Below are 57,671 nucleotides of genomic sequence, written 5' to 3' on the forward strand. Positions count from 1 at the left end.
TTCGCTGGTACGGGATGCTGGCAGTGATCCGTTCAACGGTGCACTTTATGTCTTTCGGGCCAAGAGAGCAGACCGAGTCAAGATCGTGTGGTGGGATGGCTCCGGCGTTTGCCTCTATGCGAAGCGGCTGGAAAAAGCCCAGTTCTGCTGGCCCCGGATCGGCCATCATCGCGTCCAGCTCAATCATGCCCAGCTTCTGGCTTTAGTCGACGGAATGGACTGGAAGCGGGTTCGATCCACGCCGGTGAAGCCTCCCGAGATTGTTGGGTAAAACCGCTGCGGCGAAGTGAATCAGGTCCCTGAAAGCATGGGCGGAGCGCGGCAAAATATGCTCTGATCATACCCATGACGCGGCCCGAGATTGAGCTCCCGGATGATGTAGAGGCTCTCAAAGCCATGGTTCTTGCTATGGCCGCAAAAGCAGCCCGCGTCGAGGCTTTGGAGAAGCAGGTTGACGATCTAGAGGCCCGCAACGCGGACGCCGATGAGCGCATCGAGCGGCTGACGCAGATCCTGAAGGCTTTCGATCGCGCCCGATTTGGCCGACGCTCGGAAAGGCTTGCATCATCCACCGTCGATGACGAGCAGCATGCCTTTGTCTTCGAAGAGATCGAGACCGGCATTGCGACGATCAAGGCTCAGGTCACGAAAGGCCGCGGTAGCGCGGACAGCAAACGCGCTCCGCGGCCACGCAAGGGCTTTGCGCCTCATCTTGAGCGCGTCGAGGTCGTGATCGAACCGGAAGAGCTTCCAGAACATGCAGGTAAGACCAAAATCCTGATTGGAGAAGACGTCTCCGAGCGGCTGGATGTCGTGGCAGCGAAGTTCCGTGTCATCGTCACCCGCCGGCCGAAGTATGCCTTTAGGAACGAGGATGGTGTCGTCCAGGCGGCGGCTCCGGCACATATCATCGAAGGTGGCATTCCGACGGAAGCACTTCTGGCCCAGATCGCCGTTTCCAAATATGCCGACGGGCTGCCACTCTATCGCCAGGAAGCCATCTACGCACGCGACAAGGTCGAACTCGACCGCAAGCTGATGGCTCAATGGATGGGCAAGCTGGGGTTCGAGCTCAATATCCTCGCCGACTACATCCTCGATGAGATCAAGAAGGCCGAACGGATCTTTGCCGACGAAACGACCTTGCCCACACTTGCACCTGGTTCCGGATCAGCGAAGACGGCATGGCTATGGGCGTATGCCAGGGATGACCGGACTTTTGGGGGCAGCGGTCCACCGATGGTAGCCTATCGCTTCGAGGACAGTCGAGCCACCGAGTGTGTCGCACGACACCTGAGCGGCTATCGTGGAATCCTGCAGGTCGACGGATATGCCGCTTATAACAAGCTCGTCCGGAAAGATGGAGGCAATGACAGCGCCATCCTGGCCGGCTGTTGGTCGCACAGCCGGAGAAAGTTCTACGAGTTGCATGTCGCAAAGAGCTCGAAGGTCGCTACAGACACCGTCGAGCGTATGGCGAGGTTATGGGAGATCGAGGAGCGTGTGCGCGGCCAAAGCCCTGAAGCTCGTGTCGCTGCACGCCAGGAGATCTCCGCAGCGATCGTCCGTGACCTCTTCACTCTCTGGCAGGCGACCCTGCCACGGGTCTCTGGAAAATCCAAACTCGCCGAAGCTCTGCGGTATGCCATCTCGCGTCGAGACATCTTCGAGCGCTTCCTGACCGACGGCCGCATCGAACTCGACTCCAACATAGTCGAGCGAGCAATCAGACCCCAAGCGATCACGAGAAAAAATAGTCTATTCGCTGGAAGCGACGGTGGCGGCCGGACTTGGGCGACCATCGCGACGCTCCTGCAAACGGCAAAGATGAATGCAGTCGATCCGCAAGCTTGGTTGACCCAGACGCTTGAGCGCCTTGCGAATGGATGGCCCAGCAGTGAAATCGACGCGCTCATGCCATGGAACTACGCCGCCTGAACGGCCCCGGCTTGTCGCTTACGACCATCAGACGGTTCTGAAAACACCGCGGACCACAGCAGCGTCGAACCTGCGAAAATGGTCGAGCGGGAAGGGGAGGGGGACGATGGTGAAGAGGCGGAAAATCTTCCCGGCGTCGATTATGCTGCCATCGATGCGGTACTGGCCCGTTCGGATGCTGCGATCGAGCAGGCGAAGCCAGGGCGCGCTGATACCCGCGAACGAGACCCTCTCGTCTACGATCTCGACTGGGACGAGGATGCGCGGCTCGACGAATGGCGTCCTGTGTTGCGCCAACTCGAAAATCTGCCGGCGGTGCTGCAGGCGATCGTCGCGCTCGATGCCTGGAACGGAATTTCGGTGCTGCAGCACGCCCCCTGGCTCGGCCGGCTGTTGGCCGCGTCGATCCTGCGCCAGGCCGGCATCACCACCGGCGCCCATCTCGCCGCGATCAATCTCGGTCTCAAAACCATCCCCGTCGATCGGCGCCGACATCGTGATCGCGAGACTCGGCTGTTGGCGATTGCCCAAGGGTTCTTGGCGGCCGCCGAGATCGGCATGAAAGAACATGACCGTCTGGCGCTCGCCCGCACCCTGTTTGAGCGAAAACTGGAGGGGCGCCGCACGTCTTCAAAGCTGCCGGAGCTGGTCGAGCTCGTCATGGCGAAGCCATTGGTGTCGGCCGGGATGGTGGCGAAAACCCTCGACGTTACGCCGCAGGCGGCGCGGCGGATCGTTTGTAAGCGCGAATTTCGGTGCGCCTTTTGAGACGCAGCGCTCTGAGGCATGAAGTGTCCACCAAAATAGGTGGACACCAAATCATGGATGAAGATGCTCCTAAACTGCAGGTGCGGCTTGTTGGTCGCGACGGCCGCCGTCGATATGACCCTGCCTCCCGAGATCAGCTTGTCGCAGCGTGTTTAGAGCCCGGCGTTTCGGTTTCGCGTCTAGCTCTGGAGCACGGCGTCAACGCCAATCTCGTTCGCAAGTGGGTGAAGAGAGCCAGAGAAGATCGTGCTTTGCCTGCGGTATCTACGTTCGTTCCGGTTCAGATAGCTACGGATATGCACTCGTCTTCTGCCAGCGGTCCACTGACGAAGGTGGAGGCTGTCGGCAAGCGATCTCATGCATCCAAGCTGAGCGCGGTGCTGCCGAACGGGGTCAGCCTGACGCTGGAATGCAGCGATGTCGATGGCCTGGCGGCAATCATAGGAGCGTTGGGTCATGTTCAGGCTGGGCGCTGACCTCAAGGTCTATCTCCATCGGGAGCCGATCGACTTCCGCGCGGGCATCAACAGCCTCGCGGTCCTGGTGCAAGAGGTGATGGAGCTGGACCCGTTTGCTCCATCGGTGTTTGCCTTCTGCAATCGCCGGCGTGATCGGGTGAAGCTTTTGTTCTTTGATCGGTCCGGCTTTGTCATGGTGCTGAAGAAGTTGACGGAAGACAGGTTCCGCTGGCCCCGCCGAGAGACTGCGGTGGTGATGCTCTCGACCGAGCAACTGCACTGGATCCTCGACGGCATCGATATCGACGCGATGGTGCGCCATCCGGTGCGGCAATATCAGATCGCCGGCTGAAGATGGCGAATTGAGCTGTTGACGCACGGGGGCGGTTCAGATTCAAGAATCTGATGACTCGGGCCAGCGAACCAAGCGTTGCAGAACTGATGGCGCAGTTGGCAGCAAACGCTGCCGAAATCGCTGCGCTGAAAGCCGAGAAGGAAGCGCTTTCGCGACGGGTCGTCAAGCTGGAAGAAGAACTGGCGCTGGCAAGGTTGCATCGGTTTGCACCGCGCAGCGAAAAGCACATTGATCGCCTCTTCAACGAAGCCGAAGAAGCCGCGGACGAGGAAGATCGTGATTATGGCGACGACGTCACCGATCTCCCGGATACAGGCCTGCCAGCAGTCGATGGCGCCGCGGGTAAAAAGCGGGGCCGCAGACCTCTGCCAGAAGACCTGCCCCGCGAGCGTGTCGAATACGACCTTGCTGACGATCAGAAAGCTTGCCCTTGTTGCAAAAGCCAAATGCACCGCATGGGCGAGGCTGTTACCGAGCAGCTCCATATCGAGGTCAAGGCAAAGGTTTTGCAGAATGTGCGGTTCAAGTACGCTTGCCGCCACTGCGATCGTACCGGGATCAACACGCCTGTGGTAATCGTACCGATGCCACCGCAACCCTTGCCGGGCAGCATCGCTACCGCTTCGACGCTGGCCTTCGCACTCGTCCACAAATACGTCGACGGCACACCGCTCTACCGCGTGGCGCAAACATTCGAGCGGGCCGGCGTTCCCATCAGCCGTGGCGCACTTGCTCACTGGGTCATCGGCTCGAGCGAGAAGCATCTGCACCGCATCTATGAGGCTCTGAAACTGCGGCTGCGATCGCAACCTCTCATTCATGGCGATGAGACGACGGTCCAGGTCCTGAAAGAAAAGGACAAGGAGGCCACCAGCACATCCTTCATGTGGGCTTATCGAAGCGGCGAGAACAGCGACGAGCCAATCGTGCTTCTCGATTATCAGCCCGGCCGCGGCCAGATCCACCCGCAGACCTTCCTCGGCGACTATCGCGGCATATTGGTGAGTGACGGCTACACCGCCTGGCGCACATTACACGGCGCAACCCATGTCGGATGCATGGCTCATTCACGGCGGCGCTTCGTCGAGGCTCTCAAAACCAGGAAGAATGGAGGCGGGCCGCCGGAACAGGCGCTCCGGTTCTTCGAGCAGCTCTACCGGATCGAAAAGCAGGCGCAAGACAGAAAGCCCGACGCCGGCGCAACGCAGGCCGATTGCATTCGCCGTTTCCGGCAACAGCACAGCTTGCCTGTCCTCAACGCCCTAAAGACATGGCTCGACAACATCGCGCCGAAGGTCGTGCCGGATACAAAGCTCGGCGATGCCGTGTCCTACACCCTGAACCAATGGGATTATCTGACGCGCTACACCAGCGACGGCAGGATGCCGATCGATAACAACATTCTGGAACGCGACATCAGAGTTTTTGCGACCGGAAGAAAATCGTGGCTGTTCAGCGATACCGCTGACGGAGCCAGGGCAAGCGCGGTGATTTACAGTCTGATGCTGACCTGCCGCGCCTGTGGCGTCGATCCGCTCTCCTGGCTGCGCCACGTCCTCACTGAGTTGCCTCAGCGCGAAGAAACTGCCGACATTGGCGACCTGCTGCCGTTCAATTACTCCAAGACCATCGCGGCCTGATAAGGCTGGGTACTGCTACCCAGCTAAGCGCGAGTATCCGTCAACCGCTGTCAATGCGCATCGAAAATCGCGCTTACGATCGTTTTGGAGCTCGGCCTCAGGGAGATGACGGGGAGGGGGAGGTTTCGGGCGTGGGGAATAATCTGAAGCAGGTGTCGAGAGTGATTTCATTTAGGCTGGAGGAGAGCGTCTGCCCCAAGACAACGAGGGCTCGCCGCGCTCGCTGCCGGTAACTGCTCAAACCTCGCCACTCGGATCAGTGCTCGATCTCGTCGAGAAAGCGTGAGCGCTTCTGCGATCTGACGTCGCCCCAGGGCATTTTGCGGCTGTGGGGATAGGTGATGTAGAGCCAGCGGCGCGCTCGTGTCACAGCGACGAACATGGCATTGCGCTCTTCATCAATCTGGGCAGCAGATTGCGCTCGGTAATCTGGAAATACCCCTTCGCACATCTGGACAAGGAAGACGATGTCTTTCTCCAATCCTTTCATGGTGTGGACGGTGCTCAAAGCCAATCCAGCCGTCTGCTGGTCCCCAGCGAGCTGCCCGAGTGCCATGGCATTTCGAAACGCGACCAAAGACGATCCCATGCCCTTGGACTTGAACAGCGTCCATCGTTCATGAAACTCACGCAGTTCGGACAGGCTGCGCTCCAGTTCCGACCTATCAAAGTCGCTCAAGGTTCCAGCGGCGACTTGACCGAGCTCAGCTTCGCAGTCGGCGACAAATTTCCGAACGTTTGGTTGTTCTGGGTCCAGGTGGCGTATACGCTCGATGAGTGACGTTTGGATGGCGGGGAAGACCGCCGATTGGGATGCCTTGGAAGCAAGCCATTCGAGTGTCACGGCTTGGTCTGAAGGCGGTTTGCAACTTAGAAAGCCCGCAAGTCGGTTAGCGTTGACCCAGTCCTTTGGGTTGACCTTCAAACGTATCGCATTGTCCAGAACTCTGCCAAAAAGGCTACTGGCGTCGCTCAATCGTTCTCCTTTTCGGAAGTAGAACGGAATGTTTCGATCGCTGAGTTCTTGCTCCAAGGAGGAAAACACAAAGCGATTCCGCCCAATCACAACGATCTTATCAAGCCCTATCTGTCCCTCGATCTCCGGGTGAACACCGAGAGAAAGCAAATGCTCGATCGTGTGGACTACGCCCGACGCCTCCGAGACCTCGTCGTCGTAGGCTGTGATTGCCATTCCTCCCTGCAAGGCGAACTTTGTAACCTCCTGGGTGTTTGGCTTGAGTTTGTTTGCGACTGCTATCACCGCTCTGGTGCTTCGATAGTTTTCGTTGAGCTTCACGACATAGGCGCCGAATTCTGCGGGGAAACGGGTCGTCATGTACTCGGCGCTCGAACCATTGAATCCATAGATCATCTGGTTGGGATCGCCAACGAACAGCACGCTCGTCACAGAGGTTCCGCAAAACGCCTTTATGAACTCGTACTGCAGTCGATTCAAATCTTGCGCCTCGTCGACACAGACGTGCCTGAACTTGGTCCTATAAATGGTGGCAACCCAATCCTGCATCAGCAGGAGTCGGTGCGCTAGGACCAAGACGTCGTCAAAGTCGATTCCGTCGCTTGCGAGGAGCGCCCGTTGGTAATCCTGAAAAATTCGCCATACGGAACTCTGCTCGGGAAACCGGGCGCTGGCCTCCTCTTCGGAAAGCATCTCGCGCTTGATGACAGAGAAAGAACTCAAATAGCTTTGGAGGATGCGCTCACGGTTTCGATGCTCGCGCTCATCAGAGACAGCGAGGTAGTCATCGATGTCGACGCCCGCGTCGCGCAGAGACTGCATGAACAGCTCCATCCGGTCGATGTCGCGTTCAATTATCTGAAAGTTTGCGGGCAATGCAATTGTATGCCCGTATTGTTCCAATATGCGCTGAGCGATAGAGTGAAGCGTGCCGACCCAGAGACGTTCTTCAAAATCGTCTCTAGCGCCTTTTAGGCGCTCCTTGATCTCGGCTGCCGCCGCGTTCGTAAACGTGAAGGCGACGACGCCGTCCTTCTTCGTCGAAGAGAGGATATGGCGAACTCTTTCGGTTAGAACCCGCGTCTTTCCTGAACCGGCAGAAGCCAGAACTAACAACGCACCCCCAATTGGGGCCGATACGATCGCTTGCTGGTTCGGCGAGAGCGTCAGTTCAGCCATTGAGCAATCTTTTCAAACGCCTGTCGAACCGCCAGCGGGATGAGCTGTTCGTTCGAAAGGTTTCGGGAATTCTGCTCAACCAACGTCGCAAAGCTTGCAGAATACGATGTCTTCGCTCCCCGCATCCTCTTAATCAGATCCTCGTCGCCCAGTGCTTTGAGCTCCGTCATCTTCGCTTCTCGCCAGCGCTCGTTGTCCGTTCCTCTAGTTTCAGCCTCCGTGAGCGCTGCTACCGCCTCTTCTCGCAGACCAAGTACTGAGACAAGCTCCGCTTCGATGTCGTTCCCATCCCCAAGATATGAGATTCCATAGTTGCTGTCATTAAGGACTAGGCCGGTCTCGGGGGTGATTTTTCCAAGCTGGGCGTCGACTGAGGTTCTTGTGATCGCTTCGTTGTCACTGACGACATAGATCGGAATGCCGAAACTTGCCGCCATCTTCACGAACGGCGAGTAGTGTCTTCCGCCGACACCTATCAAAGTGACCCCTTTAACGAACGAAGGCTTGCCGAAATATTTCTCGAACATCGCCGGAAATATTTGCTCCTCAGTCAGACCTTCGAAGACTATCGCTGCTCTCGCAAAGAGGATCTCACCTCTATTTCGCATAACTTCGCGCTGGAGGACGCTAAGCTCTTCCGGATCTAAACCTCGAATGAGCTGGCGGCATTCCTTGCGACCGCTTGGGCTGGCAATGCACCTCAAAGAATCGAGGCCGCACATTGCAGCGAGGTAGGGGGAGTGGGTGCTAATGACAACCTGGCCAACGGAATTGGACAGCTGAGCATAGAGTGCGCGTTGGGCATTGGGATGCAAGTGCGCCTCGGGCTCCTCGGCAGCGATCACAGGATGGAACGGGCTGGCTTCATCTCGATGCCGTTGGGCCTGCATGTCGGAGAATGCCTTTACTGCCAGCATTGACGCCCAGCTGCGGGTTCCCATTCCGTGGTATTCCATAGAGAACGAGGTCGTCGCCGAACTTCCGAAATTGACGGAGAAACGCCGGGAAAGATCACGGATCTTTTTGGGAAATGGTGTGACTTCAGCGCTGCCGGTCCCGCCAAACGAGTCCCTCAAGGAGTCGAGGTGCGATTTTAAGAGTGTGAGCGGTGCGCTCTTATCGACCGCCTCCCTGTTGAGGTCGGCGATCAAAGATTCCAGGCGAGAGACATCCTCCGCACCATATTGGATGCTTGAAAGGATCCGACCCACGAACGATGCGTTCTCATTCAGCTCCTGATGGATGTCGCGCTGTGCGTCTATCGAAATAAAGGGAACGATATCGTATCGCCTGTTATGTCTTGTCCGCGGCGCCGCCCCTTCGGACATCCAGTCGCCGAAACTCGGCCAGAGGTCATGAAGGTACCTATCCACCACGAAGCCGCCTTTGACGGGTTCGGGTCGCGCGACTGTTCGAGTGGCCTGAAACTGGTTGCCGTCAGCATCTGCACGGATAGTGTCTTCGAACTCCTGGATCCATTCCGGTTCAAATGTTTTCAGTCTTTTTCCGGCCGGGTCGACGGGCACGGTCCGGACGTCGACGACAATGCGGAGGGACCGCGTGTCAGTCGCGTCAATGTGGAAATCCTCCGTGGTGAGGTATCGGCTATAATCGCCCAACGCGAGATGAAGGGCCTTGATGACCGAGGTCTTCCCCGAATTGTTTGTGCCGATCAAAACAGTGATCGGCGGAAGGTCGACCTCAATGTTCTGCAAACCCCTCAACCCCGCGATGCGCAGAGTGTCAACACGAATCGGCACGTTTCCTCCTTTTGCAAGCAACTACACAGCTTAGGCGGCTGCCCTCGGAAAAGCGACACCTTTGAAGAACCATAGCCGCTCGAAAATTGCGCTTATCCACGTCAGAACAGCCTGGCACTCGCGTTCAGAGAGGTCGGGCGTCTCGAGCGCTCGATCTTCATGCTCGACTGGCTAAGCGACATTGATCTACAGCGCCGCGCGCAATCGGATTGAACAAGGGTGAGGCCCATCATGCCCTGAAGCGTGCCATCGACTTCAACAGGCGAGGTGAAATCCGAGACCGGTCGTCCGAGGGCCAGCAACATCGAGTTGCTGGCCTCAACCGTCTCACGGCCATCATCTATCGGAACGCATGGAAACTCGGCGAAATTGTCGCAGAGCAAACTGACAGCGGAGAGCAGATCGATCTCGGGCTCCTGTCCCACTTCTCGCCGCTTGGATAGGAACATATAACGCTCACCGGAGAATATCGATGGCCCCCATTAAGGTTGTATATTGGCCCCTCGCAAACGACCCCGTTTATGTTTGATGATGAGACTTTCAACCGACAGCGTCGCGGGCTAGAATAACGCCATAGCAACTTCGCCGGACGCGCCTTAAATGACCAAAATTTTAGTAAGTGTGCCATTTGCCAGCGGTTCAACTGTGCTTAGCGCCAAAGCGAAAGCGGGCATCAATAAGGCGCTCGCGGAGTTGCCCGACGAGCCATCAATTGTTCTGGACGCATATGCCGACGCTTCGGGCGACGAGGGTCTCAATCTGGCTCTAACCACGGCCAGAGCTGATGCTGTGTTCGGTCATATCTTGGCCCTCGGATATCCATTGCACAAATTGCTACGCAGGGCGCGCGGAGAACGCATATTCGAGCGAGCTGGCCTTGATGAGCAGGCCCCGCCGTCGCGTCGTGTGGAAGTTATTGCGCTTTACTAGGGGCAATTTTTCTTATCCAACTCGAGGCCTTAAACCTATTCCGCCTCACAGATCCCACTCGAAATGAGTCCGGCGACATCGTATGCGTCGTCCTTCACACCATCATATTTGGCAAGAACCAAAACCTGATCCAAGGTCGACAAACAACGCTTTTGTCCGAAATCATTGAGGGCGTAGCCCGCGTCCTTGAATTTTGCCGCCGGTCGTCTAAAGCATTTATTTCCAATATTAGATTTATTTGAAAAAATACAAACTGAATCTGCATTTAGTATCTTGTCAATTGCACATTTGTTTAGCTGTACTCGTCCCTCTTTGGAGGGGGCGCCCTTGTCCTCGCATTCTAGATCCATCACAGCACAACTTTCCAACGCATAGTGCATCACAGAGCTTGGGTCATACTGCGGTACCCAAAATGCGCTGTTGTCAACTTTGCATTGGTCTACATCCTTAACTTTCAAATAATCCGTAGCGCTGGGATTTTGATGTTGATGGCGAAAACCGATACGATGCATCAGTTCATGAATGATGACATATTCATCATTGGTTTCCTTGAGGCCGATGACGGACGCGCTTTTTGCAATTTCCTCCTCTGAAGTCGAAGCTTTGTTATCTGCCGGAGGCAGGCCACTAGCATCAGGCTTTTTTCTCATCCCAACTCCACGTGAGCAGGCTCCTGCCTTCCACGGGTCGGTATCGCACTGATCAGCGAAGGTTCCCACGTAGACGAAGGCCTCGACTTTCTTTTCTTTTGCGATGCCGCTGTTGCATTTTACAAAGTGAATGCCAGTCTGCGCCCGCAATATCCGCGTTGCCTCTTTTAGACGTTTCATTATGGCCGGCGAGGCGGCCAATTGCCCATCGACATAATATGGGATTGTCTTCGTGGACCAGAGCGCTCCCGTGCCCGTCACGGTGGCCTTCAATTCTCCAATCTTCTTTTTGTCGTTTGGACTCAACGCCGTCAGGTCCTTTGCGCAGAACTCTTTTGAGGTCTGCGCAACAACTGAATTCTCCGGGTAAATAATAAGCAAAGCGAAACAGGCCGCAAAAGCTGCACGCACTATCCGGTTGGTCCAATCTATTTCGTGTAACAACTTGAGGATCTCCCGACGGTTGGAAAACTATTTAGATTGCGGATCGATCAATTTTAGATCTATCGGCGTTCGGCACGAAAACGCCAATCGAGACTGTCCTTCACCGAATTGCTCGAATTCGCTGAACTGTACTGTTGGCCGCTTGAGAGGAGTGAGCGTGCTAACCGGGATCCGAAATCCCAGTGCTATGTCGGATACCTTGAGTGGCAATTGCCATTCCGACACCGGTGTATCGCCATCGAACAACAGGATCTCGAGAGTGTTTTCGCGATATCCAAGCTTCGAGTCTCCCGGAGTTGCACCTCCCACTGAAAATCTGACCTGCGCCGTGGGAACTAGCGGATTCTCATTAATCTCTGACACGAGGCCGTAGGCGACGACGCGTTCTGGCGCAATGGCCTGGAACACCCAACTGCTGATAGGGGACAGGTGGGCATAGGGGGCCGAATGGGGTTGAAAGCGCGCGAGCGCCAATTTCACCATTCGCGAGTAGGAGGCCGTCTCCTTGAACTCGACATCGGCGTAGATCAGGTCTTTGTCAAAGTCGCAATGAACGGAAAATGCTGCGACATCGACCGTCTCGGTTTCTCTGGGCGGCAATTCCACCTGCTCGTCAAGTTGTCGCGTTTTCAACAGCGGTGGCTTGGCTTCTGCCTGACCTTGTTCCGCGGCAAACGCGAGGTCACGTTGCGCCGCAAGAGTGGCCATTGTCCCCTTCTTGGCAATTTTTATCCCAGCGAAGCGCATGTCTGGTTCGACGTCCGCGTCGTCAACCGTCGGCTGGCGGTCTAGCGGTTTGGTGAACCAGATTGGATTGGTGCCCCATTGCGTGATCGGCACTTGGTGTTCAGGATCGGCGTCGATCGCCAGTGCTGCGGAACTGCCAGTCGCAGCGAACAGGACTCCTAGCCGTTCGTCCTCTCCGGATAGGGTCCAGTTCCGACGCATGTAGACCCTGAGTCCTCGGCGGACTTTCCGTTCGACGACCAGGCTCTCCCAGGAGCCGGAAGGCTGCGCGACCGCTGGGTCCCCCCAGATCAGCACCGGAAGCACATAAACCACGTCTAGTGCGGGTGGCGGCGTCGTGTTGAGTATGTGGAAGACATTGGATTTTTCCGAGATGATCGTGATGTTCGCCGGATTCGCCGTGAATTGCGGATCGTAATATTCGCGGTACCTAGTGGTTGCAACCATGTGGTACTTCACGGCGTAGTGCTTGGTGGTCGGGAATTCGTGGCGTTTGGCGAAGTCGACGGTGAGGTGGGACTCATCTGGCGCGATCGTAAGATCTGGAAGGTCGATGTCCGAACTGAAGCAGATGTGCTGGCGCCGTTCTTTGCTCGGAAAAACGGGGAGCCCGGGTCCATCAGAATGCTCCTCCCACACCGCGTATACATCGATGCGTCCGGTGCTCGCGCGATGAACTCGCAGTTCGGCATCGTGCAGCACTGTCGCAAGCCCGCCAGTTACTCGCGGTGCGACCGTGAGAGCTTGGCTGAACTTGAAGTCCGCCTGCTCCTTGGGGTCCTTGGGGGTAGCCACGAGCGGTTTTGGAACCGCGTGCACCAGATAGAGGTTCTTTTTCGGCGTCAGCGGCCAAAACTGGCCGTGGGCGATTGCCTTTTCGAGAGCCGATTTCTGGTCCGCCATCGCGCTCCAGTTGGCTTTGCCGAGCATGTGGCTTTCGCGCGGCTGAATCAAAAATGTCTCCTGCTTGGCGCCGAAGGCGTTATGCACTTGTGCGAACAAGTTCCAATCTTCCACAGGCGTCGAACTGACACGGATGAGTTGTTGTTCGCCGGGGGGCAGTGTGACGGTAATCCGCCGCCCTGATCTGTCCGTGTTGCGTTTGTCTCCGGACACCAGCCGAAGGTAAAATGGTTGAGCGAACGGTCTTCCCGACTTCTGAGGACCTTCGGCGTCCAACGCAAAGTCGAATGTGGTCGTCGAGTCGACTGCCAAATTGGTGTTCGTCTCAACCGTCACGTTAGAGGGATGAGGTTTGCGCTCAGTTCCGCCCGGCAGATAGGCGAACGCCGCGCCTTTGGCATGCCCGTCAGGCAGGTAAGGCGTGGCAAGCCGGCCACCTGCCCAGGTGATGGTTTTGACGAAATTCGGGTCGAATTTGTCCGGCAGTGCACCGCAGTATCGGGACAGCGTCGTGTACGCCTTCTCCGGACTCTTGAAGGCGTCAAACATGCCGATCCATTCGGCTTCCTGAAATTTCACTTCAGGTGGCATAACTAGCCACTCGGCTGAGCGGAGTGAAGCGCCAAGCCCGGACCGGATCACGAGCATCTCACCCTTTTCCGGCCCTTTTGATGGAGCCGACTGGTCAGGCTCTGGCTTTTTCGGGGGCGTTCCGGGACCGGGCGCCTGAAGCGGCACGAGAAATGGAGGATTGATGGGGTCATGCCGTCGGTATGTCACTGACTCGCTAGCAAGGTCCTCGACATTCAGGGCGTCGGCGTATTCGCGCGGCCAAGCATTGCCGGCCAGGTCGGCGAGGCGGGCACGGAAACGATAAGTGCGCCCAAACCGAAGTCGGGGCAGCGACAGTGGCTTGACCTCAATTGTCGGCTTGAGACCGATGTTGTTAGGAGGTGGCTCGGCGGCCTCGACGTCGCATTCCTTCAATGGCTCACTGGGATTGGGTGCAACGAGGCTCCAACCGTCCCAGCGGAAGAAGTTCTCGTTGATGCGCAACTGGCTGTGGCCGTCCTCGTCAATCTCGACCAGCGCCTCGTCACTTAGCCACCCCTCATCGGCGGGTGCCAGATACTTTGGCAGCGACGTTCCGTCGAACTCAAAAATCACCTGCCTTTCGCACAGCGAATACCATCGGTCGGTAGCGCTGTCGTGGACGTCGATGATGCATCCAGCCGCCACATCATTTAGAAAAACGTCGTCACCCACGATCTCGTTTGCGTCTAAAGTGGGGACCGCCAAGGCTTGCTGTAGCCGGGTTGCGAAGCTTCCGATACGTCCGGTATCCGCCCGAAGCGCTTGTGCGAAATTGACGTATTCCTTGTCAGCGTAGAGGGAGATGCCTGTTGAGCGAATGGCAGCGGCTCGAAACTGGGGATCAATGTCCACCGTTGCGTCGAGTGCCGGTTCGATGCTGGTAGAGATCGCATTCAAAATCGCCGCGCGCGGCGATCCAGGAATTTCGATCCTGTAGGAGGGGAGGTATCGATCCGTTTGGTCGGCCTCGCGAACGGCTTTTTGCACTGTTTTGATGACGGCGGCGTCAAGGTCGTATTGGAAAGATTTCGACGTTGAAAGGTCGCGAAATCCCGCTCCGACTGGCTCGGACGAACGATTGGGGTCTTGCCGCGCACTGAACGAAACCAGCGTTCTTCCGTGGCTTGTACCGGACCGTTCGCCAATCGCGAAAATCGTCCATGGTGAGGCTACCGTGGGAGCCGATCCGATGTCGGCCCATTCAGGCTTGACTTTGATCTTGCCCGTAAGGGGATCGCCTGGTGCGTAGCCTGGAAACAAATCCTTTGCAGGCAATTCTAGGTCGAACACCCATCCTAGTCGGCGCATCAGCGATGGGAACGAGGTCAGACCCGACAAGATCGAGTGGAAGTCGAGCTCGTTGCGGTCAAGCGAACTCCAGCGCGTTCCGTCCCACGAGATAGTCTTCGCGCGATGGCGTGCAACTTGTGTTTTGTTCGCGCCGTCGTCGAACTGGTTGCCGGCGCTTGCGGTGACAACGAGGTATTGACCGTATCGATCGAGCGCCGGGTCTTCGTCTTCTGTTCTGTAAGTCTTATCCGGTTCGGCCTCGTCATTGGACGGAGCTGGCAGCGCCTCATTTGGCGAATAGGCCACGACAATCTGGAATCCGCGGTCACCGCTTCCAAGTTCGGGTAGCATCACTGTGATCCTGGACTCGGCAAATTCGAAGTCCTTGCCATGGTCCGTATTGGCTACCTGGAACGTCTCGGAACTGTGGAAATTAAAGTTCGGATCGCTCGAGGCCCAACGCCGGTGCGCCCTTATTTGCTGCGTTTTGTTGCGAACACCGCGTTTGTGATAGAGGGAGAACGCGCTGAACAATTCACGGATTTGGGCGGTATTCAGAGGCTCTCCAATGTCCATGACCAGCGGAGTGGTGACGTCGTTGAGCCTATCTTCATTAAAAAAGTCGGTGACCGCGCGCGCCGGGCGATAGACGAAGGCGTTACCTTCTTTCAATGCGAATTGTTGGGCGGAAAGCGCGGCCTCGGATCCCGCCGCCAGGCTCAGCAAGGCGTCTGGCGAGTCGAAAATGAACGGATCTGACGCGACCTTCGGTCGTCGCGGCTCTGCCTCGAGTTCTGACAGCGCCAATCGGGAATAGACCGCGTAACTCTCCTCCACCAATGCCTGGAGTGGGGCGGCACGGTAAAAGACTGGAACGGCATTTCGTGGCATCGCGACTGACGCCGGCGCTGGGTCCGCTGAGAAGGGCTCAACCGGTGTTTGCTCATTGAATAACGCCTTCCACAGGGCGGCACTCGGCCCGAGCTCCCCCTTGTTCGCGGGACTAAGCGTTACGGGTGGCCCGACCTGAGCTCCCCCATCGCCGATCGCTTCGACCTTTAGCCGCAAACTCTCGATGGTGTCCGGCCAATTTAGGATCGCCTGATAATCGGCTAACCGCATCAACTTGCCTGCTTCGCCAAGCAGCTTTGGCGTCACAAAAACCGATATCCTGAGGGTGTCGCCGACGATCCCATTCGGCAAGGCAGTCCAATTGGTCAACTCGTCGTTGGACATGATTTATCCCGCCAATCGCCCCTCGAAAGCGTACCAATAGGTCGCGAACCCCGCCTTGCCGATGGCCTCGACGCAGGTCGCGGGCGAGCATGCCCGCGCGTTCCCTGTGCCAATAGCGTGGCTGGCTCCGCTGTCTGTGGCCTTCATGGTTGGCAGCAGCAGCGCCTGCTCCTCGCTGGCGGTGTCTGACCCAGGAAGGCTTTTCGAGTATCCAACGGAGAAGCTCTTTTTGAAGAAGCCAATCTTGACACTATAGGTGATTGTCGCGCGGCCTTCCGCGAAGGTCTGCGATCCCCGTTTGGTGACAGACAAACCCAGGTGGACATCGACCGATATCGAAATGAAGCCGAGACAGGTCAAGCCGCCGCCGAAGCGCACATAGATTTCGAGAGCGATCTCGGTTGTGTTGACTTGCGTATCGCCTTGCGTGACCAGCAGTTTGGCGGAGGAGTAGAAGACCCCGCCCATGACATACAGATAACCGTGCGCCACGCTTCCGAACGCCAGTTCAGCGTAGGCGCCGAACTCCAGCGAAGCTTCGATGCGTTGCAGCCCGCTCGTGTCTACCTCGAACAGGAAGTGTCCCCGACCCGCCAAAAAGCCGACGGCAAGCACAAAGGGTTGGGCCTGGGTCGCGAACGCGAACCCGAACGACATAGGCCGGTTGTCGCGAAAGTAGATGTTGCATATCGCCGTGAAGCCAATATTGCTCAGGCTGAAGACACCGAAGCCAATCGCGGGCAGCGCGAAAGGTCCAATCGACGCGGTGAGGGAGTCAAACCGCACGTCGATGTCAAATCCGTCGCCAAGGCCGAGATATTCCTTCAGAGCCGTGGCGAACTCCATCAGGGGGCCGATAAACTTTACGTCGCCGATTTCAACGTCAAAGTTCACCTTCTCGCCAAGCGGCGCATAAAAGCGCACGCTCGGGAATGGAGCCTCGATGCCATTTCCAACAAATACGAGGCGAAGCCGGAAATTCGACAGCGAACCGCGAACGTAGCCGACTGGCTTCGCGTCTTCGGCGAGTTCGAGTTCGACGCCGCCGGTTATCTGGAGTTTTGCTGCGGGACCATCATCCCTGATCGTGTTCTTGAACTGGAAGCCGAAGTCGCCACCTGGCCAATTGGCGAGCTTGTCGGTGTCCCAATCATAGACGAAGCCGGTCTTGCTGCTGGTATCGCCCCCGACAACCAGAAAGCTTAGCAGTGAGGGCATCGACAGGTCGATACCGAGTTCACTCAACAGATCTCGCGGCGACAGCACCCCAAGGATTTTCGCATCGAGCTTGCTGAAGAAGCTATCAGGCGTCGGCAGGCTCGGAAGCCCCGCCGCCATGGCGCCTGGAGATGCAACACGCGAGCGCTCGACGCGCGCTGCGTCGCTCAGTCCAACTGGGCCTTTTGGCCGCGACACCGCGTCGATCGTTGGTGTAGGCGCGGCGATGCCGCCAGACCGGTCGCTTTCCTTGTTGAACGCGAGTGCGTAGCCGCGCGAAGCGTAGGCTGTGTCGGGATGCTTGATCGCGAAGACTTCAAGCGGATCGTCATTGCGAAGCGGGTCGGTGATCTCGAACCACATTTCACCGCCCGCAGCGGTCGCTATGCGACTGAGGGAGGGAAGCCGTGCCTCTACAGCGTATGCGATAGGATAGAACGGTGCCGAGAGTTCTTTTTCTCCGTAGTCTAGAATCTCGCAGAGCTTCTCCTCGCTGATTGTCTCATCCGGCGCGGGACAAAAGTCCTTTCCGAACTTAAGGTCTTGCGGGGCAGCGTCGAAATCGACACGCAAGGCCGCGACGTCTGTGTCACCCTTCTGGCGGCTCGGCGCAAGCGCGGATAGCTGTCCCGCGAAATCGTGCCGACGTGGGTTTGCATCCTTGGCGGGTTGCACCGTCGGTGCTCGATATTCAGTGCTGACTGCACCTACATCGGCAGGAGTTGCGGTATCTTGGATCAACAACACCTTGGCAGCGAACGAAACCACATTGCCGCCCCAATCAACACCCTCGAAATTGAGCTCGAGAGGCATGCCGCAACGAGTGGGCCAAAATGCATCGAGGCAGGGCGGATCGCTTTTCAGTGAAGCCAAAAATTGTGGCTCATCCAGATTCGGAACCGTGCGATCGGTGATTGTGAGCGTTCGATAAGGAAGTTGATAGCTGCGGTCGTTGGCTACATCAACGCGCATACTGCCGTAATCGACCGTCCGCTGCCGAATAACGATACGGTATGTGGTTTTCTCGACCGCAAAATAGTTGCCGTCCTGCGCGTGGACTTTTCGATTGGTGTCCTTAATGTAGATGACACGGTGACCGAACGGGAAACAGAGGAACCTCTTCTCGATGGTGATCTTTTGATCCTGAGCCTCGGTGACAATTTGGTTCCATTTCTCGAGACTGATGTTGACACAACTGCGCGCGCGAGTCTGCGGCCAAAATCCCTCGGCATCCATAAATGCACCACGCGCCGACAGCATGAGATATTTGGCGGCGGGAGGGGTCGCGCAGATCGTCGAATCGTGACTTAGGCGGACAATCTCGCGCCGATCCTGCTCGCTCAGTGGGTCGGATTGCCCAGGTTCCAAATCCTCAGGCCTTGGCGAGACCACGCAGCCGGGCGCGCTGACTCCCTTGTCGCCAAAAGTATCGAGTCCCACCCTTCGTGAACGAAGCCGCAAGAAGTCTTTGAATTTCAGGGGCTGCTCTGGAATTTGCACTCCTGTCTCAGCAAATTCCGGCGTCCAGATCGGGACGAAACGCGCCCTTCTGGCATTCGAGGGTTCGGCTGGATCGAAATTCACATCCGGCCGCAACTCAGTGTGAAAGAGTACGTATCGCTTTGCATCAGCGCCTTCGTACCTTTTCGATCGCCAGTGCGTCTCGTTCGCAGGCTGGCTGACAATCCGGCTGGGAACTTCAACGGCCGTCTCATCCCAGGATGGCTCTCGTATGAGCCGCGGGTGACGGCTATCGGGAACCTTCCGTACCTTCCATGCGCTCCAGTTGGTGAGCGCGTCCAACGTCAGATCGAGACGGCCAACCTCGGGGGGAAACTCGAAAACGAGCCGTGATGGACCCGACATCTTGGCCCGCAGGGGAAAGGCGATGTCCGGGTTCGTGGGAACGCAGCCCAGATCCTCATTGAATGAGTCTTCCAGAATATGCTGGGGGGGAAAGTGCACGACCACCAAGGCGGGGCCAGGAACCATAAGCCGCTGAAGGTACTTCTTCCCGCCCTTCTCCGACCTGAGATCGAAATTATAGAACTCGAAGCCAAGCCACAGTAGGTCTTCAGCGCGAGTGACCTGTGTCGAAAAATAACGAAGATCCTTTGGCTTCCCTTCGAGCGCGCACCCGCTACACACAACATGCCCCGTAATGACCTGAGGTCCTTGACCTGATCCCAGGAAGCTCGGCTCATCCGTCATGGATGATTGAGCCTGCGCAACGAGGATCGGTTGCTGAACGGCCGTTTCATGGGTGGTGTCGGGTCCCGCGAACCGGATGACTTGCGGATGCGAGAGCGGGAATGGGGAGGTCAACGCATGGTGGACAGGGACACTCGACGCGACCGCTGATGGCGCGCACAACAGCTTGGTCAGTTCCCCGTCCGCAGTCTCCGCGCTGAACTGGCTGGTCGTCCCGATACCAGATAGTTCAAATCTAAGCGCTCCAATGTCAAGGCGCGATCCTTCCTTTGCGATGTCACCATTCAGCAATCGCGTTGCGCGATTTGCCGTGAAGCTTTCCGCGAATCTATAGTTTTCAACATGTATCTCGGCGGATCCCATCTCCAGGGTCGAGATCGTCACTTTCATCGGCTCAGAAGCCGATATCGGCTCCACCAAGAAGAGGGCGGTGCCGTCAGACGATGCCTGATATCGGCATTGCAGCTCGGTATCACTGCGGGAAGTGGCCCGGATAGTCGATGCCGACCGTAGCCATTCGTCTTCACCCGTCAGCCGCACGGAAGCAGCGTCAATCACCATACGTGGATTGGCTGGTGGCGACGACGGAAGTCGGTTGCCACAGAGCGTGACGGATAGGGCGTCGGCAACGAGTTCTCGGTCACCAACAGTCAGCATTGACCCGAGGCCAAAACCGATGCGCCATAAATTGTCGATTGATTTTAGTCCGCCGTGCACGGCAAACTTCGCCCATGAGAGCCCACCAGCGAGCAGGGCAGGTGGCTCAGGTATTGGAAATGATTTGTTTGCCAGCCATTCGGCCAAGTCTTGCTTGGCTGCGATGGACAGCGCGCTTATGCGGAGAAAGAATTCCCAAGTCCCACAGGCAGTTTGCGCAACCTCAAAGTCGAGATCCGCGCTGAGATTGATGCTCGCGAACAGGGCGCCCCGAAGATAGCCGTGATAGGCGGAACCGTTCCTCACGACGGTGAGGATCGGATTTCCATCAAACGAGGCGCAATCGACGGTCCAAGATCCTCCGCCCCAGGAAACGACAAATCGCGTGGTCTCGACAATAAAGTCAGGAGACGTTCCGTCGGCGAGCGCATCGGATTGCGTGAGAGCTAGGCTTGAAACCGCCAATGAGGACCCGAGAAACTCCCGGCGAGTCATCGGGAACAAGGACGACCCGAAGGCCGACTCTTCGCTTCGAAGCGGGCGCCCTGTCAGAGGGCCGCGTGATAGATCAGGCAGCTCCAATTCGCCCCCTCGGCACTTGGCCCAGTTTGCGTTGTTACTTCATGGAAATGTTAAATACTATCGTCCCAAGTTTATCTTATCCGCGATTCTTTAGCCGTCAAGAAACATTCTCTGGTTGAAACTTCGCGACGCCCATTCGAGTCGCCATAAGGGGTTATCGAAGCGGTGAGGAAGATCGCCAATTAGGCCGGCTTATCTGGCGAAGACCTCCGTCAGTTGTCGCTGGACAAGCTGCCTGAGCGGGTAAACTTTGCGACGTTTGGAAACCTTCCATGGATCCAGTACGACGGAGCCGCAGGCACCTTTGCGCTCTGCAGCAATTCCCGCGCGAAGAAATCCGGGCACCCGGCGTAGTAGCGGAAGAAGCCCTCCTAGCCAGTCTGAAGGCGCTTGTTGCACTTTGGCGAAAATGCGAAGCGGCTTTGCCATCAACTGGCTCCGGGAGGGAGCAGGAGGGCGGTGAGATCGCGTGATCATGGTGTATAGCCCCGTCGGCGGGTTGTAGGATCCCGGCGGTCCTGGCAATATTTGGTGGACGTGTCGCGATATTTGGGACTTGGAGTGTCCTTTCACAGCAGTGTCCGCTACGCTGGCTCGACAATTTCGGGCGATATTTTCCCTTGAGCGTTTAAGCGCATATCGGTATCGCGGTCACAACGGATGTCATTGAGCGGCTACCGCTCCTACGGGATTCAATCGTTGTGGAGATAAGCTGATCGTCGCTCGTGCCTCTGGCGTACTCTCAAAGATTGAACATGTTCTCTGTGTTCGCTATCTTTTTTTAAGCGCCGTGCACGAGGCTGGGGGACATTGATGAAGTGGAGTTCATTTTTGAACGCGAAGGCCGGCAGGTCCTAGGTATCCTTCGTTACCCGCCGATCTCGTTCGCAGTGACCGGCCTCCAAACTTTGAGAAGCCTTCTCATGTTGTCGTTTTCTTCGGCCTGCGATTGAGCACGGCCGTAATTGCGTTGAAAGGCCACCATGATCGATCTCCACGAGCGTCTGTCCGAATACTCCTACGGCTTTGGCGCTACCCGCGAAGCGTTATCCCTGCTCGAAAGTGTTGGCCTCAAGCCCACTCCGTTTCTGCCAAATCTGCTGCATGAAGAAGAACTGGGTTTCGACGTTGGCCTTAAGGACCGCGGCCGTGTCATCGTGTTGCAATTCAAACTCGGCCACGAACTCAGGCGATTTCACCGCAAGACGCCATCGCAAGCCATTCCACCTTTGGCTCATCCGTTCTGGCGTTTCAACATCGATACGACCGCTCATCAGTTCCAGCGTCTGACAGAGTTTGAGGATAGCGGCGCCGACACCTATTATGTGGCGCCGAAATTCTCCAGCTGGCTGGCGTTCGACGCAGCGTTTCAGGCCGGAAAAATTCTTGAGCTATCCCTCCTGCAAAAGCCTTCGGAAATCGCCGGCGCCATTTCTGCCCAAGGGGGCAACGCCGGCCAACACCGCGTTGTCTACGACAATAGTGCTCAGTTCGTTTGCTCGGAGCCGACGCAATTGCCAAGCCGGCGAGCGAAAGAACTCGGAGATGAGATCGCAACCAGCGTGCGCGAGTCGCCGGTAAGTCTTGAAGCGAATTTGAAACAACTATTCGAGCGACAACGGCCGTCCGCTGGACCCGGTCCGTTCTCGACCACCCGGCGCAATCAGATTGTCGGCCGCTTCAAGGATCCGCTTCAAGGTATTGCTGTAGCGGTTGGGCTTGAGGCATGGAGCCAGGGTGCGCAAGTTATCTTCGTCACCGAGGCGGATTGAGTTTGAGAGCGTGATGACGAACGACGAAAAAATCGTGGACGACGGCGTTGCCTTCATGTCCATGCGCATTGGGCTTCTCCACTCGGTCGCCCCGAAGCAATTGATCAAGGACGAGCTTCGCAGGCTTGTTGAAAAGATCGGCTGCGCTGATGAGGATCTGCTGGAGGCGTTAAGCACGCCGCCGCATCGTGTGGGTGTGCTCGAGGATCTCCAGCTTTGGAACGCCCGGACGGACTATCATCCTGACCGAGATCGGATCGGCGACGCGGCGGCCCGCTTCTGGGTCGCTCAAACGCTTGCAACCGGTGTCTTGCTTGCAGATGCGACTCGGCCCGACGTCAAGGCGGATGACCGTATCGCAGCGATCATGAGGATCGGTGCGGATGGACTGATCGAGGTTGGCGAGTCGCAATTCCGGCGCATTGCGGCCTTGGCGGTCGATCTCGTCGATTGGCTTCGCCGAAGCGGCCGTGCGCAGATCGCCGTTCTGGAGTCTCCCTTGGGAAACAGTCTGGTGACGCAGGCGCTCTGTGATATCGCGGCGATCCAGGGTACCACCCTGACTCCGGTCGTGTGGAACGCGCCACGCAATGATCGCCCTTCTCAAGGACGCACGGTGGGCCAATCCGCTAGGCAGTTCGCTCTCGATACCAAAGACTTCGACTTGGTGTTGTATTTAGACGACGTCATTTCCGGGTCTCGCTTCATCAAGCTCCATGACGCTCTGCTCAAGGTCCTTGGTGAACAGCGGCTTCTATCCATCGCGATGGTATTTGACGATCCTTACGGAAAAACGGATCCACAGTTGCGGCAGCGTTTGCGCCGCCGTCTTGACGAGCAAATGAAGCGCCAAGGAGCCCCAATGTCCTGGGTGACGTTTCCACAACTTCGAATATTTTTGGCAGATGGCGGCTATCAATCAGCGTGGCAAACTCCTGTCGTCTGGGGTGAGTCAGATCTGGTTGCCGGCAAACGCAAGGTCAACCTTGTCTTCACGTTGCTCGACCACTTCTTCGAGATCCTGGACGATCTCGGTTCCTCGCGCAGCCGCTTTCGCCCCTATCTGGAACTCGCGTGGGGAACAGATACGTCAGGCCGCCGGTCAACATTCGCACCTGGTTTTCTCGAGGCAAGTTTCGGGAAGTACGCGAAGCTTCTCCGATCGCCGGCTTTCAAGGCCGACATCTGGACGCGTGCGATCGAGCGGTTCGAAAAAGACTATTCCGGAAAAATAGAGTGGTTCGGGAGCGAAGGCGTAAAGGAGCGGATGGACTGGATCCGTGACGCATTCCTCGAGTGGGGTCTTGCACACGTCGACGACCACCGGATCGCTCATCTCGTCTGGAACGCGATCGATGCTGTCTTTGTGACAGCCTACCACTTTGAGAAGCCGCGTCCAAGCCGGGATCAGGATGCCACCCCCTACACGATGGATTACAATGTCAATCTCCAGGCGCTCAACCGCCATTTACGGAAAAGGATACTGGAGATGGCGGCGGTCTATAGTCCGCAGACCGATTCCTACGATTGGTGCCATCGACCTGTCAGTAAATTTGCATGACCGATGGGAGATGACTGATGGGGGAATCGAAGGTGCCGCTCTTTGCCTTTGTCGATGAAACTGGCAACACCGGCCACAACATCTTCGATGAGAATCAACCAGATTTCTTCACCGCTGCCCTCATCACCCGCGGAAATTTCGACGCGTTGTACGGTGCCCGTGTTGTTGCAATTGCATCGGCGCTCGGACAATCTTCTCTTCATGCCAAAGATCTCGGCGTAGGTCGCCTGGAATTGGTGTCACGCGATATTCTCGAACTGCTGGTAGCTTCGAAGGCGATGTTTTTCGTCTCCCGCGTAGAAAAAAAGTACCTCCTCGTGACGAAGATGTTCGACTCGATCTTCGATTCCGGCGAAAACGCAGCCATGTCCTGGCACCACTACAATGTCAGGATGCTCAGGCTCATTCTGACATTCAAGCTCTCTGCTCTTATCGAAGACCAGACGGCTCGCGACTTCTGGAAATGCATACTGGAGCCGAAGGAGGAGAAGGCACGCGCTGGACTGGTAACGGTTTGCGATGCCCTCCTGGCGAACATCGATCTTCTTCCTGATAAAAAGTCTCGCACGGTTCTGGGCGAGGCTCTTGTCTGGGCAAGAGACCATCCAGAATCGATCCAGATCCATGTTGATCGTAAAACCGCCCGGCACGGTCATTTTCCCAACCTCGTTGCGTTCAGCAATCTGCTTTATGGACTCGAAGGTCATTCCAAGCGCTTGAAGCGTCCCGTGGCTCGGATCACCCATGACCAACAAAGCGAGTTTGAAAAAACGCTCAAGTCCTTCCACGAACTACTCTCTTCCGCATCTGGCGATGAGATCAACTGGGCGGGCGAGGTTCATTCACTGCAGGCGGTTGAAGGGAGCACCTTTGAAACGAAGGAAGACAACTTCAGCGCAGGGATTCAGATAGCCGACGTTGTGCTATGGCTCTACAGCCAGTACCACCGGGGAAAGCAGCTCCCCGCCGGCTGTGCATCAATCCTCAATTATGTGTTCGCGAGTGGATGGGAAAGTGACTTCAGCTTTTCAGGCGTCAATGCTTCGCTCGAACCTGCGTATCGCGCGAAAATGGCGGTTGCGCTATCGGACAACGCAATTGCGGCAAATCGTGCGCTCCTGGCTCAGTACGAGGAAGCACGGCAATCATCGATCGCCCAATATGAGGTCGATAAGGTGCCGCCCTTTCTGCGTTCCTTTGTCCTTCCGGCGAACACCCGAGAGGGGGAGTGATTGTCTGATCGAGGTCGGCTGACACGCAAAGGCATATGCGAGACCCAAGGTCACCGTAACCGCAACTGGCCAACTCGACGCTCACTTTTTGGCTGGGAGCGGAGTTCCGCGCGATCGCGGACGACAGCTTCGTAAGGCTACTGGCCTGCTCGGCTAGGCGAACAATATCAATGCCGTATAAATCCTATTGACTGGGTCGGCGCTTCACCTTGGTTCAAGGCGGCCACGACGGTATCTCTCGATCTAGATGTTTGGTGCTGGCATTTGATGTGACCTTGCCCCCAAGTTTTATCTAGTTTTGAGTTCGCTCCGGCGGTTTTGGGTTGCTGTATTCGGGGCGGTAGCGGCGGGTTGCGGTGCGGAGCTAGTCCCGCGTGGGCAGCGACCTGACGCCGGTTGTCGAAGTGTCTAAACAAACCTTCCGAGTAGATGATCGTCGCTGATGCCGCGTATGCGTGATTGGGCAGACGTGACCTTCTATCGTCCCGATAAATCGGTCTCCTACCAGCACATCGATGCGCTTTTGGGCCGCGAGATCGCCTGGCGGCTGATCGAAACGCACTGGCAGGACATGATGCAAGTGATCCTCTCCGTTCAGGCGGGTCTGGTGCTGCCCTCGATGTTGCTGCGAAAGCTCAGCTCGCACAACTGCAAGAACCGGCTCTACCAGGCCTTCCGGGAGCTCGGCCGGGTCGAAAGAACCTTGCTTCTGTTGCGTTATATCTCCGACCCACAGGTCCGACGTTCCATTCGCTGAAACGACCAAGATTGAATCCTACAACGACTTTCTCGACTGGATTACCTTCGGAGGCCCCGTCATCAAGGGCGGCGATCCGGTAGAACAGAAAAAGCAGGTCAAATATGCAAGCCTCGTCGCCAATGCCATCATGTTGTCCAACGTCGCCGACCTGACCGACGTCATCAACTCCATGGCTGCCGACGATCTGCCGGTCACGCCAGAGCTCGCAGCCTCCCTGAGCCCCTATGCGCGAGCAAAAATCCGGCGCTTCGGGAAACACTTAATCGACATGGAGGATATCCCTCAACCACTCAATCCGGCCCCTCTGCCGTTTGAAATTCCCTTGTGACCGGTTTTTACACGTATCCTGCACCTACCCGTACTTCGGTCCCAAGAAATATTCCCGCCAGCGGTCCTAAACGCCGCGCCTATCAGGTGGGGATCGCGGCCAGCGCCGTTGAGATTGTCACGCAATGCGCTAATATACACGCTCTAATTGGGGGGGCTCGAACATGAACATTTACGTGATAACAGCGCTCAGCATCGCCTGCGCGGTAGTTGGCGCGATCCTCCTCTTGGCGCCAGTTAACAAATACCGGCTTCTCACCGCAAAGGACGTCGGCGCAGTCGGCGTACTCTTCGCGTGCCTTGGCGTCGTGCTCATGACCACGTTCAAGTGGAGTGAGGCGGCGGTGCGGGTTTTGGGAAACGAGGTCAAGTTAGCCGAGGCCGAAAAAATGATCCAGAACCTGACAGCTGAGATCGCAGAACGCGATCAAGCTATTGCTTCCATCAAAGCATCAGCGAACGTCAAAAACCAGCTCGTGGCTGCCGAGGAAGTGAAGACGCAGGGCGAGCTTTTGGGCGTCTGGAGCACCGCTACCAACTTCACGCCGGCAAGGCTGAAGGATGCACTCGAGGCATCCGGATTCACGGTCGTTCCGACGTCGCAGATCGACAAACTGCCCGTGTTCACGGCACAAGAGCCGCGCGCCGAGAAACCGGAGATTAAGGGTTAAGCACGCGGCTGCGACCAACCGGCATTTCACAGCGCGACTTGTCGGTATGGCGCAGGCGCTTTGCTTCGCGGCATAATGAGGGCATAGCGCTGATTTCCCGCCAAACAACGTTAAGGGAGGGGCAATGCTCGATCTCGGCCAGGAAGAACTCCTTGACCGGAATCCGACTTAAGCGCCCACTCTGTGTCGTTAGAGGGTCCCCTCAATGGGCTTCTGTTATGAGGAGGTGACGGACCGGCTCACGATCGACGAATTCGGCCTTTACGTACCGCAACACGTGGCGCTGCCCTGCAAACGGAACCATGGTAAGTGCTTCGTCGAAGGAAGCCCAACGAAACTCGCTGTGTTCGTGATTGATGATCACGGTCCCTAGGGTGCTACGAAACCGTCGAAGACCGGCAGCAAGCTGATTGAATCTCGATCAGCTTCGTAGAACTGCTCGCAAATGTCGGCAGAATAAAACCGGTAGCACGTCAGATCAGTCTCTTCCTTGACTTCGCGGAGCGCCGCCTCCCATGCCTTTTCGCCATCCTCGATTGCGCCTGCGATCTGGCACCACTCGCCGACCAATGTGTGGTTCCTGCGAAGAAGCAGGACTTCAGGCTGGCCTTCGATGAGGCGCAGGACCACGACGGAGACGGCGGAACAGCGCATCTCAGCCATCCGTCGCCTCGGCCTGTAAATGGGGAAATGTCAGCCAGTCTGATAACGGAACGGCTCCTCCAGAAATCGTCCTGGCGCAAGTGCATGATACTTCCCGATCGTGCCGGGAAACTCACAAAGCCAGCGGTATCGATCGGCATCTTGATCCACGCCGCGATGACAAGGTCAATGCGAAGCCGTGCGTTGCAAATCCAGAAGGTGAGCCCGGGAAAAAGACGCGTGCCTGGTTCTCGGTTACGGACGAACCCCTGATTGCCTGGGCTGGATTTTGCCGCAACACGCCCGAATTCGGGCCAGTGTTTGCCGGCATGACGATGACCGCCAACGAGTTCATCATGCCCTATAACGAGCGCATGCCGGTGCTTCTTCATCGCAACGATTATGACCTTTGGCTCCGCGGCAAGCTTCGACGACGCTCTTGGTTTCCAGAAGCGTGTCTTCCCGCCCGAATCCATCGAAATGGAAAAGACGAGCGAGCTCTGGGTAAAGAAGAAGTCACCCGAAGCCCAAAGCGCCACATTGTCTTGAGACTCTTCGGTTCTGATCAGTCGACTCGGGCGAAGAGCTGGCGATCTCGAGCGCGCACCGGATCGGTCCAGTCACGCTCGAACCAGGCCGCTTCGCCCGCCTCCGGCGGCAATTTCAGCTCGAGAGGATCGCCGGTTTCTTCCCCGTCTTCGGCCGCGACACGGAATCGGTAGTGGTCGTACATCCGGAGTGCCTCGATCATATAGCTGGTCGCGACCGTGCGATCGCGGACGAGAACCAGATTTTCCCCGTTCTCATTGTCGGCAGGCTCCGAGAAATTATAGGAGCCGAGGTAGACCCGCGCCGTCGGCTTGTCGAAATCCAGGACCACGAATTTGTGGTGCATCCGCGTGCCCCGGTGATTGCCGTCGATACCGGCCAGGCCGAATGGTTCCGTCAGGAATGGCGGCGGGACGTTGCCTGTCAGTGCAGCGGCCCGGACAACACGCCGGCGATTGTCGGGACTAAATACGTTCAGTCCGAGGTTTTCGGCCTGGACCCGCCCGTCAGCAATGCCCATGACATGCACCCCCGGCTTTCGCAGCGCTCGTCCCAACGCCGGTCCGATTGGTCCCCTGGTCATCTGGCCGAGAAAGGCGAGCGAGAAGAAAACGCTCGACCCAGCTGCGTCGATGTCGGCGCCGATTTCATTTAGAAGGCCATTGGCTTCGCTGTGAGGTGAAAACGCGACCTTAGCGTCAACGCCGTCGAGTCCCAGGTCGTGCCAGCCTGCGGAACTTTCTGAGACTTTGAAATCCGCCGCGCCATCCGCAGAGAAGTAGTCGTCGAAGGCAGCAAAATAATCGCCGACCGCACTGGCGCTCTGAACAACGAGGCTGTTGTTCGACTGGACGTAGAAGCCCCGCCAACTGTGGTTCGTCGAACCATAGACGACTGTGTCGATGCCGCCTCCAAGGACCGCGATCGACTTGTGATGCTGAAGGTTTGCCATGTTCTGGCGCTTGACGTTTTCCGCGCCGGTCGAGGCGATCAATCGCTGAGCCGCTCGGCTCTCCGGAGAGTCCGGACGTCCGTGTCCCTTGGTGCGTGCACTGTCGTCAATGATCACCTTGAGATTGGGGCCAAGGGCTTCCAATCGCTCAACGACTTCCGGAAGGTTGAGATCGTAGGCAATGACGCGGACGTCTGCGCCTGCATCGGCAGCGCGTTCGAGAAGCGAAAGCGTTTCCTTGCGCGCTTCGAACCCCATCCAAGCGTGCGCGCGCTCGGCATTGGTGTGACTGGGCACGAAGTCCAGGCCCTGATCTCCATCCGGCGGGACGAGCGAGATCAAGGGTCCGCCCTCTGCGAAATTGCGCACGAAGGATTGCGATGAGACATAGCCCCGGGTGAAGGCAACGTTGAGTTTGCCGGGGATCGTTTCGCGCATCAGCGCGAGCTCTGCCTCCTGCGCTTCGCCCGGCGTGAGCGCGCGGTCGGCACCCATGAACAGCGGGATTACGCGATAAACGAAGGCGCCTGGCAGATCGGCGTTAAAGGGAAAATGCACCCATCGAAATTTTTGGATCGGGGCGTCTGTGGTGCGAATGCCCTCCTCGGGGACGTCCTGGCCCGGGAAGCTGATGCGATTGCGCACATTTTTAAAGAAATCCGTTCCCGGCTCGCGATACTGAATCGCAAAGCCGGCGAAGTTTACCGGCGGCCGGCCATCCTTCCAGTCCATCGCCAGAAGCAGCATGCCTTCGCCGCGATGGATAGTGAGAGAAAATGGTGCTGCCGCGTTCTTGCCAGTGACCCGATAGTTCGTTTCCATTCGCACTCCCCCAGTTGACTGGCGGAAATCTACCATGGTTGTACGACAGTATGGAGATGCCCGATAAAGTTTAAGTGCAGAAATAGTACGGGCGGGCGCAGATTTAGGCGAGGCGGTTCACAAGGAAAGTGTAAGCAGAGCTGGCTCGGGAAATCTGAACAGCCGGGATAAGTGGAATTTCTGCCTGACTTCGGCTTAGATGCCGGGAACAGGAGATACCATGACGCGACGACCGCGCCGGAACCACAGCCCGGCTTTCACGGCAAAAGTCGTGCTCGCCGCCATCCGAGGCGAGCAGACGCTGGTGGAATTGTCCCAGCAGTTCGACATGCGCGTTGAAGCGGTGCCAGTACAGCTCGACAATTGACATGGTGGACGGGCTCGCAAAAATTCTCGGCGTCGAAGCCTCTCGACGGCAAGAAGTGGCTCGCGGGGCAGTCGCAGTTGGCTCACGAAAGGCCGCTTCGTTCCACTGCGGTGACCGTATCAACTCGATGCAATTGGCGCTCTGTCAGGAAGCTTCCTCCGCTGCGAGTGCGCAGATTGCGCATGCGACCGCGAGTGACTTCTCGAAGGCCGGCACCGGCAAAAACTCGTACCGCGAATGAAAATTACAGGCGCCGGTAAAGAAGTTCGGGGTCGGAATGCCGCGCGCCGACAGAACCGCGCCGTCAGTGCCGCCGCGCATGGGAATGTGTTTCGGCTCAACCCCGACCTTCTCAAAGGCCCTGATCAGCAAGGATGCGGGACGGGCATCGGTCGCAAGGTGGCCTGCGATATTCCGGTAGGTGTCCGTCACCCGGCTCTCGATGCCCCCACCCGGATGGCCTGCCTTCACCAGTTCGGCAACCGCATGGATCTTCGCTTTGCGTCTTTCGAATTCAACGTCGTCGAAATCGCGGATCATGACATTCAATCGCGCCTCGCTATCGTTTGCGTTGAGCTCCTTGAACCAGAAAAATCCCTCCCGTCCGTCGGTGCATTCCGGTGTGTCGCGCCGGTCGAAATGCGCGATGAAGTCGAGCGCCATGAGCAGGGGATTGACGAGCATACCCTTCGCCGACATCGGATGGGCGCTGACGCCAGTAAACAGGATCTCGCCGGACGCCGCGTTGAAATTCTCAAGCACCAGTTCGCCCAGTTCGCAGCAGTCGATCGTGTAGGCGAAATCGCAGGCGAAACGGCTGAGATCCAGGGCTTTGGCGCCGCGCAGTCCGATTTCCTCATCCGGCACGAAGGCAACGAAGATATCCCCATGTGCATCGCCGGGCCGCAGGCCCGCCAGAAGCGTCATGATGATCGCGATCGCCGCCTTATTGTCGGCGCCGAGCACGCTGGTCCCATCGCTGAGGATGATGTCATGCCCATTCCAGGGCAGGATTTCGGGGTGCTCGCCCACGCGCAGCCAGATGTCTCTGTCCAGGTTCAGGCAAATATCCGTCCCGTCGAATGAAATGATCTGCGGTTTGATGTTGGGAGAAAGTCCGACATCAACCGTATCGAGATGCGCGATGAAGCCGATCTTCGGCGCGCCGGGCCGCGTGCCGCGCTTGATCGCGGTCACGATTGAATGGTCGTCAATCAGCACGTCGGCGACGCCGAGCCCCTTCAGTTCTTCCGCCAGCAGGCAAGCGAGTTTGAGTTGGCCAGGCGAGGAGGGCAAGACGTCCGAATGGGGATTGCTCTGGCTTTCGATTGCCACATAGCGAAAAAAACGTTCTATGAGTTCGTCCCGTCTGCTCACGATATCCTCCCACGTGAGGCCGCCATAGGTGCCGTCGTTTTCGCCTGGCCACGGTCCGAAGAACGGCACGCGAGCACATCGCACACACTTTCGCACGTGCGGTAGCAAATCAAACGACGGAAGGTCGTGTCCTCGGCTCTCAAGCTAGACACGCAGCAATCCGATCCCGTTCGAGATTTCGATGGTCGTACCGAAGCGCGCCGACTGCTCGCGGAATCGGTGAAGGATCTTCTCGGCATTTGCCCCGGTTGCAAGATGCGGAACCAACCGCCGTTCCAAGACGCGATCCGTCAACGCGTCATTCCCGCCGATGACGACTGGGGAAAAGGTGGCGCCGAGAAGGTCTCCATTCTCGGCGAACGAGCAAAGGCCAACGACGCTTTCCCAGACCTCCGGTGCGGTCCAAGTCGACTTTTCCGATCGCACGTGGAAGATGAAATTCCCGAGACTGTAAAATATCGGCCGCCGCTTATAGATTTCCAGCGGCTGCAGAACGGGCGCGCCGTGACTGACGAACATGGCGGCGCCGGCGTCGATACAGCGTTTCGCGACGCTGCTCACCCAGTCGGGAACCTGATACCAGTCGGCCGCCCAATGATGGTGGTGCAGATAGGCAATGACGAGGGATCGCTGCGCCGATGCCGATGCAATCGCCTCGAGATTCCCCTGCATGTCGCCGGCATCGACCTTGACGCTTCGTCCGAACCTGGCGGAGCGGGTGAAGACGGCGCGCGCGATCGCCACTTCCGTCTGCCCATCGAGACAGGGAGGATCGTCGGGCTGGCTGTCATTGGCAAGATCGATCATGCTGTAGCCGACCTTGTCGCGAACGGAACGGATCTGCTCGAATGCGGTGTCATCGACCTCTATCACCTGCGACAATCGAAGCCGGTTGACCCCCGGGCGCTCGGGTCTTCCCCGGCAAGCGTCTGCCGCGTACATGAAGTCGGGTCCAGGTCCACCATCCATGGCGACCAGCGCAACACGCCGTCCTCCGATCGTTTCATGCTTCGCCCGCGTCGCCTCCAGATGATTGCGTCCGAGACCGGCGTGCAGGAAACCTCGCTTCTCGACCTCTTCCAATGTCGATAGGACGCCCGATGGGCCAAGGTCGAAGGCATGGTTGTTCGATAGCGAGAGTGCCTGAAACCCCATCTCCTGAAGGGCGTCGAGAACGACCGGGTCGCTGCTTCCGAAGAACGATCCTTTGAGCGGCCATCCGCCATGGCGACCGTCGATCGTGCCCTCGAAGTTCGTGAAGGCAAGGTCGGCACGGTGCAGCAGCGCACGGATGCTTGAAAATTCCGGTGCCTGGATTTCACGCACGTCATGCTTGATGAGGGACTGGCCGGTGACGGCCACGGTATAGCTTTTTTGCATCTGTCATTCTTTCATTGCGGCTGGGAGCCCTTCGGCTCGATCGGGCGGAAGTGGACGTCGCGGCGGCATGTGCGTTTGTGCGCCGCGACATGCGGTCCGTCAGACGACGAACCGGCTCGGTCGCGCGCCTATGAGATCGCGGGTGTAGGGATTTGCGGATCGCGTGAAGATGTCGTCGGCCGAGCCGGCGTCCTCGACCCTGCCATCCTTGAAGATGTAGACATCGCTGCAGAGGTCCTGCACCAAAGCGAGATCGTGCGAGATGAACAGCATCGAGATCTGGTCCTGCGCAACACTCTGCCTCAGAAGCGTGACGATCTCGGCCTGCACCGTGACGTCGAGCGCCGATGTCGGCTCGTCGGCAACGATGATGCTTGGCTTTGCGAGAAGGGCGCGGGCGATGCAGACACGCTGCTTCTGGCCACCGGAAAGCTGGTGGGGATGGCGCAAGAGCAGGGCGCGGGAAAGACCCAGCCGGTCCATCATCGATGTCACCGCCGATCGGCTGTCCTCCCGGCCGGCCCGCGCGCCGAACCTTGCGCTCTCCTGGAGGGTTTGGCCGATCGTCATCCGCGGATTGAGCGAGACGGCCGGATCCTGGAAGATCATCTGCACCCGTCCGAGGAGGCCAGTGCGCCAGCCGTTTCGAGACGCATCGAAGGTGATGCCATCGAGAACGACTGTTCCGGACGACGCCGTGTCCAGTCCGGCAATGATGCGGCCCATCGTCGTCTTGCCGCTGCCGCTTTCGCCGACAATGCCGGTAATGGTGCCGCGGGCGATCCGGATCGTCACATCCCGCAGCGCGGTTTTGCCACGATCGCCGGCGAGGCCCAACGGCACCCTTCGCCCCTCGAAGATCTTCGAGATTGCCTGTGCAGAGAGGATGTCGCCGCCGGCTGCCGGCGGCAGCGATGCGGCTGGCATTGCGCCTTCTTGCCCGGCGCGCGCAGGTGGCGAGGTGCGCAGCCGCGGCACTGCCGCCAGCAGGGCGCGCGTGTAGTCGTTGGAGGGTGCATCAAGGATCCTGGCCGTCGGTCCCGCCTCGACGACTATGCCGCCCCGCATCACCAGAACCCTGTCGGCGATCTCGGCGACGACGCCCATGTCGTGGGTGATCAGGACGATCGAGACACCGGTTTCGTCGACGAGGTCGCGCAGCAGCTTGAGAACCTGTTTCTGGACGGTCGCATCGAGGGCCGATGTCGGCTCGTCGGCGACAATGACGTCAGGAGATGCCGAAAGCGCGATGGCGATGACGATGCGCTGGCGCTGTCCGCCCGAGAACTGATGGGGATAGTCGGCATAGCGGCGGCCCGGCTCCGCAATTCCGACACGCGCCAAAAGCTCGATCGCCCGAGCCCGGGCCTGCCGCCGCGACAAGGAGGCATTCGCGGCAAGGATCGTCTCCTCGATCTGCCCGCCAACGCTCATCAGCGGGTCCAGCGAGGCCGTATGATCCTGGAAGACCGCCGATATCCGCCGACTTTCGTCGCCGCGCCGCTTGGCCCTATCCCCGGTGTCACCTGGTCCGCCAATGAAGCGGATCTCGCCGGCGGCCCGTTCGACCCCGGGCGCAAGCAGGCCGATCAGGGCGTTGCCGACCGTCGACTTGCCCGCCCCGGATTCACCGATGATGCCGAGGATCTCTCCGCGCCGCAGCGCGAAGCTCACGTCCTGAAGGATAGGTATCGGTCCTGCCGACGACCGATATTGAAGACTGAGGTTCTTGACCTCGAGGACAGTCTCATTCGCCGATGGATGGATCATAGTGCGCGGCTCCTCGGATCGAGGCGGCGTCTGATGTCCTCGCCGACGAGATTGATGCTGGCGATCAGAGCGAACAGCACGAGACCGGGAAAAAGGCTGATCCAGTATTGGCCGGTCAGAAGATACTGAAACCCGCTCGCCACGCTGGAACCGAGCGACGGCCTGTCGATCGGCACGCCGAGCCCGAGGAAGGAAAGCGTTGCCTCGAGTGCCACGGCGTGTCCGATCTCGATCGGGATCAGGGTCACCGCCGGCCCCATGCTGTTTGGAAGCAGATGCCGCAAGACGATCCTCGAGGACGGAAGCCGCATCAGATGGGCCGCATCCATGTAGGATTTCCTGGTTTCGCTGAGCGCGACGCCGCGCGCCACCCGCGCATAGGGCGCCCATTGAGCGATGATGAGCGCCAGGATGATGCGGTCGACACCCGGTCCGAGTGTCACGACGGCAATCAGCGCGATCATGATCGTCGGCAGGCTGAGCTGCAGGTCGACGATGCGCATGATCACGATGTCGGCCCATCCGCCGAGATAGGCGGCGCTGACACCGGCGCAAAGGCCGATAACGGCGGCGACCGCCGCGCTGGTGATAGAGACGGTGAGGCTGATGCGCAGCCCATAGGCAATGCTGCTCAGAATATCCCTCCCGAGCCCGTCCGTGCCGAGAAGGTAGACAAATCCACCGCTGCCCCGCGTGCCTGGGGGCGAAGACGCGTCCCATCCATAAAGCTGCAGGGGATCGTAGGGGTTTTGCGGGGCGAAGACCGGAGCGAGCAATGCGACGAGGACGAAGCTTGCCAGCACGATCCCGGAGAGGGTCAAGGCCGGCCGAGTGGCCTGCCACCGATATGCTCGGATGATGTGTGCTTTCATGAGGGTTCACCTATGTGGAGAGGCGCACGCGCGGGTCGAGCACGGCGTGGAAAAGATCGACGAGCGCGTTCAGCGCGACGAAGGCGACTGAGATGAAGGTCAGCGTCGCCATGACCACAGGGCGGTCGAGGAGCTGGATGGAATCGATCAGCAGCTTGCCGACGCCCGGCCAGGCAAAGATCGATTCCACCACCACGGCGAAGGCAAGCATGCCCCCGAACTGCAGGCCGATGATCGTGACGATGGGCACGGCGATGTTCGGCAGCGTGTGGCGCAGAAGGATCCGTCGGGCGGGCAGGCCCTTGGCGCGGCAGAAGCGCGAAAATTCCAGGCCCTGAGCCTCGATCGTGCCTGACCGGGCCAACCGTGCGATCAGCGCGATGTTCGGGATCGCGAGGGCAAGGGCAGGAAGGATCAGGTGCCAAATCCCATCTGCTGTTGCGACACTCCATTGGCCGCCGAGAAGGTCGGCCGTCGTCCCTCTGCCCCCCGAAGGAAACCAGCCCGTCAGGACGGCGCCGCCGAGGATCAGCATCATGGCGAGCCAGAAAGAGGGAAGACTGAGAGCGAAGACGCTGGTCCGCAGGATGATCCGGTCGAGCAGCGTTCCGGTGCGCCAGCCGGCGACGAGCCCGAGCCCCGTTCCCAGAGGTGCTGCGACCAGCATCGCGACGCAGGCGAGTTCGAGCGTCGCCGGCAGCTTGCTCAGCAGCAGCTCGGACGCCGGCAGGTGATAGATATAGGAGGTGCCGAAATTCCCGCCGATCACATTGCCGATGAAGACGAGGTATTGACGCCAGAGCGGCTGATCGAGCCCGAGCGCCACCGTGGCGCGCCGGATGTCCTCGGCGGTGGCCGTCTCGATGTTGACGACGTTGAAGACCGGGTTGCCGACGGCGTGGATGCCGGCAAACCCGATGACGGACATGACCGCAAGCAGGAGCAATGCCTGCGACAGCCTCCCAAGCGCCAGAGAGATCAAAGCCATCGGCGTTACTCCGTCACCGGGATCGTCTGCATCGCGGTCGTCCAGCCGCGCGGATGCATCACGTAGGATCCGACCTTCGGGCCGAAGCCGACGATGTGGTGGAAATGATAGAGGGGAATGATTGGCTGGTCGGCCATCACGAATTCTGTGGCAGTGGCAAGCGCCGCATCGCGCTCGGGACCGTCCTGCAAGCTTTCTGCCTTGGCGAGCATGCTATCGAAGGCGGCGTTGCGGTAATGGCCGAAGTTCAGGGCGCCGAGACCGCGCTTGGGATCTGGAGATGCGAGCAGGGCATCGAGAATGACGTCGACGGCCTCTCCGGAGCAGCCGCCGTACCAGATGCCATAATCGCCTGCGGCCCGCTTTGTGTTGAACACCGAGAAGGGGGCTGCGACCGGCTCCACGCTCACGCCGATACGCGCCCAGCTTTGCGCGACAGCCTGCAGGCTTTCGCCGTCGCCGGGGTAGCGGCCGGCAGGTCCTGCGAGCACGACCCTGAAACCGTCCGGGTAGCCCGCCTTCGCCAGAAGCGCCTTGGCCCCGTCGTAGTCGGGTGCCTCGGGATTGAGTGTCCGCGAGGTGCCGGGCAAGCCGTTTGGAAAGAACTGTGCGGCGGGCGTGCCGTAGCCCGACAGGATCTTGTCGACCAGCACCGAGCGATCTGTTGCCATCGCCAGAGCCCGCCGCACGCGCGGATCCTTGAAGGGATTGCCGATCGGCTCTCCCGATTTCGTGGTGATACCAGGTGCCGTGTCGCTTGCCACGTCGAATTGCAGGAAATTGACGCGGGCGGCCCCGATGCTTTCGACCTTCACGCCACGCTGCTTCAGCGACTTGACATCGCGTGCGGGGATGGAATCGGCAAGATCGACGTCGCCGGTCGTCAGCGCGGCGACGCGGGCCGCCGGGCTCTCGATGATCCGGAAAAGGACGGCCGGCCAGGTGGGCATGCGGCCCCAATAGCCGTCGTTCCTGATGAGCTTCAGCGTCTCGCCCGAACTCCAGCTGTCGAACCTGTAGGGGCCGGTGCCGATCGGGACCGCGCCGCCATTGAGCTCCTCGGTGCTCTGGAAACCTTGCGCTGGCCGATGCATGACGAAGATCGAGGAGAAGGAGAGCGGCAGGTCGGGAACATTACCGTCAGTGTCGATGATAACCGTCAGCGGATCGGGCGCGGACACCGATTTGATGCCGCTGAGATACCCCCGAAAACCCTCTCCCGGCGGCTTGAGGAAAGTGCGGATGCGGTCGATCGAGTAGATCACGTCCTCGGCGGTGAACGGCGAGCCGTCATGAAACCGGACGCCCGGCCTGAGCTTGAACTCCCATTGCGTGTCCGATGGCGCGCGCCAAGAAACGGCAAGGCCGGGCGTCAGGGCGAGATGCTCGTCCTGATAGATCAGCCGTTCGTAGATTTGGGAGAGCAGCGAATTGTTCTCGTTGAGGTTTGCATACTGCGGATCAAGCGTCATCAGCTTGTAGGATGTCGCAATCCGCAGCTCTTCCTGTGCAGCGGCTGGTCCGGCCATGCCAACCAATAGCGCCGAGAGGGCGCCGGCCTGCGCTGCCAGTGTCAGCAGGATGGAAAACAGGAGCGGGCGGCGTCGAGTGGTCGATGTCATGATCTTGTTCCCTTTTTGAATTTTTGCCGCAGCCGCGCTTGCCGCGGTGAAGGCTCACCACGCTTTCGCGACCGGGTTTGGATGATGGTCTCGACACGAAGGTCGTAACTGCTGTGTTTGCGGTGTATACTCCGTCGTTGATTAGTCTGCAGAACGCCATGAGGTGCACATGATCCGGGACACCATCGCGCGGAATTTGAGACAGGCACGGCAGGCACGCGAACTCAGCCAGGAGCGACTGAGCTTTCTGGCGAATGTCGACCGTTCCTATGTCGGCTCGCTCGAGCGTCGCGAATACAATCCGACGGTCGAGATGCTGGAAAAGCTCGCAGCCCCGCTCGGAATTGAGGTCATCGACTTCTTCAAGACGGAGCCTGGTATATGAACGTCCGATGCTGCGCCCCAGTGAGGCCAGGATTGGGAGCCCGCCGCGCGACGATGGTGAGGCTAGCCGGTTCGCAGTTCTCGTTGGCTTTCCAACATCGTTTTCGGACGAAGGTTATCGCCGTCCGGCGACATGCCCATGTCGAGGTTCAGGAGATCGGTAAGGACAGTGCGGAGCTGCGGCCAGGGATATTCGTCATGGGTGGCGGAGGGCTGTCCCCTCACGAGGACGGCATGCAGCTTGGCGATCGTTCCGGTGAGGGCAAATGCAGGAGTTTCCCAGAGCCTTTCGGCGAGTGTCGCTTCGGTGTCGAACGCATGATCCTCGGCCTCCAGGGCCTCGTTGTGTTCGATGTCGTGGACGGTCGTCTCAGCCGCTTCGGTTGCTCGGTCGGACCAGCCGACTGCGGGAAACAGGTTTGCTTCCAGCTCCTGTTGACGCCGGCTGAGTTCCAGCGCGCCTTCCCGCGCTTCGCGCCATTGGGTCCAGAGCGAGAGAAGCGGGTCGTCGGAGGCAGCGACCGGGCATTTCGGCGTCAAAAAGTTGTGCATTCGAAATCGCGGCAGGGATGCCGCCACGGACAAATGAAACTCACCCCGCGTGACCGCGGGCAAAGTTCTGCTATTGTCGGAATCAGCCATGATCCGAGCTCCCTGAAAGCTTAGGTTGTGGTCAGGCTGGATCAGGTGCTCGTAACACCGGATCCAGCTGCTAGCAGTTCAACGCTATACAGGGCTATCTCAAGATGCGCAACCAAAATCACCATGGCATGGTGATATGAACGGAATTCAGTGTAAGTTAGCTCGTGTTGCGCTGGGGTGGGGAGTACTCGATCTTGCGAAAACCGCGGGCGTTTCAACGCAGACAATTACTCGTCTTGAAAAAGGCGAACAGCTGCGCTCAAGCACGTTGGAAAATATTCAGCGCGTTCTTGAAGACGCCGGCATTGAGTTTATTCCGGAGAATGGAGGTGGCGTTGGCGTTCGATTCAAGAGGCGAACTTGAGACATTAGGCTCGGGTTCCACGTCTCAACGTTGGCGATGTGAAATCTGATAAAACGACAGCATAGTTGGCAATGCCCTAAAGCGAAACCGAGGGCTGATCGACGAGAAACTTGGCGACGAGGTTTTTGCCGAGGCGAAGAGGATAAGGTTTGCTCCAGCAACAGAAGCGCTTGGAAAAAAAGAGGGAGTGTAATGCGCTATAGACGCGAAAAAAGCAGCGTCGATCATGATGTTAAATGACCGTAACCCTGAAATTCGATCTGGCGAAGGTTCTGTTTGTAAGACACAGGAATCATAATCCTTGTGTCGGGGGTTCAAATCCCTCCTCCGCTACCAACAAAACAGACGACAAGTCTGGGCCGGTAATTCCTTCCAGCCATCCCTTAATCTCATAGTGGTAGGCCTCGCCCGGTTTGCGCCGGGAAACGACGATACCATATCATCCGGGGACGATGGCCAGTTCTCCCTGACCTATCTGATCACGAAATTCGACGAGGGCCTATCGAAGATCCGCTAGGCCGGCAAACTCGCCATTGTCGTAAAGGTACCATACCGCGGTGATTGGCCTGCAGGTGACGACCGCCATGCCAAGCGTATCGCGTTCAACGCATGGATCGCCTCGCAGGCCACCCGCAACGGCATCGTGGCAGTTCTCGATCTCGACACGGTGCTTGCGCCTGGGGGCGTCCCTGATACGAGCATGTATCTGGACGACAAGATACACCAAAGCCCGAAAGGCGCTCGTGCAATCGGCGAGGATATTTTTCTTCGGTCATTCAAAGCCTGTTTTCTGCCGGAACCTTCATCGACCGTAAGCGGGTAGGTGATCCCACGTAGCGCGTTTGTCGTTGGACGCTCATTTTCTGCATGAGTCGTGCGGAGAGTCCTACGAGTGACAAGATGAATCAGGTTCGGACATTCGAGGTTTTGACGGCAAGGCCGTCGCGACGTTCGCCGCGGCATTGGTCTGATGACGAGAAGGCGCGGCTTGTGGCGGAAGCGGTTTCGGCGGGAGGGACAGTGGCGGAGGTTGCACGCGCCTATGAACTGGACGTGTCGCAACTTTATGCGTGGCGCAGGAAGGCGCTCTCCTCGGGAACGCTGGCGCCGCTAACGGCGCCTTTGGGCGGTCGAACCATGTCGGAAAGTGAGCCGGTCAAGTTCACGCGCTTTGAGGCAGGCGGCAGTGCGACGGTGGAGATCGTGCTGGGTGATGTCGTTGTACGGGTGCGCGGGGACATCGATCCGGATCAGTTGGCGGGGATTATCGGCGCGGTGCGCAAGGCATGATCGCTTCCGGCGTTGTGGTCTACGTGTCATGCCAGCCGGTAGACTTCCGCAAGGGAGCCGCATCCTTGATGGCGCTGGTGCGCGATGGTGGCCTAGACCCGTTCTTATGTGCCGGGCGAGATTATGTGGCGGATCTGTCCCTGCGCCGGCCGAGGCCCGTCTAATCTGGAATTCTTCGCCACATAATATTTCGTGCCTCTTGGGATGGGTGCGGGATCCCCCCGCGCCGCTATTCGGAGGGACAACATGCTCGAGTTCTATTTTTCGTATCGTGGGGTGCTCAAGCGCCTGCGTAGTGGTGCGCTTGGTGGCGAGATGGATCGCCTCGCGGAGCATTTTTTCGCGCTCGGTTATAAGCGAGCGTCCGCCAAGATTTATCTGAGCCGGATTGCGCGTTTTAGCCAGTTTGCCTTGACGCGCTGTGGTTCGATGCCGATCCATCAAGATGTCATCGACAGCTATTTGGGCGCGTTTACTACTGATACTCCGCGCATTGGGGCAGTATCGGCTCTGGCACATGCACGGCGAGTGGCTCCGGCGTGTGTGGATGCCCCCGGTTTGGCAAGAAGATTTTTTTACGGCTTTCCGCGAACGAGGAATTCTATCGGTCGTGTGTCAGGCCTCTCTATGTGGCCTGAGTAGCCACGGGCCGGGATGCAGTTCGAAGAACAGGGGCCACATCGGTTCAGAGAGCTTTGTGCTCGAGCGCCGGGACTGGTTTACCCCATTCTGAACATTGAAGTCCTTTCCGCATCTTTCCGTCAGTCGATCTTCTCACCGAGGCTGTTAGCCCCAGGCATCGCCGCATTGCCTTTCGAGAAAGGCAGCGGATCACGCCATTCTGTAATTCTGCTCCCTCGTCATCATTGCCCATATCACGCGAGCCATCTTGTTGGCGAGCGCGACAGCCGCGACCATTCGAGGCTTTCGGCCCAGAATGTCTCCTAGCCAGTTGTCCGGCAACACGCCCTTGCGCACGATCCAGCGGATCAGGCTCATGGCTCCGACGATGAGCAGTTTGCGGATATCCGTCTGTCCCATCTTACTGACGCCGCCCAGCCGCGTCTTTCCTCCCGTGGAGTGCTGCCGGGGCACGAGGCCGAGCCAAGCGGCAAAATTCCGGCCACTTTTGAAAGCACGCAGATCGGGAGCAAACGCGAGGATTGCTCCCGCCGTCACAGGCCCAACGCCGGGAACGGTGCAAAGTCGACGCATCTCTTCATTCGCCTTGGTGGCAGGCGTTGATGAGCTGGGTGCGCTGCCGCACAAAGCACTGGTGAGTACGAAATGCCACAGCCCGAGCCTGATGTTCGGCGCTCTTAACCTCGACATAATGCATGTTTGGACGCTGCGCAGCCTCCGCGATCGCCGCTGCATCGGCTGCATCATTCTTCTGCCGTTTGACGAACGGCTTCACGTAGATCGGCGGGATCAGTCGCACGTTGTGGCCACAGCTTTGCGCCAGCCGGCCCCAGAAATGACTGGTAGCACAGGCCTCCATCGCGACGATGCACGGCGGCTGCTCGTTCAAAAACTGCTGCAAACGAGCTCGCGAAAGAACCCGGTTGAATAGAACCGCCCCGCCGCGATCCGTTGCACAGACCTGGAAGCTCCGCTTTGCAAGGTCGATCGCAAGGATATGTATTGCTGTCATCTGCCTCTCCTTCGTGAGCGCCACAACGACGCTGAGCGGGCATCATACGCTGACGCCGGCCGAAGGGGGCATCCACCCCATCAGTTCAATCTGTTTTTTCAGGCTGTCTCGGCACTATCTAATATGGGCAATTGAGAGTGCCCCCGCCGCCATGCGAGCGGCGACAAAACAGTTCTAGTTCTCCTTTCGAACTCGAAGGATTTAGGAGGGTGATCCTCATTGAGGAATGCGCTGAGCTGAGCATGAAATGCGCTTGCGCTTTGCCAAATCCCTACAGTTACGAAAGCGCTGTAGTCCGCACATGTCCTAAAGCTACTGGTAATCCAAGGCAGGTCCGCGGAATCAACTATCTCGTTGATGAATTCGGCTATTAGACTTCCTCGCTCCATAACCGGCATTAGTTGTTTCCAACAATGCAGGAATGCCGAAGTATGTGCGTCATCCGGTCGAATTTTCCAAAATACGAGTATGAAAACGAGACCATCAGACATCTGGTTGCCCTTCAAATATCGCCGAATTTCCCACGTGCTCTTGTACTTCTACGCTCTCCACCCAAACCCTTCCTCGAGTGGCCTGTGAGACGTAATCTTTCGCAAAATCATATACATACTTCGCTACAGCCTCACATCCCACTGCAGGTAGGATGCGCAGATCTACGATCCCTTGCTCTTGTAAGCGACTAAACGTTGCGAGATGTGGGTCATCTTCGGCGACTAGCATTGTGTGATCAAAATTCTTGTGCAGCCAGTTCCTGACTTCCTTTAGGCCTCCAAAGTCGAGGCACCAATTATTTTCATCCAAATGGTGAGTGGCAAAAACAAACTTGAAGGAAAGCGCATAGCCATGCATATATTTACAGTGAGAATGTTCCGCCTTCCATTGACGAAACACGCAGCTTAATCCTTCAGTTTGGCTGTAAAATTTCGTCGAGCGATAGATCGTCAAACTATAACGCCCCCATCGTTGTACACTCCTGAAGAAACTCATTTCGAAGTCCTAAGTCAGACTCTAATGTCCCGTAGTATGCTGTACTGACCATTCGGCCGTTGTGCGAAGATTTGACCCCTCTATGTGTTTTGCACATGTGAACTGCGCTAATTCGAACAGCTAATCCAGCAGGTTCCGTACGATCCACGATAAAGTCGCGAATTTGGTTCACGAGCTCTTCCTGGATTTGAAGGCGAGCGGCAAAAAAATTTACAACCCGATCGTATTTCGAGAGCCCTATTATGCTGCCGGTCTTGGATGGAATGATTCCAATAAATGCATGACCATAGATCGGCATGAGGTGATGTGCGCATGTCGATCGTACATCGATGGGTCCCGTCACGATCAGGGAATGAAAACTCGTTACGTTTTCGAACTCCGTGATTTTTGGGGGCGCAGTATATCGTCCTTCCAGGGTCTCGCAGACAAGCATACGTGCAAATCGGGAAGGAGTATCGCGTGTATTGTGGTCATTGTGATGATCAATCTTAAGTACGTCGAATAATTCCCTTACTTTTGTTGCGGCCTCCTCAATCATTCGCTCGCGATCCTCGTTGTTGTCGATGGGAATATTCGCGTTTCCGACTGTCGATTGTTCTGTCAATTCAGCAATTTTTGAAAAAGCCCGGTCTGTGATCATTCTTTCTCCTGTTCGATGGGAGTAGCATGCTCGACAAAGAATTGAAGGGTTTTGTCCCAGGCATACGCCGAAGGCCCGAACCTAGGGTCGCGTTCGTCGAAACAAAGAAACGAATGCCCAACATTCTTAATAACTATCGCTTCAAAATGCGCGGCACTACTTCTCAACGCGTCTTCCAGTTCGGCAACCGTGCTGAGCGGTACGCGCTGCTCGTCTTCACCCCAAAAACCTAGAATTGGGCATCGAACTGATGGAGCGTGATCGACCACGATGAACGGCGCTTTTTCAGTTGGCGGCCTCCGGGCAGGAAAGCCATAGTAAACCACTGCGCCAGCGAGCTGCCGGATGGTCGCGAGCATCATGGCCAGTGTGCCACCGACGCTAAAGCCCATGGCGAAGGGTGGCGTGGTCTTTGCATCCGCGACAAAGAGTTCGTCGAATAGGGTCTCGATGTCTGCAAGCGCTTGTCGCTGATCTAGGGTGGATAGTCGCGCCATTGCTCTGTCAACGTCGCCATCAGCAACAGGATGGTGTCGGCTAAAGAGTTCCGGCACTGCCACGAGGTATCCGGCGGCTGCAAGTCGCTTGCCTAAGAGCCGGTAGAAGACGCTTCTTCCGAACACATCGGGAATAAGGATTACTTTCGCTAGCGGGCGATCCGTTGGTCGAAACAGAGAGTAGTACAATTCGCCCCGTGGACTGAGTATCGTGCAAAATGTCTCGTCTACACCCTCACCAAGAGGTCCGCTCGCAAGGCCAATGGTGTGCGCTATCTCTCGTTGCAAAACACCCTCACCGAAATTGTCAAAGTCTCACTGAAACGAAGCATAATCGTTGCCTTCGAAAAAAGCAACCCATACGAGCTTGTGCACTGCACAGAAACCTGAGAGAGTCATTTTTGGCGATGCGGAGACAATGATGGTAAATTTGGTCCGATCGAGCAGAGTGCGACCAAAAGGGGTGAACTGCATCACTATGATGTAAAAAAGTCGCAATAACAGTTAGATAGATTTGAACGAGGTGTCACAAAATTGATATCTAGAGCGCCGAGTCCTTTTGTAACTGTGTTTTCAGGTAGAGAGATGTGTTAAATCTCCACCACTGGTTGACAGTATCGCGATGGTGGTTTATATATATACTAAGTGCACGTAATAGTTGATTATTTTTGCGAAGTCTTTTAAATGAACCCGAGCTTTAGGGAGGCGGAATTTGATCGATGCATTCGTGAATGGCAACCTGGGCGAGCAGTCAACTCAGCTTTTTGCTCGAGACTTTCTGATGAGCCGGCCCGAGCTCGTCGATAGCCTCACGCAGGCCCTCGCAAGAGCGTACAGTACCGTTCCCTTTTACCAGCGACTTCTGCGGAAGCGTGTCGGCGGGCGGGGAATAGACGCCGCACTTGTTCAGGAGGAATTCTTTTCTCTTCCGCTGTCCTCAAAGGAAGATGTAGTGCGAAACCACCCGTTCGGATTTTTGGGCGTGAGCAAGAAAGAGGTCCTGCTGTACTGCGAATCCTCAGGCACTACAGGCGATACTGTTCACAGTACCAGATCTGCCTCATACTTTACGCAAAACGATGTCGACCGTGACGCAAAACGTCGGTTCGCGGCCACTCTAAATGTCGGAGCGGACGACACGGTAGTGGTCGCATTACCCTACGCGCTGACTAGCTCTGGCATTGGTTTTCATCAAGCATGCTATAGTGCTGGTGCGACTGTTGTAGCCGCAGATAGCGGTAACTTGCTGAGCAGTCCCGCAAAACACCTAGATATTCTCCGCGAACTTAAAGCGTCGATATTTGTTACCTCTCTTCCTCTGCTCTACAGTACGCTGTTGCGAATGGAAGATCGATGCCCGTCCTCCGAGTTCACGGATCTTCGCGCGATTGTTCTTTGCGGGCTCCCTACGCTGACAAATGGGCGGCGCAAAATCGCACGCGAATTTGGTGTCGAAGTTTACAATTGCTATGGGCTCTCGGAGTTCGGCGCGACGTCTTGGACTTGTAGTTGTGGTTATGACCACATCTACGACAATGACTTCTTTTTTGAGTGCATCGATCCTAGAACGGCTCAGAATGTCGGGGACGGGATCGGCGGAGAAATCGTCATCACTACGTTGACGAGGCAAGCGTCACCAAAGATCAGATATCGGACGGGTGACTTCGGCATAGTACGACATTCGAGGTGCGCCTGCGGAGAGACTTCGCCGCGAATAGAGATACGGGGTCGTCTCCGAGATGCTGCATTATTTGGCGAACGTCATCGATTGCCGATAGATTTCGAAGAGATACTTTACTCATTCGAGGAAACGTCTGGATTGTACTCTCTTCGGTACGGCAAGGACGAGAACGAGACCGGAATAAAGGTCTCCGTGGTCGTTGATGTCCTCGATCCGAACAATCGTGCTCTTGAATCCGCGATAAAGCACAAGATATCGGAACAGCTTGGTTGGAAATGCGATGTCCAACTAGTCAGGACCGGCGCATCTCAGCCGCAGCTACTGGATCAACAAAAATACTCGATGGTTCGAAACGTTAAGACAGCTTTGTTTGACGATGAAAGGCCCCAGGAATGGCTGGTGACATATTAGCGTCTATCAATGCGGAAAAAGACAAGAATTTCAAAACACTACTATCGCGCCTAACGAAATACTCAGACTTTTATCGGCAAAAGCTTTCACATGTGCCTGGACTCGGCACTGTCTCGCTCAGCCAGATCTCAATATTGCCTTTTACCGACAGAGCAGAGTTGATTTCGATAGGACCGTTCGGAGGGCTTTGCACGGATCTGGAGGAGACGCCTGTATATTTCGAGTCGACCGGTACAAGCGGGGATTATCTACCTGGTTTCCCCGACCTTTCGCTAGAAAAGGCGAAAAGTTTCGGCGAATTCCTTGATCAGCATATGAATCTAAGAAGTCACGGAATTTCCATAGCAGCGGTTGCGTTAGCGTTCGAAATGAATCCAACGGGAATCCGGTTCCTAAACGCCCTGCCATTTGCTGGCGTGGTTCCCGTGCCTTGTGGGGTACGCTCCACAATCTGCCCTCCCGAGAGAACTATTGATATCATGAGGCGACTTCGCGTTCAGGCGATTTTTTCACGCCCGTTCGAAGTATTGCGGTTAGCTGATGCACTGCCCGAGATGGGGATCAATGTGCGGGACATGGCGGTCGAGAAGGTTTTCGTGCTGGGGGAAACGGTTTCTCGTAGCAAGCTTCAACGAATTCGGGACGCTTGGGACCGTGCCGATGTCTATGGGCATTACGGCTTAACTGAGGTCGATAGCGGCTTAATTCTATGTTCGATCGGCTATTATCATGAACCTGCTTCACCGCACCTATTCGTTGAATTGGTGCCTACTAATGAGGCTTCTGATGACGATGGGAGGGGGTGGGGTGAGATTGTTCTCACAACACTTCGGAAGTCTCCAGCGCCAGTGTTGCGGTATCGGACCGGGGATGTAGCACGGCGGGTTTCAGGTTACTGCAGATGCGGTCAACTGACGCCGCACTATGAAATTCGGGGAAGAATTTCCGACGCTTACCGAACAGCCGACGCTGTTATCTACCCGGTCGATTTGGAAGAAATCGTTCTTGGAGACGAGGCAATCGGTAATGAGTACCAGCTTATCATTGGCATCGATGGGCGCATAACAGTGGCATGCGAGCGAAACGTGAACTCTAAAGAACGGTTAGGAGTGATTGCCCAAAGAGTGCAGGCCAAGATACGGAATACTCTGGCAGTTGATGTCATTGTGAATGTGGTTGAGTATGCCGGACTGGCAGATAAGTTGGGCATCGCACGGGCCAAAAGCTGTAGATTTCTCAATCTCACTAAGATCAGCGCAGACGTTGTTGATAGGGAAATACAACTGAACGTCGTTGACCGCGGGCCTCTACGTTCAGCGGTCGGCAAAACCCTTTCCATATAGGGCTGCGGAGAACAAAGATGGTCATCGACGCTCACTGTCATTTGCCACCTGAAAATGCCGCTCTTGAAGCGCTCCTAAATCTCATGGACGAATATGCCATTGAGAAAACAGTCGTTGTTCCAGGCGGTTTCATCCCTGAAGTCGGGTTGGCAGATTTTCTGCGAGGGCGGATTTCAATACGCCAGAGCGATGAGCCTAACAGGTTCGTTTCAGAGGCCATTACGCGGCATGGCGATCGCATGTTTGGATTCTTCCACGTAGACCCCGGATATCACACCAGAGAAGATTTAGAAGCTGCGACTCAAGCGGGATTCGTCGGTTTCAAGTTTAGTCCCATTGTAGATCGGGTCGCGTTCACTAGTCCGGATACGCTCGAGCTCTGCGAGTATATTCAATCAGTAAGTGCGCCTCTATACACGCATGTCGTACTGAATCCTCAGGCCTCACTTGAGGAGTTGGATGTTATCCTTAAAGCCTTCCCGCATCTAAATGTTATGCTCGGCCACATGGGGTACGCGTCGAGCGATCGCTCGGCGATTGAACTGGCAAAGCAGCGTTCGAATCTCTTCCTAGAAACCTCAGTTGGTTCTTTCTCGGCAATCCGGGAAGCTGTGCACAGGGTCGGTGAAAGCAAAATTATCTTTGGTTCTGAGGGACCTTCACATCATCCTGGCGTAGAACTTAGGAAGATAGAACTATTACGTCTATCGTCGAAAGCATTTGAGCGCATTACTCGTGTGAATATATTGGAACTGATCTCTTAGGATATATTTATGACTGTCCCCATAAGCAGTGCACGCTCCCTTAATGCGTGGGCACCTAGTTGGTCTTCCGTTCCGCTTCGCCTGTTGTACGAAAGCGATGAATTGGTTTGGCTGTATGCTGATCTCAAGCTGGGAGATTATATTAATTTCCCCGGCGGTAATTACACGCAGACCATTATCGCTATAGATGGCGAATGTCATGTTGATTTTGGTTCTAAAAGCTACATCTTGGGAACGATGGAGTATATATGCGTTGATGGTGAGTATAGTTATTCTGTCTGCTGTGATGGGAAACGTATTTCGTCACGTTTAGCTATATTTATCGGTGCTGATCAACTTCCAGGTGTCTTTTCTAATGCGATTAGGAGGTAACGTATGCATTCACCTTCTGATATCGGAAATCTCCGTGTGCGGATGCTCGGCGAGGGCGATGTCTTAGTAATAGTCAACGGGCTCTTTCAAACCATCGATAGTTGGGCTTCATACCTGATCCCGCTTCAGCCGTACGGAAAAATAGTAACCTATAATCTGCGAAATCAGTCAAGAGAATGGTGGAGCGATGCCTCCATCACATTGGAGCAGCATCTTAACGACTTAAAAGAGCTAGTTTCCTGGCTAGGGGGTGGGCCTGTGGCTCTCTTCGGCTATTCATTTGGGGCGCGTATAGTGAGTGAATTTGCAGGACGATTTCCTGGGATGGTGAAGTCGCTGGGTATAGCCAGCGGCGGCTCGAAGGAACTCGCTTCTCGCAACATGATGATTTTTTCAACGTGGTACGAGTATCTAGATGATAGCACGCTGAGTGGTCTTGATAGATTCTGCACCGCTGTTTTTCCAACTATATTTTCGGCTGGGTTTCACGTTGCCAACCCGAATGTATTTGAAATGTTTAAGAGAAACGTGAGGGACAGCTTGGACCACGTTGGCCTGAGGCACAACCTACGGTGCTTGATTGATGCCCATGCAATTCAGGACCCTGAGGAAATGGCGAATATTTCGATTCCAACTGTATTGATACACGGAACCGCCGACGCGCTGACGCCTATAAGCTTTGCGCGCCGCGCCCTTGCTCGGTTTCCGGTCAGCACATTCATTGCAGTCGAGGGTGCTGGTCACGCGTTGACAGCGGAGTCGCCGAGCGAGATAGCGCGCGCGATGCTCTCAGTACTGGAGAACGCCAGATGATAACCCGTGGAAAGATACTTGATCTTGTTCCGTTCATCGTGGAGCGGCATGGTCCGGTCCATAAAGTTAGACGGATTTTTGAGAACCGCGAGGTGCTTCTCCTGTATTCCGAGGTCCAGCGAGGGGTTGATCTGCCGGAAGAAACCCACCCATTTGACGAGATCATATTTCGCATTGATGGACACTCTAAGTTTGTCTCTGAGGGAAATGACTCGATGCTCGGACCTGGAGACCGAGTCGTTGTGCCTGCGGGGAAAGTCCATCAGACATTATGTATCGCCGGTGAGGATACAATTCGGCAGATCGTTTTGTGCGCTTATGATCAGTTCGATGGCGCAGTCACCCAAAGAATTCTTGGAGAATAGTCCAGAGTTGGAGGATGCCAGGTGGTCGCGCTGGATAGAACCAATAATGTTGTAGTACTGAATGAAATACTTGAGCTCGTGAATTCCATTGTACAGAGCTCTGACGTTACTGTGACAGCGAGCCACAGTTTGTTGAGTGATGATTTGGGCCTCGACTCACTTAGTCTGGCGCAGTTTTTCTCACAGTTCGAGACGGCATTCGGTTGCGCCTTTGACGAGCTAGTCCAAGGTGACTGGGTTGAGATGCCTTTCAGCAAAATAGCTGAGGCTATTTCGTCGAGGGAGGAGTGATCGTTGTTCTCGGTTGGAGAGTTGCTTACCTATTCTTCCGCTGTGTTTGCAGATCGCCCGGCAGTCTTCGACGAGCACGGAGAAATTTTTCGCTATTGCGACATCGCGAGAATGGCATGGTCGGTTGCCCATTTCATAGACGCGATTGGATTGAGCCAGCAAGCACGTATTATGCTGCACATTCCAAACAGCGCAATTTATTTGGGTGCCATTTATGGTGTCTGGCTGGGGGGACGAACTGCCGTGCCGAGTACGATCGGTGCGTCGGAAAACGACTTGTCTGATATCATTGAGCTGGTCCAGCCGGAGTTAATCATTGGAACCACTGAATCACCTGCATTTCTTCGGGGTGATACACGATTTGTCGAAATGCAAGAGTGCCAAGAATGCCCTTTGACCTTCAAAAGAGCGGCGAGGGAAGGCGGGGATGTCGCTGTAATCCTGTGTACATCCGGCTCTACGGGCAAGTCGAAAGGGGTGATGTTAACTCACGCCAACCTAGCGATGAATGCTATTCTTGCGGCTCAAAGCTTACAGTTGACGTGCGAGGATCGGATACTGATCAATACACCGCTGTCTCATGCGTACGGGCAGGTTCGGGGCGTTTTAGGCGCGATCTCGCGCGGTTGTGCTTTAATCCTCTGCCAGGACCCGGGAATTAAAAGCGGATTGGAAGGACTTCATAAGTTTCGTCCTACCGTCTGCGTTGGAATTCCGAGCTTCTATTCTGCAGTTCTAGGCTCCTCCCAGGTCGACTCGTCAAGCTTACGAGTGTCTGTCTCTGCGACCGCCCCCTTGAGTCCAAAGGTCCAGGCCAGCTTCATCGAGAAGTACCAGCATCCGCTTCTCGTCGGTTATGGTGCGACTGAAACGTCACCTCTTGTGACGGCTCAGCATTATGGGACAAACCCTGTAATCGGATCGGTTGGTACTCCAATCAGTGGCGTTACCGTTGAGGTCCGGGGAGACGGAACGGGGGCCCTTGCGGCTGGTGAGGTGGGGCGGATCTTCGTCAAGGGGCACAACGTAATGGCCGGTTATCTAAATGATCGGTCACTGACGGAAGCCGTCATTGTTGACGGCTGGTATGATACCGGTGACCTTGGTTTTCTTGATGATCGCAGCAATCTCGTTTTGGAAGGCCGAGCGTCGGAAATGATAAAGCGAAACGGCATCCGCATTTTCCCGGCAGAGATTGAGACGTTTATAAGCTCAATCCCAGGGGTGACAGATGCAAGAGTTCGCACAAAAGCGAATGCGCTAATTGGCGAGGATATCTATGTGGAGGTAGTGCTGGATTCAAACGGCGATCTTTCGCGTGGCCGCATTCTCGAGATATGCCGCTCAAGCCTCTCTCACTACAAAGTTCCATCTCGCATTGAAATAGTGAAAAGCGTGCCGCGAACTGCGACCGGAAAGATTATCAGAGGATAATAAAGATTTATATTCTCAAATGAAAGGGGACTGGAAATGTCACTTGCTAGCAAGCTTGGTATATCGTCGCCGCACGCTAGAGATTCGGAAATCGGGAAGCTCCGGGCACTGTACTCGGAATTTCTATCACTCAATATACTTTACGAAACCTTCTCCAACATACAACAAAAGAAGCTCATCAAAACACCTGCGGAGACGGCAGAAGCTATTGCTCACGGGTATGGAGGGCACTGTGTGGAGATCGCATGGTTGCTAGTCGCTTTGCTTCAGGAACACGACATTCAAGCTGCTGTAGTAAACAGCGACATGGTAGACTATACACTAAAGGTGAAGACTGAACTAACTTCCACGTACGTTAAAGTTGAATTAGGTGATGGTAGTTACCTATGCGACCCTTATTACACACAGTGTATTGTAAAGATACCCGATTTTGGCGGAGTATTTGACGGCAGATTCTTCATAAAGCGCTTGGACAGTAAAAATTTCCTATTCTCTGAGATAACAAACGGGACATTATTGACTGACGACCATGTCCATGAAGACTCTGGAATAGAGGAGCGGCACAAAATCTTTGCGGATAGATACTCTCGATTTGTGCCCTTTGGCATCGTTACGCCATACATCCAGTACCTCAGGCCCAGCCGCGTTGCAATTTATTACGTTCCTGCGGTAGATCAACTTCTTATCATTGAGGGTGAAAAAAACACCCGTATGCGCATGGAAAACTTTGTTCGGCCAGCGTGGTTGTCGGAACAGTTTGGTCGAGATCTTTCAGCAGCGTTGACCATAGGGCGAGAACAGCGTGATCTAGCAAAGGCTTTTCTTCGGAGGGGTGTGTTCAATCCGCTTTACACACCGATTCAATAGCGGTGTATCTCATGCCAAGGTGAATTTATGTATTTTGTTATTCTTTGCATTTCGATGTTTCTGGTTTGTTTTACTGCTGCCGTACAGTCATTGCTCTCGGTTATATTGATCGCAAACGGATTTGGGGCGGAAGACGTTGGATTTGTATTTTCCATTCAGGCAATAACAATCATAGCTGGATCGCTCTTATCCGGATACTTAAGTGATTTTTTAGGAGTTAAAACAACGGCAATCGCCGGATTGGTTTTGATTATTGCTGGGTTCGGCAGCTATGAGGTGTCGCAGTACTCCATCGGAGCAGTAGCAGCATCGCGCCTCATCGAGGGCCTAGGGTTCGGAATATTCTTTTCCTCAATGATGAGCATGGCGAAGCTCAGCATTGGTGCGCAGACTGGAGTTTTTAGCTTCGGCGTTTTTGCAAGTATGGTTCCGCTTCCAAATGCAATCGCCCCAGCGATAGGAAGCGTCTACCTTGATATTTTCTCAGCTAAAGGCTTCTTTGCTGTTTTTTGCATCCCTGCCATTGCAGCACTATTCATCCTGATGGTTACTCCATTCGACCGAAATAACGTATCTATTTCAGCTAAAGAACTCGGATACAAATTCAGTTATTCAGGAATTCTGTTTCCAACATACGGGATATTCGTGGTTGGCGTTATCTATAGTATTATTCCTTCATTTATCACTCTAATATTGTCCGAGAAGGGCGTCCCTGTTGCTTTCTTTTTTACCTCGTACACGGCTTCTCTGCTCGCCTGTAGATTTGGTTTTATGTGGCTAACTGAGACCGTAAACAGATATTTACTGATTTTTTTTAGTGTTTGCCTTATGTCTGTCTCCCTTATTGTGTTTGGATACGGTGCTTCCATCGTATACACTGTGGTGTCGGGGGTAATCTTCGGGTTTTCCTACAGTTTTGCATATCCAATTCTCAGCAGTATGGTTGCAGAATCCGTTGCGCCGGAAAAGTTACCTCGCTCATTCGCTGTATTCAATGCGGTGTTTCAAATTGGAATAAACGTCTCGCCGGCAATATTCGGATATTTGATGACTAACGTTTCACACGTTGCAGTCATATATATTATTAGCGCGTTCGGAATTTCTCAGTCATTTGTACTGTTGGCCTTAAAGATGCGACTCGACACCAATAGAGGGAGATAGATCGAGAAGTGGGTGAGGGGTGGCCACGGCACGGGTCTGCGCCGCGCTGCGATTGAATATTTTGAGGAATGCGGGAGGGGGAGTGTTGCGTTGCCTGCAGTTGGATCGTGCGCAGAGGTGACGTTTATCGGTGGTGGTTAATCTCAGCAATGGAAGGTCAGGTTGTCTACGGATCAGCGCTCGCGGGTGCGAATCTTCCATTTGAAGTGACCCAGAGTCGAGATGCTGACCACCAGATATCCAATTGGAGTTGGTTCAAGCAATTTCGTATTCTAAGCGATTTCAACTGAGCAGGCGTTCGCAGACGTGCTACTGCAAAGCAGGAATCGAATCGTGAGCGAAGGAGTTTGAGTGCGCCAGTTCCGACTTGAGTAGCTTCGTTCTTAGGTCTTCGGAGATGCGTGTTAAAGGTAAGCGGACCTCGTCAGATGCAAGCAGGCCGGCTTCCTTTAGCAAAAGCTTTATTGGTGCCGGATTCGGCTCCTTAAACAAGAGGGGCACGCAGCGCTCTATCGATTTCCATTTCTCAAGCGCAGAGTGGAAGTTATTGGCCCTCATATCCTCATAGATCTCAATGAACAGGGAGGTCCTCAAATGTGCCGATGCAAGGATCGCCCCATCTGCGCCGTTTGCAAGGGCCGTGTAAAATAAATTATCTTCGCCAGTGAGAACCGAAAATGTTTGCGGCCGAGTATTAATCAGGTCAATGGTTTGACTGAGTACGTTGCTACAGTCTTTGACGCCGATGATGTTTGTAAACTTTGATAAGCTCAGCAGGGTCTCGTTTTCTATATTAACTCCCGTTCGATAAGGAATGTTGTATACGACAATATTCTTTGAGAACTCCTCGGAGGCCCTGCGGAAGTGTTCGAATATTCCCGTTTGTGATGGTCGGTTGTAGTAGGGGCATACGAGCAGAACACCGAATATGTCTTTGTTTTCAAGTTTCTTTAATGAAGATGTTACCGATTGTGTCGAGTTTCCTCCGACACCGACCATGATCGGCAGTCGGCCTGCACATGTTGAGATCGTCAGGTCTAAGAGATGCTCAGCTTCACCGTCGGAGATAGTGGGGGCTTCTCCAGTCGTTCCCAAAGGGATGATTCCGGACACACCAAATTTCATATAGTGCTTTAGCAGGAGTTCGTAACTCGCCAAATCAAGTTTGCCATCCGCAAACGGTGTTACGATAGGTATCCAAATTCCTGAAAGTTTGCTCGACATTCAACGATCTCCTATGCGCTTAGAAAGTACATACGCAAGCCTCTGTCGACAAGAGGTTGTGATCTAAGGAAGGTAAAAACGTGTTCTGAGTACCGGGCTTTACTGATGATCCCTGTCGATGACCGCTACAAGATAATCTGAACTGATGGGGTGGATGCCCCCTTCGGCCGGCGTCAGCGTATGATGCCCGCTCAGCGTCGTTGTGGCGCTCACGAAGGAGAGGCAGATGACAGCAATACATATCCTTGCGATCGACCTTGCAAAGCGGAGCTTCCAGGTCTGTGCAACGGATCGCGGCGGGGCGGTTCTATTCAACCGGGTTCTTTCGCGAGCTCGTTTGCAGCAGTTTTTGAACGAGCAGCCGCCGTGCATCGTCGCGATGGAGGCCTGTGCTACCAGTCATTTCTGGGGCCGGCTGGCGCAAAGCTGTGGCCACAACGTGCGACTGATCCCGCCGATCTACGTGAAGCCGTTCGTCAAACGGCAGAAGAATGATGCAGCCGATGCAGCGGCGATCGCGGAGGCTGCGCAGCGTCCAAACATGCATTATGTCGAGGTTAAGAGCGCCGAACATCAGGCTCGGGCTGTGGCATTTCGTACTCACCAGTGCTTTGTGCGGCAGCGCACCCAGCTCATCAACGCCCTGCGCGGCCACCTTGGCGAGTTCGGTATCGTCGTTGCTCAAGGACCGGCCAATCTCGCTGCGGTGGCAGGTGTTCTTGCTGACGAAGCGAATGATCTGCCTGAAGGGGTCAGAGAGATCGGTCAGCTTTACCTGGACCAAATCAGGCTGCTTACCGACAAGATCGACGGACTGATGCTGAAGCTTCGAGACGCCACCAAGGCGAATGAAGAGATGCGTCGACTTTGCACCGTTCCCGGCGTTGGGCCTGTGACGGCGGGAGCAATCCTCGCGTTTGCTCCCGATCTGCGTGCTTTCAAAAGTGGCCGGAATTTTGCCGCTTGGCTCGGCCTCGTGCCCCGGCAGCACTCCACGGGAGGAAAGACGCGGCTGGGCGGCGTCAGTAAGATGGGACAGACGGATATCCGCAAACTGCTCATCGTCGGAGCCATGAGCCTGATCCGCTGGATCGTGCGCAAGGGCGTGTTGCCGGACAACTGGCTAGGAGACATTCTGGGCCGAAAGCCTCGAATGGTCGCGGCTGTCGCGCTCGCCAACAAGATGGCTCGCGTGATATGGGCAATGATGACGAGGGAGCAGAATTACAGAATGGCGTGATCCGCTGCCTTTCTCGAAAGGCAATGCGGCGATGCCTGGGGCTAACAGCCTCGGTGAGAAGATCGACTGACGGAAAGATGCGGAAAGGACTTCAATGTTCAGAATGGGGTAAACCAGTCCCGGCGCTCGAGCACAAAGCTCTCTGAACCGATGTGGCCCCTGTTCTTCGAACTGCATCCCGGCCCGTGGCTACTCAGGCCACATAGAGAGGCCTGACACACAACCGATAGAATTCCTCGTTCGCGGAAAGCCGTAAAAAAATCTTCTTGCCAAACCGGGGGCATCCACACACGCGCCATCATCACTTGCTGATGAGGGGCGGTGTCTCAATGAAGCACGGCAACCGCGGCCACACCAGCTTCATCAGCTGCTCGGAGGATAGCGCTTCTCAGTTCCCCGCCGCTGGCTTTCCCAGTCATCACGTCGAGACATGCTTTGACTGCCGACAAAAACTCCTCACCATCGTCCAAGGGCCAATCTTTCATCAAAGCCACGGCAGCCTCCTGGACGGTTCGAACGATCAACTGCCGGCCGGGATCCTTGAAGATGAGGATGACTTGATCAAATTCGATCGAGATGTCGAGCTTCATTACGCAGTGCCCCACAGCAATACGGCCTTCCAACACGTTTTGAGCGAGGAAGTTAATCTTGGGGTTGCAGGCAGTCGCGTGAAAACCGCGTGACATGTGCCGGCGGTCACTGCGTTGCGCTCGCGTCCTATTCCGCAGCCGATTGAAAAGGGTGCCTCCCGGTCAGGGAAAGGCACCCTTTTCGTGCTGCCACTGTGGGCGCCAGCAGTAGAGAAATTAGTGGACGGACCGCAGTCTGCCATCGGACTAAAGTCCGACCCCCGATCATTTCGACACTTTAAGCCAGGGCTATTTTCGACGTTACGCTGGCCGAGGCGCGATGCCTACGCCGTGGTAACCAGCCATGCTCGCGCACTGCTACACTGTGGCAGCTATTGGCCGAAAGATATCCGTAAAATGACGGAGATTTCGCAAAGGAGTGAAGGCAGAGGCCCGATCCCACGTGCTGACCAGACCT

At 56.2% G+C, this 57,671-nt stretch carries 45 protein-coding genes, 1 tRNA gene and 6 pseudogenes (1 of these 52 cut by a window edge); 32 read left to right on the forward strand and 20 right to left on the reverse strand.

Annotated elements, in window-relative coordinates; all coding sequences use genetic code 11:
* From tnpB (ACR9ZQ_RS03855) to ACR9ZQ_RS03885, 7 genes and pseudogenes are all read left to right on the forward strand, one after another.
* Positions 1–271 carry the 3' portion of an IS66 family insertion sequence element accessory protein TnpB gene (tnpB, locus tag ACR9ZQ_RS03855; protein WP_003592504.1) on the forward strand. 74 nt of this gene lie to the left of the window's left edge, so the window shows 271 of its 345 coding nt (coding positions 75–345); its start codon lies beyond the left edge, outside the window; the stop codon is at positions 269–271.
* Positions 272–345: 74 nt separating this feature from the next.
* Positions 346–1,938 carry an IS66-like element ISRle3 family transposase gene (locus tag ACR9ZQ_RS03860; RefSeq protein WP_016737534.1) on the forward strand — a complete coding sequence of 531 codons (1,593 nt, stop codon included), beginning with the start codon at positions 346–348 and terminating at the stop codon, positions 1,936–1,938.
* A gap of 48 nt (positions 1,939–1,986) precedes the next feature.
* Positions 1,987–2,706: pseudogene (locus ACR9ZQ_RS03865) on the forward strand (RHE_PE00001 family protein); the annotation flags it as partial.
* Between the two features lie 53 nt (positions 2,707–2,759).
* Positions 2,760–3,182 (forward strand): IS66-like element accessory protein TnpA, encoded by a 423-nt coding sequence (tnpA, locus tag ACR9ZQ_RS03870; RefSeq protein ID WP_481426899.1) that lies wholly within the window; start codon positions 2,760–2,762, stop codon positions 3,180–3,182.
* Complete coding sequence (gene tnpB, locus ACR9ZQ_RS03875) at positions 3,163–3,516, forward strand: IS66 family insertion sequence element accessory protein TnpB (RefSeq protein ID WP_477924912.1); 354 nt, start codon at positions 3,163–3,165, stop codon at positions 3,514–3,516. The genes tnpA and tnpB (ACR9ZQ_RS03875) overlap by 20 nt, the downstream gene beginning before the upstream one ends.
* Positions 3,517–3,569: 53 nt before the next feature.
* The gene (gene tnpC / locus ACR9ZQ_RS03880) at positions 3,570–5,159 is read left to right on the forward strand and encodes an IS66 family transposase (protein ID WP_481426900.1); all 1,590 of its coding nucleotides are present in this window, start codon (positions 3,570–3,572) and stop codon (positions 5,157–5,159) included.
* Positions 5,160–5,222: 63 nt separating this feature from the next.
* Positions 5,223–5,306 (forward strand): annotated as a pseudogene (locus tag ACR9ZQ_RS03885) (helix-turn-helix domain-containing protein); the annotation flags it as partial.
* 109 nt (positions 5,307–5,415) lie between these two features.
* On the opposite strand, the gene ACR9ZQ_RS03890 reads toward ACR9ZQ_RS03885, so the two are convergent.
* The gene (locus ACR9ZQ_RS03890; RefSeq protein WP_481426901.1) at positions 5,416–7,314 is read right to left on the reverse strand and encodes an ATP-dependent helicase; all 1,899 of its coding nucleotides are present in this window, start codon (positions 7,312–7,314) and stop codon (positions 5,416–5,418) included.
* Entirely contained in the window at positions 7,302–9,074 is a 1,773-nt protein-coding gene (locus ACR9ZQ_RS03895; protein ID WP_481426902.1) for an ATP-dependent nuclease, read from the reverse strand. Before ACR9ZQ_RS03895 ends, ACR9ZQ_RS03890 begins: the two co-directional genes overlap by 13 nt.
* A 90-nt stretch (positions 9,075–9,164) precedes the next feature.
* On the opposite strand from ACR9ZQ_RS03895, the pseudogene ACR9ZQ_RS03900 reads away from it, so the two are divergent.
* Positions 9,165–9,517, forward strand: a pseudogene (locus ACR9ZQ_RS03900) (Tn3 family transposase); the annotation flags it as partial.
* 157 nt (positions 9,518–9,674) lie between these two features.
* Entirely contained in the window at positions 9,675–10,004 is a 330-nt protein-coding gene (locus ACR9ZQ_RS03905; protein WP_481426903.1) for an OmpA family protein, read from the forward strand.
* Between the two features lie 35 nt (positions 10,005–10,039).
* Here the strand turns inward: ACR9ZQ_RS03905 and ACR9ZQ_RS03910 are convergent, their stop codons facing one another.
* Genes ACR9ZQ_RS03910 through ACR9ZQ_RS03920 form a run of 3 tightly spaced genes read right to left on the reverse strand, consistent with a single transcriptional unit; the run spans position 10,040 to position 20,458 of the window.
* Entirely contained in the window at positions 10,040–11,098 is a 1,059-nt protein-coding gene (locus ACR9ZQ_RS03910) for a M12 family metallopeptidase (RefSeq protein ID WP_481426904.1), read from the reverse strand.
* A 27-nt stretch (positions 11,099–11,125) separates the two neighbouring features.
* On the reverse strand, positions 11,126–15,868 hold the full coding sequence (locus ACR9ZQ_RS03915; RefSeq protein WP_481426905.1) for a hypothetical protein: 4,743 nt from the start codon (positions 15,866–15,868) through the stop codon (positions 11,126–11,128).
* A gap of 3 nt (positions 15,869–15,871) precedes the next feature.
* Entirely contained in the window at positions 15,872–20,458 is a 4,587-nt protein-coding gene (locus ACR9ZQ_RS03920) for a hypothetical protein (protein WP_481426906.1), read from the reverse strand.
* Positions 20,459–21,519: 1,061 nt separating this feature from the next.
* On the opposite strand from ACR9ZQ_RS03920, the gene ACR9ZQ_RS03925 reads away from it, so the two are divergent.
* The 5 genes and pseudogenes from ACR9ZQ_RS03925 to ACR9ZQ_RS03945 all read left to right on the forward strand — a co-directional run bounded on the left by ACR9ZQ_RS03925 (position 21,520) and on the right by ACR9ZQ_RS03945 (position 26,859).
* Positions 21,520–22,308 (forward strand): hypothetical protein, encoded by a 789-nt coding sequence (locus tag ACR9ZQ_RS03925; RefSeq protein ID WP_481426907.1) that lies wholly within the window; start codon positions 21,520–21,522, stop codon positions 22,306–22,308.
* Between the two features lie 13 nt (positions 22,309–22,321).
* A complete protein-coding gene (locus tag ACR9ZQ_RS03930) occupies positions 22,322–23,869 on the forward strand; it encodes a hypothetical protein (protein ID WP_481426908.1) in 1,548 nt (515 codons plus the stop codon).
* A gap of 17 nt (positions 23,870–23,886) precedes the next feature.
* Positions 23,887–25,101: a DUF3800 domain-containing protein gene (locus ACR9ZQ_RS03935; protein ID WP_481426909.1), complete on the forward strand. Its 1,215-nt coding sequence runs from the start codon at positions 23,887–23,889 to the stop codon at positions 25,099–25,101.
* Positions 25,102–25,540: 439 nt separating this feature from the next.
* Positions 25,541–26,189, forward strand: a pseudogene (locus tag ACR9ZQ_RS03940) (Tn3 family transposase); the annotation flags it as partial.
* A gap of 163 nt (positions 26,190–26,352) precedes the next feature.
* Positions 26,353–26,859 carry a hypothetical protein gene (locus ACR9ZQ_RS03945; protein WP_481426910.1) on the forward strand — a complete coding sequence of 169 codons (507 nt, stop codon included), beginning with the start codon at positions 26,353–26,355 and terminating at the stop codon, positions 26,857–26,859.
* A 369-nt stretch (positions 26,860–27,228) separates the two neighbouring features.
* Here ACR9ZQ_RS03945 and ACR9ZQ_RS03950 read toward each other — a convergent pair whose 3' ends face one another.
* On the reverse strand, positions 27,229–27,522 hold the full coding sequence (locus tag ACR9ZQ_RS03950; protein ID WP_481426911.1) for an NUDIX domain-containing protein: 294 nt from the start codon (positions 27,520–27,522) through the stop codon (positions 27,229–27,231).
* Between the two features lie 381 nt (positions 27,523–27,903).
* Here ACR9ZQ_RS03950 and ACR9ZQ_RS03955 point away from each other — a divergent pair, with 381 nt between their 5' ends.
* Complete coding sequence (locus tag ACR9ZQ_RS03955) at positions 27,904–28,050, forward strand: hypothetical protein (protein WP_481426912.1); 147 nt, start codon at positions 27,904–27,906, stop codon at positions 28,048–28,050.
* 16 nt (positions 28,051–28,066) lie between these two features.
* Here ACR9ZQ_RS03955 and ACR9ZQ_RS03960 read toward each other — a convergent pair whose 3' ends face one another.
* Positions 28,067–29,824, reverse strand: coding sequence for a phospholipase D-like domain-containing protein (locus ACR9ZQ_RS03960; RefSeq protein WP_481426913.1), 1,758 nt, complete (start codon positions 29,822–29,824; stop codon positions 28,067–28,069).
* Positions 29,825–30,023: 199 nt separating this feature from the next.
* Here ACR9ZQ_RS03960 and ACR9ZQ_RS03965 point away from each other — a divergent pair.
* Positions 30,024–30,155, forward strand: a pseudogene (locus tag ACR9ZQ_RS03965) (IS3 family transposase); the annotation flags it as partial.
* Between the two features lie 180 nt (positions 30,156–30,335).
* Here ACR9ZQ_RS03965 and pepT read toward each other — a convergent pair.
* The 6 genes from pepT to ACR9ZQ_RS03995 form a co-directional block, all read right to left on the reverse strand.
* Complete coding sequence (gene pepT, locus ACR9ZQ_RS03970) at positions 30,336–31,568, reverse strand: peptidase T (RefSeq protein WP_481426914.1); 1,233 nt, start codon at positions 31,566–31,568, stop codon at positions 30,336–30,338.
* 144 nt (positions 31,569–31,712) lie between these two features.
* Complete coding sequence (locus ACR9ZQ_RS03975; RefSeq protein WP_481426915.1) at positions 31,713–32,948, reverse strand: CapA family protein; 1,236 nt, start codon at positions 32,946–32,948, stop codon at positions 31,713–31,715.
* A 99-nt stretch (positions 32,949–33,047) separates the two neighbouring features.
* Positions 33,048–34,718 (reverse strand): dipeptide ABC transporter ATP-binding protein, encoded by a 1,671-nt coding sequence (locus ACR9ZQ_RS03980; protein ID WP_481426916.1) that lies wholly within the window; start codon positions 34,716–34,718, stop codon positions 33,048–33,050.
* Entirely contained in the window at positions 34,715–35,590 is an 876-nt protein-coding gene (locus ACR9ZQ_RS03985; protein ID WP_481426917.1) for an ABC transporter permease, read from the reverse strand. The genes ACR9ZQ_RS03980 and ACR9ZQ_RS03985 overlap by 4 nt, the downstream gene beginning before the upstream one ends.
* A 10-nt stretch (positions 35,591–35,600) precedes the next feature.
* A complete protein-coding gene (locus ACR9ZQ_RS03990; protein WP_481426918.1) occupies positions 35,601–36,578 on the reverse strand; it encodes an ABC transporter permease in 978 nt (325 codons plus the stop codon).
* Between the two features lie 5 nt (positions 36,579–36,583).
* Positions 36,584–38,107 (reverse strand): ABC transporter substrate-binding protein, encoded by a 1,524-nt coding sequence (locus ACR9ZQ_RS03995; RefSeq protein WP_481427276.1) that lies wholly within the window; start codon positions 38,105–38,107, stop codon positions 36,584–36,586.
* 262 nt (positions 38,108–38,369) lie between these two features.
* Between ACR9ZQ_RS03995 and ACR9ZQ_RS04000 the strand changes: the two genes are divergently transcribed.
* Positions 38,370–38,585 carry a helix-turn-helix transcriptional regulator gene (locus ACR9ZQ_RS04000; protein ID WP_481426919.1) on the forward strand — a complete coding sequence of 72 codons (216 nt, stop codon included), beginning with the start codon at positions 38,370–38,372 and terminating at the stop codon, positions 38,583–38,585.
* Between the two features lie 62 nt (positions 38,586–38,647).
* Here the strand turns inward: ACR9ZQ_RS04000 and ACR9ZQ_RS04005 are convergent, their stop codons facing one another.
* A complete protein-coding gene (locus tag ACR9ZQ_RS04005) occupies positions 38,648–39,136 on the reverse strand; it encodes a hypothetical protein (RefSeq protein WP_481426920.1) in 489 nt (162 codons plus the stop codon).
* A 226-nt stretch (positions 39,137–39,362) separates the two neighbouring features.
* On the opposite strand from ACR9ZQ_RS04005, the gene ACR9ZQ_RS04010 reads away from it, so the two are divergent.
* The 4 genes from ACR9ZQ_RS04010 (at position 39,363) to ACR9ZQ_RS04025 (ending at position 41,522) form a co-directional block, all read left to right on the forward strand.
* Complete coding sequence (locus ACR9ZQ_RS04010; RefSeq protein WP_481426921.1) at positions 39,363–39,590, forward strand: helix-turn-helix domain-containing protein; 228 nt, start codon at positions 39,363–39,365, stop codon at positions 39,588–39,590.
* 262 nt (positions 39,591–39,852) lie between these two features.
* Positions 39,853–39,926, forward strand: a tRNA-Met gene (locus ACR9ZQ_RS04015).
* Between the two features lie 564 nt (positions 39,927–40,490).
* Positions 40,491–40,880 (forward strand): transposase, encoded by a 390-nt coding sequence (locus ACR9ZQ_RS04020; protein ID WP_481426922.1) that lies wholly within the window; start codon positions 40,491–40,493, stop codon positions 40,878–40,880.
* A gap of 246 nt (positions 40,881–41,126) precedes the next feature.
* Positions 41,127–41,522, forward strand: coding sequence for a hypothetical protein (locus ACR9ZQ_RS04025; protein ID WP_481426923.1), 396 nt, complete (start codon positions 41,127–41,129; stop codon positions 41,520–41,522).
* 189 nt (positions 41,523–41,711) lie between these two features.
* On the opposite strand, the pseudogene ACR9ZQ_RS04030 reads toward ACR9ZQ_RS04025, so the two are convergent.
* From ACR9ZQ_RS04030 to ACR9ZQ_RS04045, 4 genes and pseudogenes are all read right to left on the reverse strand, one after another.
* A pseudogene (locus ACR9ZQ_RS04030) lies at positions 41,712–42,534 on the reverse strand (IS110 family transposase).
* Between the two features lie 483 nt (positions 42,535–43,017).
* On the reverse strand, positions 43,018–43,479 hold the full coding sequence (locus ACR9ZQ_RS04035) for a 6-pyruvoyl trahydropterin synthase family protein (RefSeq protein WP_481426924.1): 462 nt from the start codon (positions 43,477–43,479) through the stop codon (positions 43,018–43,020).
* Position 43,480: 1 nt separating this feature from the next.
* Positions 43,481–44,161, reverse strand: a complete 681-nt coding sequence (folE, locus tag ACR9ZQ_RS04040) for a GTP cyclohydrolase I (protein WP_481426925.1) — start codon at positions 44,159–44,161, stop codon at positions 43,481–43,483.
* Entirely contained in the window at positions 44,158–44,946 is a 789-nt protein-coding gene (locus ACR9ZQ_RS04045) for a dienelactone hydrolase family protein (protein WP_481426926.1), read from the reverse strand. Before ACR9ZQ_RS04045 ends, folE begins: the two co-directional genes overlap by 4 nt.
* 424 nt (positions 44,947–45,370) lie before the next feature.
* Between ACR9ZQ_RS04045 and ACR9ZQ_RS04050 the strand changes: the two genes are divergently transcribed.
* From ACR9ZQ_RS04050 to ACR9ZQ_RS04095, 10 genes are read left to right on the forward strand one after another with little or no spacing between them, the layout of a single operon-like run.
* A complete protein-coding gene (locus ACR9ZQ_RS04050) occupies positions 45,371–46,750 on the forward strand; it encodes a phenylacetate--CoA ligase family protein (protein ID WP_481426927.1) in 1,380 nt (459 codons plus the stop codon).
* A complete protein-coding gene (locus tag ACR9ZQ_RS04055) occupies positions 46,732–48,093 on the forward strand; it encodes a phenylacetate--CoA ligase family protein (RefSeq protein WP_481426928.1) in 1,362 nt (453 codons plus the stop codon). The genes ACR9ZQ_RS04050 and ACR9ZQ_RS04055 overlap by 19 nt, the downstream gene beginning before the upstream one ends.
* A gap of 17 nt (positions 48,094–48,110) precedes the next feature.
* Positions 48,111–48,857, forward strand: coding sequence for an amidohydrolase family protein (locus ACR9ZQ_RS04060; protein ID WP_481426929.1), 747 nt, complete (start codon positions 48,111–48,113; stop codon positions 48,855–48,857).
* Positions 48,858–48,866: 9 nt separating this feature from the next.
* Complete coding sequence (locus ACR9ZQ_RS04065; protein ID WP_481426930.1) at positions 48,867–49,229, forward strand: hypothetical protein; 363 nt, start codon at positions 48,867–48,869, stop codon at positions 49,227–49,229.
* 3 nt (positions 49,230–49,232) lie between these two features.
* On the forward strand, positions 49,233–50,042 hold the full coding sequence (locus tag ACR9ZQ_RS04070) for an alpha/beta fold hydrolase (RefSeq protein WP_481426931.1): 810 nt from the start codon (positions 49,233–49,235) through the stop codon (positions 50,040–50,042).
* A complete protein-coding gene (locus tag ACR9ZQ_RS04075) occupies positions 50,039–50,407 on the forward strand; it encodes a cupin domain-containing protein (protein ID WP_481426932.1) in 369 nt (122 codons plus the stop codon). Before ACR9ZQ_RS04070 ends, ACR9ZQ_RS04075 begins: the two co-directional genes overlap by 4 nt.
* Positions 50,408–50,428: 21 nt before the next feature.
* A complete protein-coding gene (locus ACR9ZQ_RS04080) occupies positions 50,429–50,698 on the forward strand; it encodes a phosphopantetheine-binding protein (protein WP_481426933.1) in 270 nt (89 codons plus the stop codon).
* Between the two features lie 3 nt (positions 50,699–50,701).
* Positions 50,702–52,132, forward strand: a complete 1,431-nt coding sequence (locus ACR9ZQ_RS04085; protein ID WP_481426934.1) for a class I adenylate-forming enzyme family protein — start codon at positions 50,702–50,704, stop codon at positions 52,130–52,132.
* A gap of 36 nt (positions 52,133–52,168) precedes the next feature.
* Positions 52,169–52,999, forward strand: coding sequence for a hypothetical protein (locus tag ACR9ZQ_RS04090; protein ID WP_481426935.1), 831 nt, complete (start codon positions 52,169–52,171; stop codon positions 52,997–52,999).
* A gap of 27 nt (positions 53,000–53,026) precedes the next feature.
* Positions 53,027–54,160: an MFS transporter gene (locus tag ACR9ZQ_RS04095; protein ID WP_481426936.1), complete on the forward strand. Its 1,134-nt coding sequence runs from the start codon at positions 53,027–53,029 to the stop codon at positions 54,158–54,160.
* 309 nt (positions 54,161–54,469) lie between these two features.
* On the opposite strand, the gene dapA is transcribed toward ACR9ZQ_RS04095, so the two are convergent.
* Positions 54,470–55,384, reverse strand: coding sequence for a 4-hydroxy-tetrahydrodipicolinate synthase (gene dapA, locus ACR9ZQ_RS04100; RefSeq protein ID WP_481426937.1), 915 nt, complete (start codon positions 55,382–55,384; stop codon positions 54,470–54,472).
* Positions 55,385–55,610: 226 nt separating this feature from the next.
* Here dapA and ACR9ZQ_RS04105 point away from each other — a divergent pair, with 226 nt between their 5' ends.
* Positions 55,611–56,624: an IS110 family RNA-guided transposase gene (locus ACR9ZQ_RS04105; RefSeq protein ID WP_481426938.1), complete on the forward strand. Its 1,014-nt coding sequence runs from the start codon at positions 55,611–55,613 to the stop codon at positions 56,622–56,624.
* 326 nt (positions 56,625–56,950) lie between these two features.
* On the opposite strand, the gene ACR9ZQ_RS04110 is transcribed toward ACR9ZQ_RS04105, so the two are convergent.
* Positions 56,951–57,214, reverse strand: coding sequence for a DUF982 domain-containing protein (locus tag ACR9ZQ_RS04110; RefSeq protein WP_481426939.1), 264 nt, complete (start codon positions 57,212–57,214; stop codon positions 56,951–56,953).
* Positions 57,215–57,671: the final 457 nt, after the last annotated feature.

This window comes from Rhizobium sp. KNZ14-9A (assembly GCF_056755015.1).

Excerpts from the sequence above, each read along its gene's own strand:
- ACR9ZQ_RS03860 (WP_016737534.1), top strand. The coding sequence starts at position 346 with ATGACGCGGCCCGAGATTGAGCTCCCGGATGATGTAGAGGCTCTCAAA.
- tnpA (WP_481426899.1), top strand. The coding sequence starts at position 2,760 with ATGGATGAAGATGCTCCTAAACTGCAGGTGCGGCTTGTTGGTCGCGAC.
- tnpB (WP_477924912.1), top strand. The coding sequence starts at position 3,163 with ATGTTCAGGCTGGGCGCTGACCTCAAGGTCTATCTCCATCGGGAGCCG.
- tnpC (WP_481426900.1), top strand. The coding sequence starts at position 3,570 with ATGACTCGGGCCAGCGAACCAAGCGTTGCAGAACTGATGGCGCAGTTG.
- ACR9ZQ_RS03890 (WP_481426901.1), bottom strand. The coding sequence starts at position 7,314 with ATGGCTGAACTGACGCTCTCGCCGAACCAGCAAGCGATCGTATCGGCC.
- ACR9ZQ_RS03905 (WP_481426903.1), top strand. The coding sequence starts at position 9,675 with ATGACCAAAATTTTAGTAAGTGTGCCATTTGCCAGCGGTTCAACTGTG.
- ACR9ZQ_RS03915 (WP_481426905.1), bottom strand. The coding sequence starts at position 15,868 with ATGTCCAACGACGAGTTGACCAATTGGACTGCCTTGCCGAATGGGATC.
- ACR9ZQ_RS03925 (WP_481426907.1), top strand. The coding sequence starts at position 21,520 with ATGATCGATCTCCACGAGCGTCTGTCCGAATACTCCTACGGCTTTGGC.
- ACR9ZQ_RS03930 (WP_481426908.1), top strand. The coding sequence starts at position 22,322 with ATGACGAACGACGAAAAAATCGTGGACGACGGCGTTGCCTTCATGTCC.
- ACR9ZQ_RS03935 (WP_481426909.1), top strand. The coding sequence starts at position 23,887 with ATGGGGGAATCGAAGGTGCCGCTCTTTGCCTTTGTCGATGAAACTGGC.
- ACR9ZQ_RS03945 (WP_481426910.1), top strand. The coding sequence starts at position 26,353 with ATGAACATTTACGTGATAACAGCGCTCAGCATCGCCTGCGCGGTAGTT.
- ACR9ZQ_RS03950 (WP_481426911.1), bottom strand. The coding sequence starts at position 27,522 with ATGGCTGAGATGCGCTGTTCCGCCGTCTCCGTCGTGGTCCTGCGCCTC.
- ACR9ZQ_RS03955 (WP_481426912.1), top strand. The coding sequence starts at position 27,904 with ATGACCTTTGGCTCCGCGGCAAGCTTCGACGACGCTCTTGGTTTCCAG.
- ACR9ZQ_RS03960 (WP_481426913.1), bottom strand. The coding sequence starts at position 29,824 with ATGGAAACGAACTATCGGGTCACTGGCAAGAACGCGGCAGCACCATTT.
- ACR9ZQ_RS03975 (WP_481426915.1), bottom strand. The coding sequence starts at position 32,948 with ATGCAAAAAAGCTATACCGTGGCCGTCACCGGCCAGTCCCTCATCAAG.
- ACR9ZQ_RS03980 (WP_481426916.1), bottom strand. The coding sequence starts at position 34,718 with ATGATCCATCCATCGGCGAATGAGACTGTCCTCGAGGTCAAGAACCTC.
- ACR9ZQ_RS03985 (WP_481426917.1), bottom strand. The coding sequence starts at position 35,590 with ATGAAAGCACACATCATCCGAGCATATCGGTGGCAGGCCACTCGGCCG.
- ACR9ZQ_RS03990 (WP_481426918.1), bottom strand. The coding sequence starts at position 36,578 with ATGGCTTTGATCTCTCTGGCGCTTGGGAGGCTGTCGCAGGCATTGCTC.
- ACR9ZQ_RS03995 (WP_481427276.1), bottom strand. The coding sequence starts at position 38,107 with ATGGCCGGACCAGCCGCTGCACAGGAAGAGCTGCGGATTGCGACATCC.
- ACR9ZQ_RS04000 (WP_481426919.1), top strand. The coding sequence starts at position 38,370 with ATGATCCGGGACACCATCGCGCGGAATTTGAGACAGGCACGGCAGGCA.
- ACR9ZQ_RS04005 (WP_481426920.1), bottom strand. The coding sequence starts at position 39,136 with ATGCACAACTTTTTGACGCCGAAATGCCCGGTCGCTGCCTCCGACGAC.
- ACR9ZQ_RS04010 (WP_481426921.1), top strand. The coding sequence starts at position 39,363 with ATGAACGGAATTCAGTGTAAGTTAGCTCGTGTTGCGCTGGGGTGGGGA.
- ACR9ZQ_RS04020 (WP_481426922.1), top strand. The coding sequence starts at position 40,491 with ATGAATCAGGTTCGGACATTCGAGGTTTTGACGGCAAGGCCGTCGCGA.
- ACR9ZQ_RS04025 (WP_481426923.1), top strand. The coding sequence starts at position 41,127 with ATGCTCGAGTTCTATTTTTCGTATCGTGGGGTGCTCAAGCGCCTGCGT.
- folE (WP_481426925.1), bottom strand. The coding sequence starts at position 44,161 with ATGATCACAGACCGGGCTTTTTCAAAAATTGCTGAATTGACAGAACAA.
- ACR9ZQ_RS04055 (WP_481426928.1), top strand. The coding sequence starts at position 46,732 with ATGGCTGGTGACATATTAGCGTCTATCAATGCGGAAAAAGACAAGAAT.
- ACR9ZQ_RS04060 (WP_481426929.1), top strand. The coding sequence starts at position 48,111 with ATGGTCATCGACGCTCACTGTCATTTGCCACCTGAAAATGCCGCTCTT.
- ACR9ZQ_RS04065 (WP_481426930.1), top strand. The coding sequence starts at position 48,867 with ATGACTGTCCCCATAAGCAGTGCACGCTCCCTTAATGCGTGGGCACCT.
- ACR9ZQ_RS04070 (WP_481426931.1), top strand. The coding sequence starts at position 49,233 with ATGCATTCACCTTCTGATATCGGAAATCTCCGTGTGCGGATGCTCGGC.
- ACR9ZQ_RS04075 (WP_481426932.1), top strand. The coding sequence starts at position 50,039 with ATGATAACCCGTGGAAAGATACTTGATCTTGTTCCGTTCATCGTGGAG.
- ACR9ZQ_RS04090 (WP_481426935.1), top strand. The coding sequence starts at position 52,169 with ATGTCACTTGCTAGCAAGCTTGGTATATCGTCGCCGCACGCTAGAGAT.
- ACR9ZQ_RS04095 (WP_481426936.1), top strand. The coding sequence starts at position 53,027 with ATGTATTTTGTTATTCTTTGCATTTCGATGTTTCTGGTTTGTTTTACT.
- dapA (WP_481426937.1), bottom strand. The coding sequence starts at position 55,384 with ATGTCGAGCAAACTTTCAGGAATTTGGATACCTATCGTAACACCGTTT.
- ACR9ZQ_RS04105 (WP_481426938.1), top strand. The coding sequence starts at position 55,611 with ATGACAGCAATACATATCCTTGCGATCGACCTTGCAAAGCGGAGCTTC.
- ACR9ZQ_RS04110 (WP_481426939.1), bottom strand. The coding sequence starts at position 57,214 with ATGAAGCTCGACATCTCGATCGAATTTGATCAAGTCATCCTCATCTTC.